We start from the raw sequence: 57,671 nt of genomic DNA on the forward strand, positions 1-57,671 counted from the left end.
CGATCAGCACAACGTCAAACGGGAGCGACGAGAGCGAAATCGATGGTGGAAGTCTTCAGGCGGACTGGCTGCGTCTGCGTCGCCGTGGTGACGTTTTCGAAGCATACGGCTCAGCCGACGGAGTGAATTGGACGATGATTGCGACTCTCGGTGCGGACGCCATCGGACTGAGCGACGCCGCTCTCGTCGGACTACCGGTCACAAGCCACAACGTCGGTGTGCGCTGTACGGCTCAGTTACGGCATCTTTCAGGGATCGATCCCGACACTAACCGGGATATCGGTGACGTTTCAGTGACAGGTAGCGTCGGAACCGAGGCGGGTGTCCCATTTGTCACGACGGGCGACGCGACCGATGTCACGGCCACGGCGGCCACGCTTCGTGGCGAACTGACGGATTTAGGTGGGGCCGAGACGGCGAGCTGTTACATCGAATACCGGGCAGTACCGAGCGCGGCGTGGACGGCGACGCCTGTCCGGACGCTTAGGGAGGCAGGGACGTTTGCCATCCACCTTGAGGATCTCACGAGCAGACGGTACTACGAGTATCGGGCGGTTGTCGAGACCGAGGACGGCGACCGCGCGGTCGGGGCGTCCGAAACGATTGGTACGCCCAGCCGGTCGAACGGGAGAGCAGGGGGCAACGGCCCGGACAGCACTTCCCGTATCGACTTTGCCGACGGATTCGCTGATCCGGCCCCGTGGTTGGACGATGACACACCCATTATCCCGGTGACCGAACCGACCCGGCGGCAGTTGGCGGCTGCTGTCGGGATCGATGGGCCGCGACTCATCGTTTTCGAAACTAGTGGCACTGTCGATCTCGGTGCACAACGCCTGACCGTCACTAACGATGAGCTGTATCTCGCCGGACAGACGGCCCCGTCACCGGGAATCACGCTCGTTCGCGGAGATCTTTGGATTGACGCGAACGACTGTGTGATCCAACACCTCCGGGTTCGGCCAGGGGACGCGAATCTGCCAGCGGAAAGCGATTGGGAGCCTGATGGGATCAGAACCGGTGACGGCACCGAAAACAACGTCATCGACCACTGCACGACGACATGGGCGGTTGATGAGAACCTCTCGGTGGGATATGACACGGCGAACACAACGGTGTCGAACTGCCTGGTTGCCGAACCACTTCAGGACGCCACCCACCACAAAGGCGACCACGGATACGGATCGTTGATCGGGAACGGAGCCGAAAACGTCACCCTCGCTGGTAACGTCTGGGCACACAACTACGACCGCAATCCACGTCTCAAGGAAGGCACCCGGACCGTTGTAGCGAACAACGTGATCTATCATTACAATGATGGCGTCTGGATGGATCCGGACACCGAGGCGAGCGTCGAGAGCAACGTCTTCCGTCGACCCGTTAGCGACCAGCCCACCGTCTTCGGAGCGGGTGCGGCCGCACTTGCAGACAACGTCACCACCACTCCGACGGCCGGTGATGGAATCACCCAACTCGACGACCGGCCCCTATGGCCGACGGAACTCGACACCGTTGGCTCAGCCAAGGTCGTCGAGCACAACCTCACGAATGCCGGTGCACGGCCAGCCGACCGGGCTGTCGCTGACGAGCGCGTGCTCGAACAGCTCAAGACAGGAGGAGGTTCATACATCGACAGCCAAACGGAAGTCGGAGGGTATCCTGCTCTCGATGTCGTTACCCGGAGCCTGACGGTCCCCCAGAGCGGCACTTGGGCGTGGCTCCGCGCGAAGGCCCGTGCAGTCGAGTGATCACGCCGGGGGACCGTCCCACTGTTCGCCGTCGTCTTGTGGCTCGTATCCGATCCGGGTCCGTGCGTGGTCGATGTCGAACCACCGACGCCGGTTGTCGCTGACCCCATAGAAGATTCCGTACTCGACAGTCTCGTTCCGGAGGCAGCAGTCCACCTGGTGGGCGAAATCCTGTCTGGACTGCCAGAGCGCTTTCATTCGGGTGACTGCGCGATCGTACTCGACGCCGTCCCGTTCGAACGTTCCCTCGTCAACGCCCTGTTCGGCGTCGCCGTACGGATGATCGTACGGTGGCATGTTGACCGTTCCGACGCGAAGCGCGTAAAATTGCCGTGGATACTCGTAGTTTTCCACGTAGTAGCGTCCCAGCGCCTCGCCAAAACACTTCGAGACGCCGTAGAATGAATCCGGTCTGACCGGATCAGTGTGATCGACGAGGAGATCGAAGTCAGCCGTGTAGATCTCTGGGGCGAACTCCTGTTCGTACATGCCGACGGCGTGGTTAGAGGAGATGAACACGAACGATTCGAGTTGGTGTGTTCTGGCAGCCTCCAGCGTGTTGTACACGCCGAGGATGTTCGGCTCGAACACGTCTTTCCACTCCCCACTGGGTGAGGGATAGGCCGCCATGTGGACCATCGCGTCCGTTTCTCGCGTAGCTGTCTCGATCGCGTCCCGGTCAGCAACATCGGCAACCACTGTTTCGTACCCACCGTACGGATGATCGTCGGATCGATCCGATCGATTGAGATACGTGAAGTCGTATCCCGCTCCGTCGTGGAGGTGATCGATAACGGCGGTTCCACAACGACCGTACGCTCCGGTCATCAACACGTCCATACCGGTTTCTCTACCGATCAACTATTAAATCAATGGGTAGCTGCAACTCACATGGTGATGAGCAACAGCGAGCACAGAGCCTACGAGAACTTGGTGTTGAGTTCAATGACGTTCGCGGCTCGTTTGACGTGCTCAGACAGTTCTTCGATGCGCTCGTCGGTGAACCGACTCGACGGTCCGGTGATGCTGATGGCCCCCAACACAGTGTCCTCCCGTTTGACGGGCGCGGCCACACACCGCAACCCCTCAATGTTCTCCTCGTCATCGATCCCGTAGCCTCGCTTTGCGATCACGTCGAGTTCTGCATACAACTCCTGTGGGCCAGTGACTGTCTGTGACGTGAAGGAAGTGTATTCTATCGACTCGACGATTTCCTCTGTTCTGGAGGACGGCATGAACGCTAAGATCGTTTTGCCCAGCGAAGTCGAATACATCGGCTGTTGGATCCCGACCCGTGATCGCGTCTCGACCGCCTGCTCCCCGGTTGCCTTGTAGAGGTAACTGGTCCTCCCGTGTTCTTCGATCCCGAACTGAGCGATCTCACCGGTTTCTTCAGCGAGCTTGTCGACTTCACTTGAGATGACATCGTAGTTGCCGATCTGTTCTCGAACGCTGTTGGCCATATCGAGGAGTCGGAGGCTCAACCGGTAGCCGTTGTCCTCTTGAACGAGGATACTCCGCTCACGAAGCGTCTGGAGATGACTGTAAATCGTGCTCTTTGAATGATCGAGTTCGTCGGCAAGCTCCGTCACTCCGACGTGATTTCGTTCCTGCAGCACCTCGATGATGTTGAACGCGATCGTTACCGACCGGATTCTTCGTCCTGAATAGTCGTCTTTCCGTACCGTCATGATATCTCACATGTACTCCATCTATATAATGCTGTTCCCCTCTAGGGAAGATTATTTATCGGTGCGTCGTCTCCAAGGCTGTGAGCACAAGACGTAAGTAGGCGTCAAACTGAGATCACATCGATCGCTATGAAGTTCGGTTTTTTCCCAATCGAAGGTGGCGACACCTGGGACGGTGTCGTCGAGCAGTGCCAGTTAGCCGAAGAGCTCGGTTTCCAAGCGTGCTGGGTCAACGACCACCAAGCGACAGAGGGTGACAACTACTGGCCGTCCCCGTTGGTGCGGTTGACGAGCATTGCCGAGGGCACCGACTCGCTCGAACTCGTCACGTCTGTGCTCATCCTGCCGCTGTACCATCCGTTGCACGTCGCCCAGCGGGCGGCAATGGTGGACAACATCTCGAACGGTCGACTCACACTCGGTGTGGGACTTGGCTACGTGGAAAAGGAGTTCGAGGCGTTCGGCGTTCCGATGTCCGATCGTGCCGGACGGATGATCGAGGGATTACGGTTTCTGGACGAATTCCTCACCACTGAGGAACCGATCTCCTTTTCATGTCCGTTCTTCGAGGTCGATGACTGGCAGCCCCTTCCCCGGACCGTTCAAGAGCCTCGGCCCTCGTTGTGGGTCGGCGGCTGGGGTGACAAGCAGCTCGCTCGTTCGGTGTCGTTCAGCGACGCGTGGGTGCCCGGTGTCGTTGCCGATCTCGACGCGGTCGAACAACGCAAAGACAAACAACGCGATCACATCGAATCGACCGAGCAGGCGTGGTCCTCGATGGATCATCCCCTGATGCGTGAAGCCGTTATCGGGGAGACCGAAGCTGAAGTACTAGAACGGAAAGAGTATCTCCACCGCACCTACCGCGACGAGTACGGGGGCGAATTCTCCCATCCGTTGATGACTGCCGACTCCGTCGCGGATTTCTCCGAGCTCGCAGACGATCGATTCATCTACGGCACGCCCGAGCAGATCATCGAGCAGATCGAGGCGATGCAAGATCGATTCTCGTTGAACCAGCTCGCGCTTCGCTTCCATCATTCCGGGATGCCGCCCGAACTGGTCGAAGACCAACTCCGACTGTTCGGTGAGGAAGTCATCCCCGCGTTCGACTGATCCGCGCTTTCCACTGTGAGCCGTGGTGTCCCCTGTGACCGTTCCTACTATGGGAACGACTATCCCATAACCGTCCGGATGCGGCGTCACACGCCTGATCTCCGGAAGGAAACGACACTCCGAACGCAGCTATCGTTTGTCCGTAGCGAATCGATCGGTGTGAACCCATAGCGGGGCCGTGCGTGCTGTATCTTGCAGAATGAAAAATTCAATGAGACGGAAGTGAATAATGGTCGGTGGTCGTCTAGTCATTACAATAGTACGTCTGTAACTGTTCGGTAGATGGGAACCAGCTGTGTTCCGATCACCATCTGTCTCCATATCCTTTTCCTAACTGTATAATAGTAATTTTTATTGAGATAAGTTTATTATCTGTGTCGTATATTACTGTAATGGTGTCTATTAATGGCACACAACAGACGCACGTTTCTACGTGCGATCGCGGTTGGGAGTATCGGAACCTCTGTCCTCGGTGGAACCGCCACGGCGGTCCCGACCACCGAGCGCCGGGGATATGAAACGTTCAGCCAGTCGTCCTTTCAGGGGGGAGACGGCTTTGCCACGATGGGACCGTGGCTCGAAGAGGGTGCCGAGGTGTACACGATCACCGAACCGACGCGGGAGGCCGTGGAGGCGGCGTTCACCGCGAGCGGGTCACGCGTGGTCGTCTTCGAGACCAGCGGGACGATCGACCTCGGCGGCGAGCCGTTGGTGATCACGGAGGACAACTGTTGGGTAGCGGGCCAGACCGCCCCCTCGCCAGGTATCACCTTCATCAAGGGGATGGTACAGATCGGTGCCAACAACTGCGTTGTTCAGCACATCCGCTCACGGATCGGACCGGGTTCTGACGGGAACATTCAGGGCAACGACGCGATCAACACCCAAGACGACACCCAGAACAACGTCATCGATCACTGCACGGCCTCGTGGGGCGTCGACGAATGCATGTCCGTCGGCTATGACACCGACAGAACGACGTACTCGAACAACCTGATCTACGAAGGATTGTATGATCCGTACGGAGACGGCTCCGATCACAACTACTGTACACTGATCGGTGATGGAGCCGACCACGTCACGTTGCTCGGCAACGTCTGGGCCAAAGCCCGCAACCGGATTCCACGGCTCAAAAGCGACACACGAACCGTCGTCGTCAATAACTTCTGTTATTTCTTCGACGAGGCGTCGAACACCGACAGCTCGGCTGAAACGACGTGGGTCGGCAACAAGTACACCGGTGTGACGGCTACAGGTGAATCAATCGTCGAAGGCAGTGGCACGGTGTACAGCGAAGACAACGTCACGGCCGATCCGCCCATCGACTCGGATGTCTCGTTCGTCGAGGGCGACACCACCAGCTCGAAACCGCTCTGGCCAGACGGATTGACTGCCCTTTCGTCCGATACCGTCGAGAGCCACAATCTCGGGACGGCCGGCGCACGGCCTGCTGATCGGACCGCTAACGACGAGCGGATCGTTGGTGAGATCACTGACCGGGCGGGTAACGACCGCCTCGACAGTCCGTACGACTACTGGGTCGGCCACCCCGATGAGGTCGGCGGGTACCCATCGCTCTCGAACAACACGCATTCACTCTCGGTCCCCGGTAGCGGACGTCGTGAGTGGCTTCGAGCGTGGGCGCGCGCCGTCGAGGATCCGAACGCCAGCCCACCCTGACCGGACACGCTTCAGCGTCTTCGAGAATCATCCGCTACAACCGGATCGCGGTACCGGCCGATCCGATCGGTGTATCCGTACCGCGTCGCACAACCGTCCCACGACAGCGTTCGTCCGGTCATGTCGGATTTGGACGTGGTGCGTCACTCACTACCGAGCGCTGACCAGAGCGCGGCGACGGCGTACACCCCGAGCGTGACGACGATTAGTGAGAGTCCCCACAGACCGAGCAGCCCACTGATCTCTCCTGTCGTGACGAACCCCCCGAGGGCGATCAGTACGACGCCGATCCCGAGGACGGTCCATGACAGCGGCCGGCCTGGGATCAACGCCGTCAAACCGGCGTCGCGTTCGCTCGTCTCACTCATCAGCTATTTCCTCCGTACGGCGCTCCCGCGCCGTATCTGTCTGTGTGTGGCTCACTCATGCAGCGGCTCACTCTCCCAGTAGTCATGCGTCTCGTCGCTCCGAAAGCAGTGGCTCTCGTGGTTGGGACCGACATCGTACGATTCCGGTTGGGTCGCTCGGCACGCTGCTCGTGCTCGTGGACACCGCGTATGGAACCGACAGCCGGATGGTGGATTCGTCGGATCGGGAACGTCGATCTCCCTGATCGGAACTTCCGTTTCGACATCCTCGTACAGTTCCGGCGTCGCCCACTTCAACACCTTCGTATAAGGGTGTTGAGGGTTCTTGAGGATCTCGTTGACCGGTCCGATCTCTACGATCTGACCGAGATACATCACGGCAATCCGGCCGTCAGCCTGCTGGGCGATATACCGGGCGTTCGAGAGGTCGTGTGAGATGAACAGATACGACGTGTCAAACACCGACTGGAGTTCGAGCATGATGTCCATCATCTCGACGCGCAGCGACACGTCGAGCGCGCTGATCGCTTCGTCAGCGAGAACCACGTCTGGGTTCACCAGCAGCGATCTGACCAACACGACCCGCTGTTGTTCGCCGCCCGAGAGTTGGTGGGGATACCGGTTGACGAAATCTTCGGCCGGTGACATCCCGACGTGTTCGAGCAGCGTGAGAATCCGCTCTTGGCGTTCCTCGTAGCTTAGCTCCGGTTGCCACCGTTTGAGCGGCAACATCAACGAGGTGAGAACGCGCTGGTTCGGATTGAGTGCGCTGCCTGGGTCTTGATGGATGATCTGTAGCGAGCGGCGGATCTCCTCGAACGGCAGTTGGATTTCTCCACGGCTCTCACGGGCGTCCCAGATGTCCTGTCCGCGGTAGGTCACCGACCCGCTGGTCGGACGCTGGGCACCGATCGCAGTCTTTCCGAGTGTGGACTTTCCACAGCCGCTTTCACCGATCAGCGCGACAACGTCGTTCTCTTCGATGTCCAATGAGACACCGTCGACTGCGCGGACGGGATTCTCGTTCGATAAAACGTCGAGTCGCCCGTCCTGACTGTTGAACTCGACGGTTACATCCTCCATCGAAAGGAGTGGCTCACTCATCAGCGACACCTCGTGGGTTGTTTCGGATCGGAACGGTTTCAGGAACCTCCGCGTGGTAATGACAGGATGCCTCGTGTTCGGTCTCGACAGTCATCAGTTCGGGTTCAATCGAGTGGCATTTCTCTTCGGCCATCGGACAGCGCGGATGGTACGAACAGCCCGAGATGTACTCGACCGGATCGGGTTTGTTCCCTTCGATCGTTCGGATCTCATCGGGTGGCGTCGTGAGATCCGGTGTTGTCGAGAGGAGCGCCCGTGTGTAGGGATGGGCGCTGTGGTACAGTAGTTGGTCGGTCTCGGTGATCTCCACGAAGTCGAAGGCGTACATCACCGCCATCCTGTCCGCAATCTTTGTCAGCAACGGCAGGTCGTGGGTGATGAACACCAGCGTGAGGTCGAACGTCTCTCGGATCCCGCGCAGAAGATCAATGATTGATCGTTGCATGAGCAGATCCAGCGCCGCCGTCGGTTCGTCAAGCAGCAACACTTCCGGTTCGAGAAGGAGGCTCAACGCGATGAGCGTGCGCTGTTGCATTCCACCGGACAGCTCGTGTGGGTGAGAGTCCAACACTCGATCAGGATCCAGATACAACTGTTCGAGGATCTCTTTGCCTCGTTCCATGCCCGCCGGAACGTCGTACCCGTGGTCTTGCAGCGTCTCCCGGAAGTGATCTCTGATTGACATCACGGGGTTGAACGAGGTCATCGCCCCTTGGAACACCATCGCAACCTGCTCCCAGCGAAATCGTCGCAGTTCCTCGGGATCGAGATCGAGCACCGAAATCGGATCACCATCCTCGGGGTAGTACGTCACCTCTCCGGACACCGTTCCGGGTTCCGGAACCGCGTCGAGCAACGACAGTGCAACCATCGATTTGCCGCTGCCACTCTCTCCGACGATACCCAGCGTCTCCTCTCGATACACGTCGAGATCGACGTTTCTGACGACGTTTGACTCCCCACGGTCGACGCCGAACGTGACAGCGAGATCGCGGATTTCGATGGCAACGTCGTCGGTCATTGTCGATCACCTCCTGATTCAGTGCTCATTCTGTCATCTCCTTGTCGTCGATCGTCTCCGCGTGGCGCGCCTGCAGCCGCACGTTGAAGATAGCGTCCATCGCTTGTGAAAGCAGAACGAACGCGAACGACATCAATATGATGGTAATCATCGGGAACACGAGCCACGGAAGCAGTTCGGATCTGGTTAGCGCGTTTTCCTGATATGCGAGGTTCATGAGTACACCCCAGTTGTACGTCGTGAACGGGAGAATGCCCAGAAAGTACAGCGACACTGACTCAAAGATGACGCGTCGAGACGTCAGTGACGCGTTGACGAGGATGAACGGCATGAGCTGGCCGGCCACGTCCCGGCGGAGTATTGATGACGTCGGGAGTCCCATGATCTGTGACGCCTCGACGTAGCTCTCTTCGCGGATGCTGAGCACCTGCGATCGGACCGTCCGGGCGAGACCGGGCCACATGTCGATACCGAGGAAGACGCCAACAATGTAGGGATTCGTCGGCTGGAAGATCGCCGTGATGACGATGATGAGCGGCAGTCCCGGGATCGTGATGATGATGTCCGCCAGCATCATGAGCACTGCGTCGACCGGGGTTCCACGCATGAAGCCCGATAGCAGACCGACGACTGCCGCTACACCGACGGCGACGATGGCTCCTGCGAAGATCATCCTGAACATGTCCGGCGTCGCGTAGATGATCTGGTCAAGGATCGATCGTCCGTAGAGGTCGGTGCCCAGCGGATAGGCCAGTTCCTGGAACGGTCCTTGCAGTTTTGGATGATCTCCCGAGGACGGTTTCGTAGCCAGCCAGACGCCGACCGTCCCCATCAGACCGTACAACAGGAGGATCGTTCCGGCTACGACGGCGCGCCAGTCGTGGATGGCGATCCGGAGCGGAGCGAGCACCGTCAGATCGAGCGTGCGTTTCAGTCGAGCCGACCGAGACGGTGGCTCTCGGTCGGTGTCGTCGAACAGCTCTTCGAAGTCGAGTTCGTCAGCCTCACTCATTCGAATCACCCGTTGAGATGCGTGGGTCGATGTAGCCGTATGTGAGATCAGCAATGTAGATGGCGAGCAGCGTGATCGTCGTGAACACGAGCAAGGTCCCCATCAACACGGGATAGTCGTGTAAGAGAACGGCGTCGTACAGCAGCTTTCCCATCCCGTTGTACGCGAAGATCTCCTCAACAACGACCGTACTCGACAGCACACCGGCGATCCCAATCATGAACTGGGTGTACAACGGCAGCACCGAGTTCCGTCCGACGTACTGCATCGCAACGCGAGAGCGCCGCAACCCTCGAAGCTCTGCGACTCGGACGTAGTCGTCACCGAGCACCCGGATCGCGTTGCCCCGCATGGTAAGCGCGCCGCCCGTGGCAAGGATTCCCATCGACACCACTGGAAGTGTGGCGTGCCGGACGACGCTACTCATGTACTCCAGCGTGAATCCGGGATCGACGAACGTCCCATACCGGCCGTTGATCGGGAACACCGAGTATTCGATGCCCAACACGTACACGAGGATGATCGCAAAGATGTAGTAGGGCACCGAGTTGAGGAAGATCACGCCGATCGAAGCGACCGAATCGAACAGCGAGCGTTCCTTGTACGCCATCACCGCTCCGAGAAACAGACTCACCGTATAACCCAGAGCGAGCGCGTACACGCCGATGAACATGGTCCAGGGAACGCTTTGGAGTATCAGGTCCAACACCGGTTCTCCCTGATAGATCGAGGTGCCCATGTCTCCCTGTATGAGCAGCGAGTGGAGGTAGTTGTAGTACTGAACGTGCAGCGGTTTATCCGGGTTGACGTTCGCGTAATGTTCGACCATCTGATTGAGGAGATCGAGATTCACCGATCCCCCGACCTGTCCGGACTCAGCGAGGATCATCGCGCGCATCGCCTCGGCTGGCCCACCTGGCATCGCTTGGTACAGCGCGAACGTGAACGTCACGGTCACGAAGAACGTGAGGACCATCTGGCCCGTGCGTTTCAGAACGTATCGTGGATGCATGGATGGTCACTCGGCGCGATTGATCCAGCCGTGCATGAGTGCGGTTTCACCGGGGCGGTCCATATCGAGTTTGACGTTCTTCTCATCCCCTGATGGGAAGTCGTACGCCTCAACATCGCCCCACGAACCGCTGCGCTCCTCGATCCAAGTCAGATTCGGCAGATCGAAGTTGAACCACTGGACGAGCGTCCGCGTCATTTTCTTCACTTCCTCGGTGGAGCTTGCGACCGGGAGATCGGTCATGAGCTGTGCTGGTTTGATGGTGACGCTGTCGCCGCCGAGTTCTTTAGCACCGACTTCGGAGGGAATCTTCAGTTCAAATGGAATCCCTGTGACACCCGTCTCCGCGTCGCTGGTCGGGTCACCGACTTCGACGCCGTAGAAATCGTTCGAGAAATACGATGTCGGATGCCACAGGGCGGCCGCGACGTGCCAGATCCACCACATATCGTGGTCGTACTGTTCCAACCTCTGGTAGTAGTCGTTCGACCCGACGGTCGTTACGTCCATTCCGAAGCCGAACGATTCGAGTTGGTCGCTGACCACGACGCCCGTCGAGGACTGGAACTGGCCGTCGTTTGTCAGGAAGGTGAATTCGACAGGATTTCCGTCCCCGTCGAGCACTGTCCCGTTTTCGCGCGTGTAGCCGGCCTTTTCCAGTTGCGTTACGGCCCCTGTTTCGTCGGCTTCGATGGGGTAGTTGATCAACTGGTCGGCCCATCCCTTGCCGAGGAACTTCTCGTGGATTGACGACCGGATACCGGTCTGCACTGCGGGCGGTTTCCCGACGAGTCCAGATTCTACAGCGGCGTCGACCATCGGGCGCAGATCCAGCGCGTGGGCGATCGCCCGCCGAACCGGACGCTTGGCCAGATGCTTGTTCTTCCAGTTGAACGTTATTTTCTGCATCCTGAACCAATCTATCTCTTTCCAGTTCTGGAGGTTGTCCGGGTAGTCAGCTCGGTCGACTTCACCGATCAGCCCCTCCGGATACATGTCGAGTTCGTTGTTGACCTCCATAGCGCGAAGGTTTTCCGTCGCTATTTCCGAAATCAGACGCACTTGCTTGACGTTCGTTTGCTCCGCGAGCGGGTGATCCTCGTACAACTCGAAGGCGGTGTCGCTGTCGCTCCAATCGACCACCTTGTACGGACCGTTGCCGAGTCCCTCTTTAGAGAGTTGGTCGATCGGGATCTGCATGTTCCGGAGATCGTCGAAGACACCGTCCCGTTCTTTCTGTGTCGTCGCGTCTTGGAGTCGTTCGAGGTATTCCTTGTAGATCCAGCGCGGGGTGGTCAGCTTTCCGAACGTCTGATCCGTGAGATCCGCCCGCATCAGGTCCGACGAGACGTTTCCTTTGAACGTCCGTTCGATCGTGTAATCATCGACAAGCACGTTTTCCTTGATGTGTGATGTCTTAGGATCCTGTAGCCGTCTGATCTCCAGATACGTCCAGTAGTCCTCCGCCGTGAGATCATCACCGCTCCACCACGAGTAGTCCTCGGGGAACTTGATCACGAGCGTGTTCCCGTCCGTCGAAAGGGATTTCGGCAGATCCGGCCAGACGTTCCCCGCGACGTCTCCTTTGGCGATGTAGTGGTGGGTTTGGTCCTGAAGACTGTGGGCGAAATTCGACTGTCGGAAGATGTTGAACTGGACTTCAGTCGGTGATCGACCGAAGGCGTACACGAACGCCTCGCTGTCGTTCCCGCTGCCGCCTAAACAGCCTGCAAATCCTGCGATGCTGGCTGCGCCTGCCGCAGCCATGAACTCTCGTCGGCAAAGCCTCTCTTTGCCCCCTGCGTTCCGGTGTTGGAATGTCATAGACTATCGTCCATCAATGCTCATGTTGATGCCACCATAAATCCTTTCATTGGACACATCCCGGACACGATCGATTGACTAACCGAAAGCTTTGCAACCACGGCAGTGAACACTCGCGTATGAACCGCGACCGGGCAATTGCGTCGCTCTGTCGATCCGCACGCGGATTGCAACTCCTGTTCGTCGTCTCTCTCGTTTCAATCGGCGTGTTGCTCGCCTCCCTCCGTGTCGTCACTCCCGGCTCAGCGACGCACGTCATCACAATGGTGCAACTGGTTACGTTCGCGGGACTGTTCGCTCTTACAGGGACCGCGTTACTGATCTGTGTCCGTTGGAGCTAAACGCCGGTCGTTTCATGGGTGGCTTTTTATCAACTCGTCATGACTTTCGTGTCGATGGGAAGCGATCACCACCAGGGTCCCGACGCCGGGCGCGTGCTGGCTCCGGAACGGGAGTTCTACGACGATCCACAGACGAACGCCCGCATAACGCGACTGACGAGCGATCCTGAGACCCACAGTCGACACCTCTATTTCACCGAGAACGGCTGGTACGACGACCAACTCCTCGTCCGTTCGGATCGGAGCGGCACTGATGATCTGTACGCCGTTGCTCTTGACGATGGGATGATCACGCAGCTGACCGACCTGCCACGCGCTGTCAGCGGCGTCACAAGGGTCGAACACGAAGCGACGGCCGTGTTCTGGCACGACGACAGCCTTCTTGCGCTTGATCTCGAATCACTCACGGTGACCGCGCTGTACAACTGTCCGGCGGGCTACGAGGGGAGCATCGCGGCCGGCACGGCCGACGGCGAGCGGGCAGTGGTGGCAATTTCGGAACGTGTTGATGTCGACCACGACGGTGATCGGGACGCATGGATCGCTGCCCGGAGCGCTGCCGCGCCACGCTCCCAAGTGCTTTCTGTTCCATTCGATGGCGGCAATGGGACCGTCCACGTCGACGCGAACTGTTGGCTCGGTCACGTCAACGCCTCACCGACTAGACCGGAGCTGGTGACCTACTGCGAGGAGGGGCCGTGGGAGGCTGTCGATCGGATCTGGGGGCTGGATCTGGCGACGAACGAAACGTGGCGGATTCGGTCGACTGGCCCGGATGAAGCCGTCGGTCACGAGTACTGGCTGGCTGACGGCGAACAGATCGGATACCACGGCTGGCGAGGGACACGCGCGGACCCTGACGCATTTTTCGGCCACGTGCGGTATGACGGGGAAAACGTCCGCGAAGCTTCTGCGCCCGATATTTACACCCACTTTCACAGCAACAGCCGAGCACTCGTCGTCGGTGACGGAACGTATCGTGGCGCACCCTCCGTTCTGCTCTGGGAGTGGAACCCGAACGCCGCCGCGTACGAGACGCCGCGGAAACTCGCCACTCACGGCTGGAGCGGCGACGACGATGTTCATCCCCATTCTCGACTGTCTCCTGAGAGCGAGCGGGTGGTGTTCGACAGCTCTCGTGGCGGAACGAGCGACGTGTATCTCGTCTCGGTTCCTGACGATCCCACGACGGTGCCCGTGTTCGATGGCACCGGGTAGCCACGCGTCGGTGTGCTCACGCTCGCTTGTTGACCGTGAGTCCGTCGAGCAGATCCCGGTCGGCAACCGCGAGATCGAACGGGTCGATCCTTGCGCTTCCGATGGACCACTCGGCGTCAGTTTCGACATCGATCCGATCGCTCGTGAAGTTCAGCACCCACGTGTGGTTATCGCGCACGGCGGCGCGAACGCCGTTGGGCAACCGGTCGGCGTGATCGACGCCACTGCGCGTGAGCAGTGTGTCTACCAGATCGTCCGCAAGTTCCTGTTCGGGCCAGACGCCACAGTAGACGACGTGTCCGTCACCGACAGCGTTGCGAACGCCCGCCGTGGAGCCGTTGAGTTCGTTACCGGTGTACTCCACGACCGGAACGGCGGCGTCGGCGTCGAGCCGCTCGGCCCACGTCCGAACGGCGTATCTGGTTCCGTTGACGACAACGGTACGGTCGAACTGATCCGGAACCGTCTCGTAGTGCGTGACCGTTGCGCCGACGAGAGACGACAGCGGTCCCGGCGGGGACGCTGGTCGGAGCTTGTTCCCCTCGTCTTTGACGCCTGTCCGCGGGCCGAGGAGCAACTCACCGCCTGAAGCGACGTACTCAGTCAGGTGATCGGTAAGATCCTCAGTTGCGATGTGCAGTGTCGGCGCGACGACAGCGCCGTATTCCGAAAGATCCGTGGTTGGATGCACGACAGCAACCTGAACCCCTCGCGCCCGAAGCGCCCGGTAAAACGACTGGACGAGCGCCCAGTAGTCGAAATCGGGCGCGTGGGGCTGCTCGGAGAGTGCCCACACGTTCTCATAATCGTGTAGCAACGCAACCGACGCGTCGACATTCCCGACATCGAACAGCTCCTCAGCAGCCCGGGCGGCGTCGTGATACCCGCGGTCGGGCGACCCATCGCGCTTGCGGAGTCCGGCGTGGTACTGCTCTTGGCCGTGGAGACACCGCCGCCACCGGAAGTAGACGACGGCGTCGGCACCGTGAGCGACGGCGTGGTGTGCCCACAGCCGCATCGCGCCCTCTGCGGGTTGGGGTGAGTGTGGCGGCCAGTTGATGTCACCTGGCTGCTGTTCCATTACCCAGAACGGTCGTTCTAGAACGCCTCGGTGCAGATCGTGGTTGAACGAGATCAGATCCGGATCGCCGGCCTTGAGTTGATCTGGCGTGGGTTGCCCATCGGTCGCCTGAACGTGTCCGGTGGGGTAGGAGTCCCACGAGAGCAGATCAAGATCGTCAGCGATATTGTACAGGTCGATCGCCGGAAACCGATCCATGAAATTATGCGTGACGAACCAGTCACCGTACTCGCGGAGCAACTCCGCTTGGAGGCGGTTGTACGCGACGATACTATCCGAACAGAACCGGCAGTAGTCGAGCACCAGCGATGGGTGGTCCTGTGCTGGTGTCGGAGCGGGCACCGACGCTTGCTCGACACTGTCGTACTGTTGGCTCCAGAATGTCGTTCCCCACGCGTCGTTGAGTCCGTCTGCATCACCGTACCGCTCCGCCAGCCAGTCGCGAAACGCCCCGTCGCAGTCCGCACAGTAACAGCGTGCGGTGTCGTGACAGCCGTACTCGTTATCGATCTGCCAGCCCACGACGTGGGAGGTGTCAGCGTAGCGGTTCGCCAGTTCGCGGACAACACGCTCGGTTTCCACCCGGTATCTCGACGAGTTGACGCAGTACTCTCGGCGGCTTCCGCCCGCTCTGACCGTTCCGTCACGGTCGGTCTGTCGGATCTCAGGATGCTCGTCGAGGAGCCACCGTGGCGGTGAGGCTGTCGGCGTACAGAGGACGACGTTCATCCCGTGGTCACCGACGAGCGCGACGATCTCGTCTAGCCACTCGAAGTCGAACGTGTTGCGCTCGGGTTCGAGTCGTCCCCACGAGAACTCGGCCAGTCGGACGTACTCGAAGCCTGCCGCAGCCATCTCTCGTACGTCTGTTTCCCATCGCTCCTGAGACCACTGCTCCGGATAGTAACACACACCGATCGACATGGCTTCGTGTTCGCCGGGACAACCATAAACGTTGCCGCAGTCGATGATGACCGATCCACGCCAACGGGGAACGTTTTATCGCTCCCCGTTCAACGGGACATCGATGAGCGATCGAGACCGACCGACAGATCTCAGCACGGAGTACGCGCAGGATCCGATCGGCGTCGACGAACCGAATCCAACCTTCCGGTGGCGTGTCGCAACTGATCGACGGGGAGCTTGCCAGTCGGCTGCCCGCGTCCTTGTCGCGTCCGCTCCCGTTCGGCTCAGTCCCAGAGCAGCGGATGTCTGGGATTCGGGAAAACAATGCTCGGCACGCCCCGCTATCGAGTACGACGGTCCACCGCTCGCCGCTGGCTGTCGGTACTACTGGACGGTTCGGGTGTGGAACGAAGCCGATCGACCCAGCGAGTGGAGCCAGCCAGCAACGTGGGAGATGGGACTCTCTGAGGCGGACTGGGAGGCGTCGTGGATCCGACGGGCTGGAACTGACCAGAGCAGTCCGTTCTCCTGTTTCAGGCGGTCGGTCGCGGTAACTGGTGCGATCGAGCGCGCTCGCGTCTTCGTCTCCGCGAGCCACCAGTACGCGCTGTCGATTAACGGTGAATCGGTCGACCGGGGGCAGGCGTTCGCGTATCCCGATAACCAGTACTACAAAACCCTCGACGTGACGGATCACCTCGGCTCCGGTGAGAACGTTCTGGGCGTCGTACACGCCTACCACGGCGCGGGACAAGGCCGGCCCGCGAGCAAGCCGGGACTCATCCTTCAACTGCAGATCGACTTTGCGGATGGGCGATCGACGGTTGTGGTGACCGATGAGAACTGGGAGACGACCGCCGGGCCGTGGCTCGACGCGCCGCTTCGCAACGAGGAGATCGCTGAGCCGGTCGAGATCATCGACGGACGGCGGCTGTCGCCCGGCTGGGACGAACCGGGCTGTGACGCTGATTGGGAATCGGCCGAAGTCGTCGGCACTCACCCGACTGATCCGTGGGAGCGACTGGTGGCCCAACACCGCGAAGTCACTCACGAGACAGTCCATCCCGAATCGGTCGACCGGCTCGATTCCGGAGCGGTCGTGTTCGATTTTGGACGTGTATACCCAGGTCGGCCGGTCGTTCGCTTCGAATCGGGAACGGACGGTCACCGTGTCGAGATGCGCGCCGGATACCATCGCACGGATAGCGGGGTGGCCGACACGGCCGGCACACAGGCGACTGACATGCGGTATGCGTACGTCCAACGAGCCGGCCGACAGGAGTTCCGTTCGTTCAACTACCTCGGCTTCCGGTACCTACAGATCGACGATCCGGGCGAATCGCTCTCGTGTGAGCAGGTGTCGATCGCGGTCTCGTACAACGCGGTTCCGGACCGGAACGCGGCGACGTTCGATTCCTCGAACCCCGTGCTCGATGAAGTAGTCGAGCTGGCCCGCCACTCCGCGCTGTACGGCTGTCAGGAAGGATTTGTCGACACCCCGACCCGCGAGAAAGGGCAGTTTTTGATGGACGCGTTCAACATGTCCCGAGTAACGACGCTCGCGTTCGGTGAACGACGGCTGAGCCGGGGTGCCATTCGGGAATTCGTTCGGTCCCACTACCGGTACTGGGCAGCGACCGGTCGACTCAACGCCGTGTATCCGAACGGCGACGGCAAGCGGGACATTCCGGAGTTCACCGCGGCGTTTCCGGCGTGGGTGTGGCATTACTACCAAGTCACAGACGACCGCCGCGTGCTCGAAACGGCCTATCCCGTTGTCCGCGCTGTTGCTGATTATCTCGTTCGCCACATCGATTCTGACACCGGGTTGGTGACGAACATCAGCGGCGGTGCGGGAGGACCGTACGAGGCGGGCATTGTGGACTGGCCTCCCGAAATGCGATACGGCTACGACCGTGATTGGCCTGCGCTGACGACGGTCAATCTCTTCGGCGTGAACGCGTTCAAACGAGCGGCGGACATCGCCGTTGCGCTGGACCGACCACGCTCTGAACGAGCGTACTTCCATAAACAGCATCAGCAGTTGGAAACGGCTGTTGTCGAGTATCTCCACGACGGCGAACTGTTCGTTGACGGCCGTGACGCCCACGCGTCCAGCGATCACGCCTCTCAGCACGCCAACGCGCTCGCGCTCGCGACCGGCACCGTTCCTGAATCGTCGATCGAGACCGTGACCGATCACGTCGTCGATTCGGGAATGCAGATGGGACCGATGATGGTGCCGTGGCTGCTTGAAGCGCTCCAAACCACCCACAGACCAGCGGCGTTCGTCGAGTTGCTCACCGATCCCACGGCAGACGGCTGGGCCAACATCCTCGAACAGGGCGGGACGTTCACGTGGGAGTCGTGGCACTGTGGCGCTGATACCCTCTCTGAACAGGCGCGTCGAAACCGGAGCGAATCCCACGCCATGGGTGCAACGGTGTTCACATACGTTTTGCAGGTGTTGCTCGGTGTTCGGTTCGAGGACCACGCTGACCGACGGCTCCGTGTCCGTCCACCTGACGCTGGACTCGACGCCGCTTCCGGCCGCGTTCCGACTGAATGCGGTGCTGTCCGTGTCTTCTGGGAGCGAAATGACGGACTCGATCTCACCGTGACGATCCCGTGGAACACCACCGCGTCCGTCGTGGTTCCGTCCAGGTCGAACCGAATCGGCATCAACGATACGACCGTTGCCGTCAACCGGTCGACAGAGGTCAACCTGTCTGGTGTCGACGCCGTCCGTGACACCGGTGACGCCGTCGTAGTCGATGTTACCACTGGCACCTACCGGATCACCACCGACTGACTGTGTGTCCGGTATCGTCGGTGTCGGATTATAACTGTGTGGTGCACTCACAGCGCGGTTCGGCCCTCCTACTCCCCCCGCTCGAAACGGTTTCTGCCGTCCGTTCATACCGGATGCCGACCCAGCGGTTCCGTTCACGAGCCGGTTGTTTCGTCGGTAGGGATCGCTCTCAACAGAACGTGTTACCGGAGACCTCGGTAGTAGCGGCGTACGTTTCGATGCCAGTGGCGTTGTTACATAGACTGTTGTTCAAGATTCTATTCTCTTCGGTGTCTGGTCCAGTTTCGTAGACGCCGTAGTCGTTGTTGTCGATCTGGAGGTTTTGGACCGTGACGTCCCGCGTGTAGTGGTGGGCGTCGGAACTGCGCGAGTCGATACGGATCCCTTCGCCCACGTTGTTGGTAATCGTGCCGCCGTCGACAGTCATGTTTCGGGTGTCTTGGATGAGTGCGCCAGATTCACAGCTCTCGATAGAGACGTTCGAGACGGTGATGCCGTGGCTCCCCGAAACGGTGAACAGCCCGCGACCACAGTCGACGGCCCGTAATTCTCCAAGGTAGATGTTCGGACCGCAGTCGTTGGCACACCGAAAGCCGGCGTACCCCCCACCTTGGTCCGCGCGCGTAGCATCGACGGCGTCCACAGTCGCGTCCGTTGTGTCGTTTAACAGCAACCCACACCCGTCGGTATCGACGGTTTCTACGGTGCCAATGTCGACGCCGTCGACGCCGTACGTCTCGACCGCGTGATGAGCAGCGCCTTCGATCGACGCGTATTCGAGGCTGAACCCCTGTGTACGACCGCCGCCACCGCTGTCGTCGACGCGGATTCCGAGACCGATGTCAGTTGTATCGTACAGCGACATCTCGATAGTGCCAAGCGCCACGTCCGAACAGCTTTTGATCCAAAGCCCGTACCGTGGATTGCCTTCAACACGGAGGTTCTGGATCTCGATCGACTGGACGTTTTCGGCCTCGAACGGAACGATGAGGTCCTCGCCCGTGTCCTCAACGAAAATCGTGCCGTTGTGATCAATGACTGTGTAGCTGTCGAGCCTGACGGATTTGAGCGACTCCGTTGCGGTGAACGTTCCGGAGTTTTTGATGAGCACTTTCTCCTTAGTGGTCCGTCCGTCGGTGAGGCTGTCGACTGCGGCCTGTATCGCGTCCCGGTAGCTCCCGCCTGCATACACCGTTCCGCCGTTCGTGGCGTACCACGTACTGCCCGTTTGGTACACTTCGGCGTCGTGGCTGCTCGCGCTCGCCGTCCCGGTAACCCCGATTCCGGTGAGCAGTCCGGCGCTCCCGAGCAGAACGCGGCGGCGTGTAACCGGCCGTGAGGTGGCAGCCGTATGATCGGTCTCAGTACTAGATGGCATGTCATCTCTTACCATATAATATTCATATATTCTATACATTAATAAAATTAATCTAATATTTGTGACAATAGATTGGGGAAATCTCTTTCAAGGTAGCTCGGCCGCGGCTCCCGGGTGTGCTGTCTCTAAAGAGCGTCGGGGGATCAGCGAACGGCTTCGAGTTTTCGGGCGAGGTTTTCGCCCATCCGGATCATCGCGTTGTCACCCGGGTGGACGAGGTCGGTCGTGAGTCCGCCGATATCGGGTAAGATCTCCGGTCCTTCGAATAGGGAGACGTTGTCAATCTGGCTAACGGTGTCTCTGAGTGCGTCCCGGAACTGTTCACAGCGTTCTCCGTCAACGCTCCTCTGAACGTCTCGTGCGTTCGGATAGATGGTGATACACGCAATCGTCGCATCAGGGTTGGCAGCAGCGATGCTATCGATCATGTACGTCGCGCGTTCGCGGAACTCCGCGACTGAAAACCGATCAACCATGTTGACCGACAGCGCGAGCGTCGCTATGTCCCAGTCGTCGCGGGTAGCGATATGGTCGGCCATCGCCCGATCGCAGTACGCCGTGCCACAGGAGCCGAGATTGATCGGATCGACACCGAGGCGGCGGGCGGTTTGGTTGACGTAGGTGAGGTGTTCAGCCACTGCAGCTTCTCCTTCCGTGATGGAGGTTCCGTACGCTAGGTACCGCTGGTCGGGGAGTTCCTCCGCAGTGGGTGGCCGCCGGTCGCCCTCGGCGCCGTGATAGCGAACGTGTGCTCCCCGGTGTTCACCGGGCAACATGAGCCGACAGACGCGGGGATCGTACGCGAGCGGTTCCTGCTCTTCGGGACGGAGATCCGTGAGCTGTTCCGGAACAGCCAGTTCGATGGTTGTCGGCTCAGGACCGATCACGAACGTCTCCGTGCTCTGTATCGGACCCCAAAACACGCGTATGAGGCTTTCAGTGGCGCGGTCTGTTGGGCTCGTTGAGAGCGTCACCGAGACCGAGTCATCAGGCACAAACCGGAGTTCGACACCCGCAGGATGGACCATCCTCGTCTGTGCTCCCTCGTTCAACGCCGACCGGACGCGTTCGGGAACACGCTGGAGACGCGCTCCCTCTTCGACTGCCCGGCACTCGCCCACGTTGTGAAACTCGATTTCATCGCAGCGCATATCAGCAGGGTGTCCTCTCATCCTAAATATTTACCGCACATGGCGATTTTCGAATGGACTCCCAAATCCCTTTATAGCTGGTAACCCCACCCCAGTGTACAGCGGTCACGGAGTTGCTCGTGTATGAAACAGATCGTCCAAACCGGTCCAGAAGCCGTAGAAGTACAGCAAGGAAACCGTCCATCGCCCGATCCAAACGAGGTGTTGGTCCGCGTTCACACAGCCGGACTGTGTGGCAGTGACGCCCACGCCTACAGATACGACGGCGGGTATGAGTGGATTCCCATCCCTCGGATCATGGGTCACGAATACTCCGGGGAAGTCGTGTCGGTCGGTGAGGAGGTGACGAGCGTTTCGACCGGCCAGCGCGTTGTCGAGGAACCGATCCACCACTGTGGTGATTGCTTCCAGTGTGACAACGGTCAAGAAAACGTCTGTCAAAACTTCTCGATCACCGGGATGCATCGGGACGGCGCGTACGCCGAGTACACGGTTGTCGAACCTCACCATCTGCATTCGATCCCCGACGACGTGGGCCTCGGGTCCGCGGCGATCACGGAGCCGACTAGCATTGCCGCCCGAGCGGTGTTCGATCAATCGAGCGTGACGCCTGGCGATACGGTGCTCGTCGAGGGACCTGGTCCCATCGGCTCGCTGATCGCATGTATCACCGATTCGATGGGTGCGAACGTGCTCGTCTCCGGACTCGGACAGGATACGACGGCTCGACTCCCACGATTGGACTCGATTGGCGTCGATACGATCGACGTGGAGTCAGAATCGATCGAAGAACGAGTCGACGAACGAACCGATGGACTCGGGTTCGATGTCGTCTTCGATACGACTGGCCACCGGAGCGGGATCGAAACCGCTGTCGAAGTCACCCGAAAGGGAGGTCAGGTCGTCGTCGTCGGACTGCCCGGTGATCCGAGTTCCCTGTTCATGACGCCACTTGTTCGGGGGGAGATCGAGGTGAATACGTCGTACGGATCGACGTGGACGAACTTCGAACAAGCGCTCCGACTGATGGAAAACGGTGCGATCGATCCAGACGACATCGTTGACACGTCTTTCTCGGTGTCGGAGCCGGCAACCGCCTTCGAAGCGTTCCTCGATTCGAAAACCATCAAACCCCTGTTCGACTTCGACGGGACGTAGGTCGTCCCGCATCACCGGATCGTTTCGTTTCCCAATCATGTTTCTAATCACTAGTACACCGGCTGCGTCCCCGCTGTTCGGTCCACCTGCGGCGTCCGGTCGTACCGGACGCTTTCGGTGACCTACGAGACGTTTACTACCTGGGAATTACACACGTACACATGTAATAGATTCTGGCGTGACACCGATGTCGACGACAGTCTCAAGTTTCAGTGATCAATCCGTCCGGCATCGCCGGTTACGAAACTCGTTTTTCCCTCTATTCGACTGGCAAAAGGTTTTTAATAATTCACCATAAACTGACGTTGGAGGCGTTGACAGCAATGAATGACAGAGAGGCGGATGCAGGATCGGCATTCGGCAGTCTGAGTCGACGTTCGTTCGTCAGTGCGTCGGGAGCAGCGTTGGCCGCTGGTCTCGTCGGAACGAGCGGGACTGTGGGCGGGCGTGCTGTGCGTGATGAGCGTCCCCCACGACAGATGGAATCGCTCGATCGGGGGCTAGTAGCGGTGCCGACGGACGATGGGGTGTTGGTCCGCTGGCGACTTCTCGGAACCGATCCCGATCGGATCGGGTTCCACCTGTTTCGTGACGGGACGAAAGTGAACAATGAACCAATCCGCGACCGCACGAACTACCTTGATGACGATGGAACGACAGCCTCGACGTACTCGGTGAAACCCATTGGTGTTGCGGAGTCCACTCAGACGACGACCGTCTGGGACCGGAACTACCGCGAGATCCCGCTGAACAAACCGGCCGAAACGGTCGGCCACAACGGGGAAACGGTGACGTACAGCGCCAACGACGCCAGCGTGGGCGATCTTACCGGCGATGGGAGCTACGACATCGTGCTCAAATGGACGCCGTCGAACGCGAAGGACAACGCTCACGATGGCTACACCGAGAACGTGTATCTCGATGGCTACCAACTCGACGGGACGTTCATGTGGCGGATCGATCTCGGTCGGAATATTCGCGCAGGGGCGCATTACACGCCGTATCTCGTCTACGATTTCGACGGCGATGGCGTCGCGGAAATCGCCGTGCGAACGTCGGACGGCGCTATCGATGGTACTGGCACGGCTATCGGTGATCCGGACGCCGATTACCGCAACGAAACGGGACGGATCCTGACGGGACCGGAGTATCTCACCGTGTTCGACGGAGAGACGGGGGCGGAACGCGCGACGGTCGACTATCGGCCGGCTCGAGGCGATGTTTCGGATTGGGGTGACAGCTACGGCAACCGCGTCGATCGGTTCCTCGCGGGCGTCGCGTATCTGGACGGCGAACAGCCGAGCATCGTGATGACCCGTGGGTATTACGAGAAAACGATGTTGGCGGCGTTCGACTTCCGAGACGGTGAACTCACCGAACGGTGGGTGTTCGACAGCGACGATCCCGGCAACGGCGCGTACGCTGGGCAGGGCAATCACCAACTCAGCGTCGCGGATGTCGATAACGATGGATACGACGAGATCGTTTACGGTGCCATGGTCGTCGATCACGACGGAACGGGACTGTACTCGACTGGTTGGGGCCACGGCGACGCGCTCCACGTCGGTGACTTCGATCCCGACCGGTCGGGACTGGAGGTCTTTCAGGTTCACGAGCCGACGACTGCACCGTACGGCGCGTCATTCCGGGACGCCGAGACAGGCGAGTTGCTCTGGGGGCAACACACCGGCGAAGACACTGGCCGGGGAATGATCGCTGATGTCGATCCGACCCACAAAGGAGCCGAAGCGTGGGGTTCGGGCGTCGACACGCACACCGTTGCTGGGGAGTCGATCGCTGACCCCATCCCGTCGATCAATTTCGGCATCTGGTGGACGGGAGATCTCCAGCGGGAACTCCTTGATCACGACTGGGATGGGGACGCCGAAATCGGGGTGGGGAAGATCGATCGGTGGAACCACGAGACAACAGAGCTTGAGACCCTGCTCACCTTCGAGGGAACGTATTCGAACAATTATACGAAGGGAACGCCCTGTCTATCGGCGGACATTCTCGGTGACTGGCGCGAGGAGGTGCTCTGGCGGACCGAAGACAGCAGCGCGCTTCGGGTCTATACGACGACACACCCGACCGAACACCGGATACCCACGCTGATGCATGATCCCCAGTATCGAACGAGTGTGGCGTGGCAGAACGCGGGATACAATCAGCCACCACATCCGAGCTTCTATCTCGGGACCGGCATGGATGACCCGCCGATGCCGAACATCGAACCAGCCCGCGACGGGAATCCGTAGCGATAGTACGGAACAACATCCTCCTGTATTGTTCCCGCATAGGGAACCATTGGCACCGAGCCGCGATTCCCCCGGACGAAAACTATTTGATCGTTTGCACACAGTGTCGGTTATGGAACGGATTACGCTCGGGATCATCGGGTGTGGAACGATCAGCGACGTGTATTTCGAGACTGCAACCGAATTCGACGTGCTTGAGGTCGTGGCGTGTGCCGATCTGGCGACCGAACGGGCCGAGGCGAAGGCAGAGCAGTATGGGTGTCGCGTTCTCACAACTGATGCACTGCTCGCTGATTCGGAAATCGATGTCGCGGTGATCCTGACGCCGCCCTCGACGCACGGTGACCTCCTCATGCGAGCACTAGAGAATGATACGCACGCGTACACTGAGAAGCCGTTAGCGACTTCGATGCACCAAGGAACTGAGATCGTCCGGACAGCACAAGAGAAGGATCTCCTCGTGGGGAGTGCCCCTGACACCGTCCTCGGAAGCGGGCTACAGACCTGTCGTGACGTGCTTGATTCGGGGCGGATCGGTGATCCGGTCGGTGCTGTTGCAGCGTGGGCCAGTCCTGGACACGAACATTGGCATCCGGATCCGGATTTCTACTACCAAGAGGGGGGCGGTCCGTTGTTCGACATGGGACCGTACTACCTCACGGCACTCATCGCGCTCCTCGGTCCGGCGAGTGCTGTCGCAGGCACCACGACCACGGCGACTGACGAGCGGACGATCACCAGCGAACCAAGGTGGGGAGAAACGATCGACGTGGCGGTACCGACCCACGAGACCGGAACGATCACGTTCGAAAACGGAAGCGTCGGAACGGTGTTGATGAGCTTCGATGTCTGGGAGTCGTCCACAACGGGCTTTGAGATCCACGGAACAGAGGGATCCCTTCAGCTCACCAATCCGAATCGGTTCGACGGCGCACCCCGTGTCCGTGTCCGAGGAGCGGACGAGACGCAGGAAGTTTCGGTGACTCGCAACCAGTCGAGACAGCAGCGTGGACTCGGGTTAGTGGATCTCGCGTACGCCCTCACAACCGACTGGCACCACCGGACCAGCGCGGCGTTGGCGCTCCACGTGCTCGATATCATGACGGGGATCCGCGATTCGGGGGCAGAACACGACTACGTCGAACTCTCAAGCACGCTCGAACGACCGCCAGCCGTTCCGGACGACTTCCCGAACAGTCCCTAAGCGGTGGCGGTGCTCACTCTAAGACTGTCGCGTTCTGGAGATCATAGTCGGTGAAGTACTCGCGCTCGATCTCCACAAGCCGAGTGAACAGCTCTTCTGCGTGTTCCCGCTTGAGGGTTACGAGTGGGTCGTTGAGGAACGCTTGGAACGCGAGATCGAGATCACCCCCGATCCCAGCTTCGATGAGCGTCTCCTGATTAGTGACGTGGCGCTTGACCATGCTGTGGATCTCGCCGGGCAAATCGCCGGCACACAGCGGTGTAACGCCTTTTCCAGTGAGCAAGGCGTTCGTTTCGACGATGATATCCTCCGGAAGGTTGCTGATCTGTCCTTGATTGGGATAGTTGAGGTGGGTCTTGAACGGTTCGATGCCTAACAATGCGCGCATGATCTCGATGGCTTCTTCGCCCGACTCGGTGAACTCGAATTCGTCTACGCGCGCGGCCATCATCTTATCGGGCGTCTCCCCGCCGACGCGGGCAGAACTGGGCGTGAGCCGAATCCCCCAGCGCTGGATCTCTTCGGGCGCATCGATCGAGAGGTACCACGGGACGAACTCCGCGAGGTGTCGGTCGCCCGCCGCACCGAGTACGCCGAACCGGTCGTACAGATCAAACGCGATTTGGAACTGATTAGTCCAGTAGGATTCATCCGCCATGTCGCCGGGTTCGTAGCCGGGAAGGGGCTTGCGGCGTTCGAGTTCCGCATCGAGATAACCGTACAGGTCGTGACCGGCCCAGTCGGCCGCGTCGATCCACGTGAAGTGGTTGATCCCCTTGACGGTCACGTCAATCTCCTCGCGGTCGATATCCTCGGCCGTCTTGATGTACCGCTCAGCGATCTCTGCGAACAGTTCCTGAAACGGGTGAACTTCATGACAGAGGCCGATAGCGTTGATGTCGGGAAACTCCGCGTACAGCGCGCGAGTACAGACCGTCATCGGATTGGTGTAGTTGATTACCCACGCGTCAGGACATTCCTCGCGGACTGTGGCAGCGATCTCCCGGTACTGCGGGATGGCTCGCAGCGCCCGTATCGTGCCACCGGGACCGACCGTATCGCCCACCGTCTGATAGACGCCGTACTCTTGGGGCACGTCGAGATCGTGTTTGAACGTCTCGTCGGGTGGGTCCTGAATCGAGCAGACGACGAAATCCGCAGCCGACAGCGTGGCGTCCATCTCTTGATACGCCTCGAATCGCCATTCACCGACCGCGTCCGCCCGTTCCATCACGCGGTTCCCGAATTCGGCGTTTCGTGTGGCCGCTTCGTAGTCGACATCGTACAGGGCGACCTCTCCGCTGAGGTCCGAACATTGCCCCAGATCATTGATGAGGGTGTGCGCCCATCCTTGACTTCCTCCACCAACGTAGCCGATTTTCAACTCCGACGCCGAGGCTGACGCTCCATTCTGAAGCCCGAGCTCGTGCATACACATGTGATTGGAATGCAGAGAGATATAGCTGTTGGCACCCGGCATGCGTCTGGTGTTATCAATTTATAGTCATGAACGCTGGTGAGAAGCGTGATGCGCAGCTCTGTTGGGAAGTCACCTGAGAACTGTAGGTGGCCCTTACTTGCTCCCGGCCCAACGGATCCCTCGGACGAGCAGCGATCGGACGCCGTCGGTGGCGAACGCAGGCTGTCCGTGTCCGAGTGAACAGTAGAACACCCGTCCGTCTCCGTACGGTTTTACCCACGCGACCGGCATGTCTCCGTTTTCGGGGTGGTCCATCCGAGCCAGCACCCGCACGTCATCATGAGCGACGACGTACGGCTCGTCCCAAACAGTAAACCCACTGAGTCCGGCCGACACCGGATGATGGCTGTCGACGATGTTCACGTCGAACGTCCCTTGCTCAGGGTGGGTTAGAAAGTGCCCGCCGAGTAACGCCCGGAGATCGGGGAACGGCTCCTCGCGCGTCCCGTCGGCCACGGTCGTGAGATCGGCGGCGCAGTGGATCCCAACGTACCCCCCACCGTTTTCGACGAACGAAAGCAGTCCGGAACGTTGGTCGTCGGTAAACGTGCTGTCGGTCGTGTAGTCGATCAAAACGTCGTAATCGGTTGGATCACACAACTCATCGCGGTCGGTCGTCAGCTCAACACTGATCCCGTCTGCGTTGATCGCCCGGCGAAGCGATGGGCCGATCCGTTCGAGCTGATGGAACGGAAAGCGGTTCCCGCCGATCACAACTGCTTGTATCTCTGACATTCGTTTCGGACCACTGCACCGCAGTACCTAATAGCTGTCGTCCGCTGAGCGTGGCGAAAGGAATTTCCCCGCTGTACAGTGATTAGCCAGTAGCTGGTCGGTGAACCGAGTAGATCAACGCCGAGGTGTAGAGGAATTAGAAATAGATTCCCGTATTCTGTGCACTGCTCTTTTTGGAGTTCTCATTTTTACCACTCTGTATCATTATTATCTATATTTCACATGACCGTTTAACTGTGTAGATTCTATATGGGTGTATCTAGACCACATCTCTGAACTTTTTCGACTGGCCATTAGAAGTGACATTCATTCTGATTGAGTAAATACTTTCAAATGATTGGTGGTATATCCGGAGAACCCAATCGTTCATACTACAGGTGCGGGGATGGCGGACAACAGCGGAGATATCGTATCCCTTCTGATCAGTTGTCGAACGTGTCCGTGAGATCACTGGCCAACTCCTCAAGACACGCCTCGGCGTTAGAAGCGACGCCAGTCATGCTGAGAAAGCCGTGAATCATTGTTTCGTAGTTGCGGTGAGTCACGTCGACACCGTCCGCTGCCAGCCGGCGAGCGTACTCGATTCCGTCGTCACGCAGGGGATCGAACCCGGCGGTGACGACCGACGCTGGTGGCAGGCCGGACAGATCTCGCGCCAACAGCGGGGCCGCGTACTCGTTGCGGGCGTGAATTGGATCTTGCACGTAGTTCCGCTGGAACCACTCCATTTCATCAGCTTCGAGGAAATACCCTTCGGCGTTCTCCTCGTAGCTCGCCGGCTGAGAGATGACAGAGGTCGTTCCGACAGCAGGATAGATCAGGAGCTGCCGGTCGATCTCCGGTCCATCACGGTCGTTTGCCAACAGCGTGAGGCTGGCCGTCAGATTGCCCCCAGCGCTGTCGCCGCCGACCGCGAGCCGTTCGGGATCGCCACCCAGATCGTCGGCGTAGCGTTCTGCCCACTCCAGTGCCGCGTAACTGTCCTTTACAGCCGCCGGAAACGGGTGTTCGGGAGCAAGCCGGTAGTCGACGCTGAGAACGAGCGCCTCCGCTCGGTTGGCGAGTGCGGTGCAGACGTTGTCGTGGCTGTCGAGATCACCCAACACGAACCCGCCACCGTGTAAAAAGAGAAGAACTGGGAGATCGTCCGCCGGAGTCGGTTTGTACAGCCGGATCGTAATCGGTTCGTCCGGTCCTTCGATCTCGATGTCCTGCGTGTAATGGACTGATTCGCTCTCGGTGAACTCGTTCATCGCTTCAAACTGTTCCCGAGCCGCCTGCGGTGTGAGTGCCGGAAGTGGTGGCACATCTTGTTCGTCCATCACGTCCAAGACCGTCTTGATCTCCGGATCTAGTGCCTCGGCTTTCACCGGCGTGTCATCAATCGTCATCGTGCGCAGAGAGATACAGCGCACGCTCACTTAAATCATCTACTCTGATAAAACGTCGGCGTCGGTGCTGTAACCGTATTTCGCCGGTGGTTCCGTTCTGGTGTATGGTGAACGCCGGGCGGTCGGTGTTTCGACTGGGGCGGACACTGCTGTAACAGTACGTAGCTGATATCGATGGCTATCTACCTGTTAAACGATAGATCGACTTCGATCGCGTTGGCGGCTGACAGGAGTCGACTCGGGAGATCCCGCTGGTGCCAGTCACCTTCTAGGCGCATCGCTGGGCCTGAAAGCGAGACCGCGCCGCGAACGTCGCCGTCGTCTACGATCGGAACCCCGATTGCTGTAACACCTGTTCGATACTCCTCTCGATTGAAGAAGTATCCTCGATCACGACCCGCACGGAGTTCGTCGTACAGTCGCTCTCGGTCCGTGATCGTGTTCTCGGTAAACTGTTTGAGTCCCCACCGATCGAGGATCTCCTCGACGCGAGGGTGGGGTAAGTGAGCGAGAATCGCCTTCCCGGATGACGAACAGTGCATGTAGGAGTGCGTTCCGACCCTGATGTCCGTCTGTACCGATCGGTCGCCCGCAGCGACACAGAGCGCCGTCGCAAGTCCGTGCTGTTCAACCATGCAGAACACTCGTTCACCGGTTTTTTCCGCTACTTCCTCGACGACAGGCTGCGTCACCGTGTACAGCGACTGTGACCGTTTAACGTATTCACCGAAGTTCACGAACCGAAGGCCGAGTTCGTACTGATCATCCCCAGAGACGACGAACCCGTTTCGCGCCAACGTCGCCAAATGCGCGTGCGCAGTGCTTTTCGACATATCGAGATGATCGGCCAGTTCGGTAACGCCTGCGCCGTCCAGCTTCCACAGCGCTTCGATGATCGAAAGCGTCTTTTCGATTGATGTGAGCGTTTTCGGTGTGTCGTCGGTGCTCATATTTGTTCTTTTGTTCCAACTCAGTATAAGCTTGTTCGATATTGTAGAACACACTGGCGGTCAGCGACGATCTTCCCGTCTGTTCGCCCCCGCGGTGCTCATCGATAGGCAAAGGTTTTTGAGAACCCACAGTTCATGATAACTGTGATCAACCGTGACAAACTTGGTCAGTGACGTGATTTCTACAGTCGACGCCCACGCCGAGGAGACGGCGCTCTGGTATCAGAACCAGGCCATCAGCTATCGGGCGTTCTGGTCGCAGGTTCGTCAGTTCGCGGGTGCGCTCAGGGCGCGAGACATCGAACCGGGCGATCGGGTTGCGATCTACCTACCGAACCTTCCGCAGTACGTCGTCGGCTTTTTCGGGACGCTGCACGCTGGCGGCGTCGTCGTACCGATGAATCCCCAGTACAAGGCCCGCGAGATCGAGCACTTGCTGGCTGACAGCGAGGCACAGGTTGTCCTCACGCTCGCTGATCTTGTGCCGTACGTCGACCAAGTGAAAGCCGAGACGGACGTTGAACACGTTGTAAGCGTCGGCGGCAACGACGCAGGAGAGCCGTTTGCTGCGTTCCTCGATTCGGCGGACGACGTTTCGGCTCCCATCGAGCGGGCCGATGACGATGTCGCAGTCCAGCCGTACACGAGCGGGACGACTGGCACACCCAAGGGCGTATTGCTCACCCACCGAAACCTCGCGTGGGACGCACGGGCGGTTTCGAAGCTGATGGATGGCGGCGTTCGTTCTGACGATCGGTTCCTCGGGGCGCTACCGCTGTTTCACATCTACGGGATGACGGTCACGATGCTCTCGACGCTGTTCGAGGGCGGATCGTATTACCCGCTCCCTGAGTGGGACGCACAACGGGCGTTGTCGCTGATCGAGCGCCAGCAACTAACGGTGATGCACGGCGTACCGGCGATGTTCAACGACCTCATCAATCAGGAGAACGCCACCGAAGCTGATCTGTCTTCGCTGCGCTTCGTTAACTCCGGTGGGAGCAGCCTTCCGATCGAGGTGTTGGAGCAGTTTGAGGAACTGTACGACGCCGAACTGTACGAGGGGTACGGTCTCACTGAAACGAGTCCCGTCACGCACGCGAACCAACCCGGTAGCAGACGCCCCGGCAGTATCGGCCGACCGCTCGACGGTGTGGAGGCGAAAATCGTTGACGGCGCGGGTGAGGAACTGCCGCCCGTCGAACGCGGTCCGGTTGCGGACGACGCTGACCTCGATTCCGTGACGGGAGAACTTCTCGTCCACGGACCGAACGTCATGAACGGGTACGCCGACTTGCCGGCGGCCAACGAAGGAGTGTTCACCGAACGCGATGGGAAGCGGTGGTTCCACACGGGTGACATCGGATACTACGACGAAGACGGATTTTTCTACGTCGTGGATCGGGAGAAGCACATGATCAACACGGCCGGCTACAACGTGTATCCCCGAGAGGTCGAAGAACTCCTCTTTGAACATCCTGCGGTCGCAGACGCCGCCGTGCTCGGTATCCCTGACGAACGCCGGGGTGAGACCGTTGGGGCCTTCGTCGTTCCGGCCGGAGACGTGACGCCAGAAGAGATCAAACAGTACTGTCTCGACAATCTCGCGGAGTATAAACATCCCCGGACGGTCGAGTTCGTCGAGGAACTACCGCGCACCACCACCGGAAAGGTACAGAAGTTCGAACTGCGCGACGGCACCGATCAGTAGCGACGCAGCACCGTTTGTAGCGAACAGCGCGTTGTTGGAGAAGATACTTCAGGCCGGACGCTGACACGGAGATATGGCGTTCGATCTGTCCGACGAGCAGCAGGCAGTCCGTGCTGTCGTCCGAGAATTCGGTGAAAACGAGATCCGACCGGTAGCGAGAGACCACGACGAATCGGGGAGCTATCCGTACGATCTCGTTGAACAAGCAGCACAGTACGATCTGATCGCACCAACTATCCCGGAGGAGTACGGCGGTGCAGGGATGGATCTGCTCAGCTCTGTGCTCGTCACGGAGGAACTGTGGCGCGCTGACCCCGGCATCGGGAGCGCTATCGGCTCACGAGGGTTCGGGAGCAGCATGATTCGGGCCTACGGCGACGCGGCGATGAAATCGGAGTGGCTAGAGAAGATCGCCTCCGGTGAGTCCGCTAGTTGCTCGTGCATCTCAGAACCAGCGCACGGTTCGAACGTCGCCGGGATCGAGACGCGCGCCGAGAACGACGGCGACGAATGGGTGATCGACGGTAACAAGATGTGGATCACTAACGGTACTGTTGCTGATGTCGCGGTCGTGATGGCGAAAACCGATCCCGGTGCCGGACACCGCGGAATCACGGCGTTTCTCGTGCCAACCGACACCGACGGCTTCGAGGCGACAAAGATCGACAACAAACTCGGTATTCGAGCGTCGGATCTCGCTGAGATCACACTCACCGACGTTCGAGTACCGACAGACAACGTTATCGGAGCGGTCAACGAAGGGTTCTACCAGCTGATGGACTTCTTTGCCGGCGGGCGGACGAACGTGGCTGCTCAAGCGCTGGGTGCTGCCCAGGCCGCGCTCGATGAAGCGGTGGCCTACGCGAACGAACGCGAGCAGGGCGGTCAGCCGATCAAAGAGTATCAGGCCATCTCGCACAAGATCGCGGAGATGGCGACGAACGTCGAAGCCGCCCGATCGCTCACCTACCGCGCTGCGAGCCACGTCATGGACGGCGAAAAGCAGGAAGCCACGAAGTACGCCAGCATGGCAAAGTTGTTCGCGAGCGAGCACGCGGTCGATGTCGCGGACGAAGCGATTCAGGTTCACGGCGGGGCTGGCTACGTAACCGATCATCCTGTCGAACGGTTCTACCGCGATGCCCGGATCACGAAGATCTACGAAGGGACGAGCGAGATTCAGAAGAACATCATCTCCGATTCGATCCTCTGATCACAGCGTCCGGAGTCGCTCGGCGTCGCCAGCGTCGTGTCCACACACCACCAGCGCGTCGTGTCGCCGTTCACGGTCTTTGAGCCAGCGAAGGCTCTCGAACCACGCCCGTTTGTCCCAGAGCAGGCCGGCACCGAGTGGTAGCTCCTCGTCGTAGTTCTGGCGCATGTACGCTACGTCTCCCGCAATGAGCAGCGTCTCGTCTTCCAGTTCGATCTGGAGTCCGAGCAGTCCCGGTGTGTGTCCGGGGAGGTGTAGGAATTCGATCCCCGAAAAGTGGGTCTCGCTCTCCCGGTGGATGATCTTCCAGTTCAGATCGTGGTCGAAATCCGCTGCGACGTAGGCGTCGCTGCCACGATCAGTGTTTGCGCTGTAGTAGGCGTGTTTGAGCTCGGTTTCGTGAACGTAGATCGGCACGTCGGTGCCCGCGAAGTTGTGCAAGCCACCGGCGTGGTCCAGATGCAGGTGGGATTGAATCACGGCGTCGATCTCATCGACCGCGTAGCCCGCCGCTGCGAGATCGTCACTGAGGACGTGTTCATGGGCGTCGTAATGCTCGAACGCCGCGTACAGCTGTGCGGGCCAGTGTCCGTCTCCCGCTGCTGGGTGCGACCCGGTGTCCCAGAGGATGGTCGCCTCGGGATGGTCGATAACGAGGTTGTACACCGGGCCTTCGCCCATCATCGTCTCGGGATCGGGATTCTCAGCGGTCCCCACCGTCATTCCTTCGATGATGTGGTTCAGATCGGTTCTAATATGTCCACGGTCGATCAGGTCGATCGTGATATCCATTACGCTCCCGATTCAGGGCGCTCACACATAGCTTCCGACGGTAGCGGCCATCCGTTCCGGTTGTGGCGTCGTCTCGGAGGACGGAGGATCGCTGGTGGACCGGTTAGTCGTTCAGGATGACGGTAGCGAGGTCGCTGCCGACCTGTGAATCACCGAGGTATTCTAGGTGGCCACCAACCGACGCGGTAACGTCGACATCCGTGTAGTTCGATGCCCCGCCACACGGTGCTCCTTCCGTTCCAAGCGCCGTGTCACCGATACCGCCGTACGCTGAACCGACGGTCGTATCGTTCTGGGAGTGGTAGTTTCGGACTGTTCCCGCGTTGTCTGCGATCCCTGAGTGCCACTGTCCGCCCAGACAGACGGTCGATCCGTCCGCAGCAGCACCCATGCCACCGATGGTGTCGATCGTGTAGCCGGACCCGATCGACGTGGCCGTCCAGTAGACGATCCGGCCACCCAACGAGTGTCCGGTTAGCCGGACGTTGCCACCACCGCTGTCACTGAATTCCTCGATGAGTCGGGCGACCTCCGCTCCGACGGCTTCCGTGTCGCCTTCGGCGTCGAGGTACCAGAAGTTGGTCGCGGGCCACTCGATGGCGATCGCTGCGTCCGGCGTGTAGCCGCCCGCTTCGACGGATCCCAACACGTCGCTCGCCTGACTCCTGACTGTCGTGTCACCGAACCAGCCGTGAACGAACACGAATAACTCATCAACGACCGGCAGCGATCCGTCGGCTTCGAAGCCGCCGAAGAGCGTTTCCTCGACCTCGATGACTTCGACGATTTGAGCGGACGCGACGCCAATGGTAGCCATTGGCCCGGCGAGTGCCGCGGTCCCGACTCCCTTGAGGACAGTCCGTCTGTCGACGGCGATCGTCTCACTGTTCTCCTCTTGTCCACGTGTGTTGTCTCGCATGGGACGAATGAGAAATCGGAATTATTATAATAAAAATTTCTTACGCCTATGAGTGCAATTTTAAGTGCGGAGTGATACACCCAAGACTGTGGTTACCACACCCATGAAGTTATTAATTTAGAACCATAACGACAGATCGATCCGATCGCACGGCGGTTCGGATCAGCACAAACGTCGTTGGAGAACAACTATGTGGGAGGTTTCGTACGTTATGACCCCAAATCAGGGGTATTTCGACAGGGCAGAAACGATCATTTGGGAGACGGGAGTGCGACTCGAATCGATCCGATCGATGGAATTCGTCGCGGACGGGTCGGTCGTGATCGTGTATGAGATCGACGGTTCGGTTGATGCGCTTCGGCGGTGTTTGGAGAACGCGCCCGAGAAGGTCGTCGACTACGCCGTCGCTCGGGACGCTGATCCGGTTGTGATTCAGATCCGGTTCTATCCGGACGAGACACTCACGCAACTACTCTCAGTGCAACGCTCGTTCGGTGTTTCAGTCCGGTTCCCGATCCGGTACGTTCGGCAGGATCCCGCTAGCGTCGAAATCGTGGAAGTCGGACCACGGACGGAACTCAACAGTCGCATCCGAGAGACGCGAAAATTATCGTCCGTCTACATTGAGCACGTCCATCCGTACCACCCGAGTACGCCACGGTGGTTCGCCCAGCTTACAGATCGTCAGCAGGAAGTGTTACGAACGGCGGTCCGAACCGGCTACTATCGGGTTCCACGAGAAACCACACACGAGGATCTCGCTGCGGAGCTCGACTGTTGTGCGAGCACTGTCGGACAGCATCTCCGTCGAATCGAGGCCGAGCTCGTCGCTTCAATCCTGCCAACCGGGTCCAGTACGGGAGCGACGTGACTGGACGGAGAGCGGGCGTATTTTGTGGGTCGAACGCAACGATAGCGCATGGACGACTTGGAGACCGTTCTGATCGAGTTCGATGAAACGAGTGGCGTCGGGACGATCGCGCTGAACCGCCCAGAATCGCTGAATGCACTGAACGATCAGCTTTCACAGGATGTTGTTACCGGCCTGCAACGCCTCGAAGAGGAGGAGCTTCGCGTCGCTGTGATCGAAGGTGTGGGCGACAAAGCGTTCTGTGCGGGAGCGGACATCGGTGGCTTTTCGAGTGAGTCGTCGGTCGAACGTTCCGAGCGGCCCGTCCACACGTTCGTTTCGGAGTTTCCGGTGCCGGTCGTCGCAAAGATCGACGGCTACTGTCTGGGTGGTGGTTTCGAACTCGCGTTGGCGTGTGACCTCCGGCTGGCGAGTGCGGACAGCGAATTCGGTTTTCCCGAAGTGAATCTCGGGCTGTTGCCCGGTGCTGGCGGCGTCCAGTTCGTTACGAAGCTGTGTGGACCAGCTACCGCAATGGAGTTGGCAATGCGCGGTGAGCACGTTTCGGCGGAGTGGGCCGCCGAGGAGGGTCTCGTGAACCACGTGTATTCTACAGATCAGTTCGAGAGCGAAGTCGAGTCCTTCGTGACGCAACTGGCCGGTCAGGCACCGCTTGCGATCCGCGCGATCAAGAAATCCGCGCGGATGGCCGTCGATGCGGGACGGTCTGAGGGTCGACAGTACGACCGGCGGCTGTTCAACGAACTGCTCACGACTGATGACTTCGCTGAGGGCGCGGCGGCGTTCAGTGAAGACCGGGAGCCGGAGTTCGAGGGTCGCTGAACCGTCAGTCCCACTCCTCACCGATCCCGCGCAGCGAAAACGGACCGACCGGGAGGTTGTACCCTTCTTCGAGCGCCGTATCGACCTGTTCTTTCGTAGCGATCCCGTCGTCGACGATCCGCTGGGCCTCCCGTCGCATCGCGCCGTAACACCGGTTGGCAATGAAGCCGTACGATCCCGGATCGTCGTTGATGACGACGGCGGTCTTGTCGAGTTCGTCGGCCAGTTCCTGTGCGCGTTCGACAACCGCGTCGTCGGTCTCGGGCGCGCGAACGATCTCGACGAGCGACATCACTGGAACGGGATTGAAAAAGTGCGTCACTGCGACCCGTGACGGATCGGAAACGGCGTTTGCGATCGCCGTCACTGAGAAACCGCTGGTGTTCGAGTACAGCGGCTGATCGTCCGTCACGGCGTCCAGTTCCCGGAACACCTTCCCCTTGATCGCTAACTCCTCTGTGACGGCTTCGATGACGAACTCCGTTCCCTGCGTTGCGGCGTCGAGATCAGTTGTGAACGTGAGCCGGTCGAGCGTTGCGTCGCGTTCCTCCGGTGTGAGGTGGCCGCCATCGACGGCGTCATCAAGTCCAAAACTGCCCGATACCAACCGCTCACGCGCGTTCTCGACTAGTTCTTCGGAGACTTCACGGACGCGGACTTCATAGCCGTGACGCGCGAGCATTTGCGCGATTCCACTGCCCATGATGCCCCCACCGATGACTGCAACTGCTTGTGCCATGGATGGACGGTACACGGGTGGGAACTTAGCTGTTCCCAACCTGAGCGTGTGAGCCGACCAATGAACGTTTCGCGGCGTGTTTCCCGTGTCGGGTGGTTTTACGGTGGTGTGTACGAAGTAGCTCACATGGAGTATCACGACTCCGAGACGGCGAAAGACGTGGCAAATCGGGTGGGAACGTTCATGGACGAAGTCGTGCTTCCCCGTGAGCGGGAAGCGCTGGCAACTGGTGAACCCATCACCACTGAGGAGATGGAATCGCTTTGGGAACAGGCTAAAGAACGCGATCTGTTCGCGCCTCAGGTGCCAACGGAATACGGCGGTCAGGGACTCGACTTTCAGGAGATGCTGCCCTCATTCGAGCAGGTCGGCCGCTCGCTGATCGGGGCGCGGTCGATCCGGGCGAACGCACCGGACGAAGGGAACATGCACACGCTCGAAATGGTTGGCACCCCTGAACAGAAAGAGAAGTGGCTTCGTCCGCTCGTAAGCGGTGAGATCTCTTCGGGCTTTTCGATGACTGAGCCGATGCAGGGCGGGGGATCGGATCCAAAGATGCTCAAAACCACTGCCCGGAAAGACGGCGACGAGTGGGTGCTCAACGGTCACAAGTGGTGGACCACTGGGGGCATGAACGCCGACATTCTGCTGGTGATGGCCCGAACCGATCCCGACGCCCATCCCTACGAAGGCACGTCGATCATTCTCGTGCCGGCGGACACTGATGGCGTGACCGTCGTCCGCGACATTCCGCACCTCGGGGATCACAGCATCACCGAGCAGTCGGTCGGTCACGCGGAGATCAAATACGAGAACGTCCGCGTCCCACTCGAAAACACGCTTGGGGCTGAAAATCAAGGATTCCAGATCGCCCAGATGCGCTTGGGTGGCGGACGGCTCACTCACTGTATGCGCTATTCGGGGATGGCAGAACGCGCGCTCGACATCGCCAAGGCGTATCTCACCGAACGCAAGGCGTTTGGCTCCGCACTCGCTGATAAGCAGGCGTTGCGCCACCGGATCGCTGACGCGGAAACGCGGCTCCACGCCGCGCGAACGATGGTCCGCCACGCGGCCCGCGAACTCGACCACAGCGAGGCTCGCATCGAGGTCGCAATGGCGAAGCTGTTCACCGCGAACGTCACCAACGATGTCATCGATCTCGCTGTCCAGTGTTGTGGTGGGGCTGGCATCGGGAAGGATCTCCCGTTGGCGCATTTCTACGAGCACGTCCGGGCGTTTCGAATCGTTGACGGTGCCGACGAAGTCCACCGCCGATCGATCGCTCGCGACGCCTTCGATGCTGTCGAGGAGGTCGAGATCCCGAACACGCCCCAGTTCGACGAGGAGCTGTGGATCGACGAGTTCGACGGCTAAGCGACTGGATCCGTTCAGAACGATCGGATTCGATCGGAAATCGTTGACCGCCCCTAATCGCGTTCGTGTTGCTGGGACGAGTTTGGGCCATCCGTAGCTATTTGAACCTAGACGGGAATAATCGGTACGTATAAGCGGAAATACGCCACAGCGGAATTCGGAGGGAGTCGGCTTGGAAGATATTCACGAGGCCTTGGACTCGGTGGAGCAGTCCACGATGTCCGTGACCGTCGAGACCGTTCGAGAACGGTGGCGAACCGCGGGCGCCATCGCCGTGCTGGCGGTCACCAGCGTCCTGCTGTTCCGCGTGGACGGAGGACGATCGATCGACACACAGGTGTTTGCCGGGATCACCCTCCTCTTGTTGCTCTACTTCCTCGTGACGCTGCGATCGGACGTGGGCACGGAGTGATGGCGGCCGATTCCGCGACCGAGGGGAAGGTATTTCGTCTATCCCGGTGAATGTGTCACCGTGATCGACTGGACGCTAGACGGATTTTTGCCGACCGGGCGGCAACCGGTGCCAGCACTGGAGACTGCGGACGACCGCGGTGTTTTGCTCGCCCGGGGCGGTGCGGCGATGATCGACCTGTTCGTCTGCTACGTTCTGATCGAATTTCCGTTCATCTACGCTTTCAGCGTGGCGTTCATCGGTCCCTACGAGGCGCTCGGGGAATACATCGTCGTCTTGTCATTACTTGCGCTCCTGCCGATTTACGCCACCTACTCCTTCCTCTTTGAGTGGCGCTACGGCCGAACGCCAGGGAAAGTTAATCGCGATCTGCTGGTCGTCACGGCCGATGGCCGCCCGTGTACCTACCGCGCGAGCGCCATCCGGAACCTCTTTTTGTACGTCGATCTGCTCGGCATCCCGCCGCTCGTGATCGGCTTCCTATCGCCCCTTGTGACAGACGGCCGTCGCGTCGGCGATCTTGCCGCCGGGACGATCGTCGTTCGCTCAGTGGCTCCGACGGATCCCAATGGGGCGGTCGCGGCCGACCTAGACACGAGTGCAGCCAGTCGGGCGGCGGAGACGCGCAAGAACTGACGGATCAGCGCGGACTCAAGCGATCCGGACGCCGGAGTCGGTGTCGAACAGACAGATCGAATCGGACTGGAAGACGAGCCCGTACTCCTTGCCGTCGCCCTCGAAGTCCGGACCGGTGACAACGATCACTTCTCCGAACTCTGTTTCGAAGAAGCTGTGCGTCGCATCGCCGAGGGGTTCGTCTAGCAGGTGCGTCGCCGGGATGCCAGCATCGGTGTCGTTGTTGACGGTGATGTGCTGAGGCCGGAGACCGACGCGGACCTCGTCTCCGTTCCACCCTCCGAGACCGTCGACCTCGTACTCGTAGTCACCGACCACCAGCTCCCCTGTTCCGTTGACGGCCCTGATCCGCCCGTCGAAAAACTGCGTCGACGGCTGGCCGATGAACCGGCTGACGAACTCCGAGTCCGGCTCGTCGTAGATCTCTTTTGGCGGGGCGACCTGTTCTAGTTCGCCGTCGTTGATGACCGCAACGCGGTCGGACATCGTCATCGCCTCCTCCTGGTCGTGGGTCACATACAGCGTCGGACAGCCGATCTCGTCGGTCACCTTCTCGATGACCGGCCGCAGCTCAGCCTTGAGCTTGGCGTCGAGGTCCGACATGGGTTCGTCGAACAGGAAGACCTCAGGGTCGCGCACGAGCGACCGACCGAGCGCGACGCGCTGTTGCTGACCGCCGGACAGTTCCGAGGGCATCTTCTCGAGCTGGTCGGTGATTTGGAGTAGCCCTGCGGCCTCCTCGACGCGAGCGATGCGCTCTTGCCGGGAGAACCCGGCGATCTTGAGGCCGTAGGCAATGTTCTCCTGAACGCTCATGTGTGGGTACAACGCGATGTCCTGGAAGAGCAACGCAATGTTGCGCTCCTGAACGGGCGTCTCCGTCACGTCTCGGTCGCCAAATCGGATCGTGCCGCTCGTCGGTGTGTTCAGCCCCGCGACGCACCTGAGCGTCGTGGTCTTGCCACAGCCCGAAGGACCCACTAGCGTCACGAACTCGCCGTTGGCGATTGTCAGGGTTACGTCATTCACTGCGACGATTTCGTCGCCCGATTCCTCGTACACTTTCGTCAGGTTCTCGATCGTGATGTCCGGCATGGATGTTGTGTTTGGTGTAAGCTATCGTTCGATCGACTCTCAGAGGGCTCTGACCTGAAACCCCTTGAGTAGGTAGCTCTGCATGAAATAGGCGAAAAGCAGTGGTGGCAGCGTCATGACCAGCGAGATCGCCATCAGGTGTGCGTCCGGCAGGAACTGTGCTTGGCTCATTGCCCGGAGCACGCCGGGGGCGAACGTTGTGGTTTCGGTCGACGGGAGGAGTATCTGTGCGAACGTGAAGTCGTTCCAAGCGAGTGCGAAGGCGAACAGTGCCGCGGCGATGATCGCCGGTCGACACTGCGGAACGACGACGTCGCGAAAGCCCCGCCAGCGCGAGGCGCCGTCCACCCACGCGGCCTCCTCGTGAGCCTCCGGAATCGTCATGATGTACTTCCACATCAGCCACACCGTGAAGGGCATCGAGAGGGCCGATAGTGCAATGATGAGCCCGATACGGGTGCCCAGCAGTCCGATGGACTGCCAGATCTGGTAGAGCGGGATCCCGATGACGATGGGGCTGAAGAGATACCCGATTAGGAGGATCCGCGCGAAGTTCTCCTTTTGGGGGAAAGACAACCGCGCAAGACCGTACCCGGCGATCAGCGAGACGACGACGACCGTCACGATGGTGCCGATGGCTACCACGACCGTGTTGAACATGTAGGTGTACATCTCCGGGTTCGCTAAGACTGAGAAGTTATCGAGCGTGAATGTCTCGGGCGTGGGAACGACCGTGACGGCGTCCTCGACGGTTTCGTACTCGGTGACGGCGAGCTGGGCCATCCAGTAGATCGGCCAGACGCCGACGACAACGATTATCACCGTGCTGAGGAGCTTCAGCGCCTCAAACACCCGGCTTTCGTCGTCGTAGGAGAGACCAAACACGCCTCCCGGTGGTTCGTTCCGGCTCATGTGGTCGTCTCCACCTCCTCGCTCGGATTGAAGAGCGTGAAGTAGGCGATTGCAGCCACCAGCAAGAAGAGGAACATGACGACAGCGATCGCGTTGGCGAACCCGTAGGCCTGATCGGTGTAGACGGTTTTGTAGGCCAGCACGGGAAGCGTGGTCGTGGCGTCACCAGGCCCACCCTGCGTGAGCTGCCAGATGATGTCGAACTTATTGAACATAAAGATGGACCGGAGTAGGACGACGACCAGAATGATTCCCGTGAGACGGGGTAACGTGATGTCACGGAACATCTGCCACCGGTTGGCGCCACACACCTTCGCCGCCTCGTAGAACCGGTCGGGTATCGCACGCAGTTGTGCGAGCGTGAAGATGGTGATGAAGACGGAGAACTTCCAGCTGCCGATGAGGATCAACAGCGGCATGGCCCACTCTCGTGACCCCAGTGGGGCTTCGGTGGCACCCCATAGGCCAAACTGCTCGGCACCGAGCGCCTGAAACACGCCCCCGGCCGGATCGAACACCCGGAGTGCCACCAGTGAGACGATGATTGTCGGGATCAGATACGCCGTGAAGACCACCGCGGTGAGGAGCTTCTGACCGCGGGTGATGCGGTTGAGCACGATCGCCATCCAGAGACCGACAGCGAGCTGAATGAGGGTACTGCCGACCATGTAGACGACCCCCCGCCACAGCGAGCCCCAGAACGTGGCGATCTCCATGACCTCGGAGTAGTTCTCGAGACCGACCCACTCCCATTCGGGGTTGAGTGTGTGGATATCGTGTAACGATGCCCAGAACGCGAAGGCGATTGGGACCACCGCGATGAGTACGTACAGTGCGACGACGGGGAGAACGGTCCCGATCCCGACGATCGTCTCTCGGCTCGCGGGCAGGCTCTCCCACGGAACGTACGTTTTCCGAGCTCGAGTCGATTCTCCAGTTTTACCGGCCATATCTAGGTAGCCTCTGTGTCCATGTGTGTTGATCTCATTGTTATCCGTCTTCGATCTGCGCCGAACGCGGTCACACGAGGAGCTGCCACATTCGTCATCGATCAGCCAAACTGCTCTTGGGCGTCCGCGAAGGCGTCTTCGAGTTGACTGAGACCCCACTCGTAGGTCTCCTGAACGCTCATCGAGTCGGTGACCACGTTGTTGACCATCTCGCCGTAGAACCACTGGCGTTGCATGTACAGCGACTCCGGCGAGGAGATGTTGGCTTCGTCGACGCTGCCGTAGTGGTTGCCCCAGATCTCGTTCTGGCACTGTTTGAGCTTCTTGAGCAGGTGTGGGTGGGCCTCGAAGATGTCTTGGTTCCGGAACGCGTCGGACCCCAGTATGTCGGCGTAGGTCGGGAGGAACCGGCCCGGATCTGTCTCGTAGAAGCTCACGGTCCGCTCCATGCTGTCGGCATAGAGCCACTCGAACCACTCCTTGGCGCCGTCCGGATTCGTGCCGCTCGCGAAGATGTGGTAGCCGTCGGGCGCTGGGGCGCTCAGCCAGTTTTCGTCCGCGTCGATCTCCGACCAGGTCGGGTACGCCTTGATCTGGGTCGCCTCGGCCAGCTCGCGCAAGGCGTCGCTGTCCTCGGCTTCGGCCGTCTGTGCTGCGATGCCCACCGGCCAAGCGTTGAGGTGGTAACACTGGGCGTACTGGCCCTGAACCCACTGGCTGAGTGACTCTGACCAGCCGATGCTGGTCGGGTCGGGCGAGTACTCAGCGAGGTCTTTCATGTACTGCAACACCGCCGTCACCTCTTTTTCGGGGAAGTGTACCTCGAACTCAGCGCGCGTGTCCGGATCCTTCCAGCGGAGGCCGACGCCCGAGACGCCTGCGCTCGCTAGCAGGACCAGAAACTCGTCCTGACTCTTGCCAGTCGGCATTCCAGCCACCCCGTACCCGCGGGCGTCGACATCGGACTCGTCGATGGCCCGGGCGTTGTCGAGCACGTCCTGGAAGGTTTCGGGCACCTCCAAGCCGAGTTTCTCGTAGATGTCCGCTCGGTACTGGAAGTTCGAGACGTACAGCCCGTGGGGGATCTGATAGATTTCGTCTCCTTCCCCGAGGAACGCGTCGGTGTTGATCGCCCCGTTGACCGCCTCGATCGACTCCACGATGTCGGTAACGGTGTCGAGCTGGCCGCTCTCCCAGATGTCGGCCACCTGGTCGAACGTGGAGGTGTTGGCGTCCGGCGGCTCGCCCGCCTGAATCAACTGGGCGAGCCGTCCCTCTTGGGTGCCGGACATCCCGCCCTCTTCGATGTTCATGGAGATGTCGGTTTCCGATTCGAACTCCGACTTGAACTCCTCCCAGAGTTCCTCCCAGGAATCGGTGTGGTAGTCCGTGATGAAGTGGACTGCCCCATCACCACCACCATCGCTGTCCCCACCCAGACAGCCCGCTACCGATGCGGCAATTCCTACACCGGCTCCTGTGAGTATCTCCCGTCTATTGCAGGTGTTTCTTGTCATGCGTGATCGTACATCATTTGCACATTGCTAGCAGTCTAGAGGAATTATATAAAACTTCGCCATTTTTACAAACTATTTACATTGATATTTTATAAATAATTGGTTCAGATACACACCACGTTCTCCACGCGGTGGTGGCGCTGACCACAGTCACCCGACGACGTGACGGTTCAGCGAACTCGTGTCGCACCGAGCCGTCTCAGCCCGCATGGAGGAGGCGATCCGTATCGGTTGTCGTCACAGTTATTGTCTTTGAAGAACCATTTCTGCTATGACACGCACTAATGGCCTAGTCGTGAGCGATCGGCATCGGAACGACCGGCTATCGGGATGGTGGTGATGGATGCCGACTAAGCCGCTGTCGACGCTCGAAGCACAGGTCGGAACGTCTCACCGCACTGTCAAGGGATTCGAGATTGAAGCTGGGAAAGTGGCGGAGTTCGCTCGGGCGATCACAGATCCCAATCCCGTGTTTTTCGACGCGCAGACGGCCCGGGATCGCGGTCACGACCGGATTCCTGCGCCGCTGACGTTCACGCGTGTCGGAACGTTTCCCCGCTACGCTGTCGAGGACGAACGCGGGTTTGATCTCGGCTTCCGGCCAGAGCACGTGATCCACGGCGAACAGTCGTATGAGTACGACCGACCCGTGTACGTCGGCGACGTGTTGGAAGGCACGACCACCCTGACCGACTGCTATCAGCGTGAGGGTGGGCGTGGTGGTACGATGACGTTCGCCGTCTTCGAGACGACGTACACCGATCAGGACGGCGACCGCGTGCTGACCGAGCGAACGACGAGCATCGAAACCACGGGAGCGATCGATGGGGATGGTCCGTCGACCGACCGGCAACCGCCAGCCCGAATGATGGAGCCGCGACCGATCCGTCCGCGTCAAACCGTTCCTGCGGAGCGAATCGATCCGGACACGGCGCTCGCAGTCGGTGACACCGGTCCGACGATTGTCGTTGAAGATCTACATCGACAGGATTTCGTCAGGTACGCGGGCGCGAGCGGTGATTTCAATCCGATTCACTACGACGAACCGTACGCCACAGCGGCGGGCAACGAGCGCGTCTTCGGACAGGGTATGTTCACGGCAGGCGTCGCGTCGCGGGTCCTCACCGACTGGTTCGGGATCGACCGGATCGCGTCGTTTAGCGTGCGGTTCCGCTCGCGTGTGTTCCCTGGTGACACGATTGTCGGCACTGGCGAAGTCGTCAATATCGGGTCGAACCGTACCGACGTGACCGTCGAATTGGAAGCCACCGCCGATGGGAAAACGCTGCTCACCGGTACGGCGACTGTCATCACTGAGTGATCGATCCCGAGAGCGGTTGCGTTCGGTACAGATCTGTATCTGGGAAAAATTTAATACTAAACCATCACATCCGATTCTATGGATCTGGAGGATGTTACTGACGGTGCCAAAGAGGGAAACGTTGCACGACTTCACCACGAGACGGCTCGTCACCACGGCGACGCTCAGGCGGTTGAGTGTCACGATCGAACGCTAACCCACGAGGAGCTTCATACCGAAAGCGCACGTTTTGCCGGCGGACTGGCCGATCTCGGCGTCGCGCCCGGCGACACCGTGCTGGTGTATCTGCCGAACTGTCCGGCGTATCTCATCGCTACGTTCGGCACGTTCATGGCCGGTGCCGTCGTTTCGCCCGTGAATCCTCAGTATCGTAGGCGCGAACTCACCCATCAACTGTCAGACACGGGGGCGACGGCTGTGCTCACACACGCCGCGTTGCTCGAACACGTTGAAACGGCGCTCGATGCGCTCGACACCGACCCGATCGTCATTGTGGTCGGGGGTAGTGCCGATCACGTCCATTCCTTCGCAGACGTTCGGAATGAGGAACTGTTTGTTAAGCGCGACGCCGACGACGTGGCGCTGTTGCCGTACACCTCTGGCACGACGGGTACACCGAAAGGTGTCCAGCTAACCCACCGAAACGTCCGGGCACAACTGAACGCCGTGCTCGCCCGCTCTCACGAACTCGAAGCTGAGGCGGTTCGAAGCCTCGTTTGGCTCCCGCTGTACCACATCACCGGGTTCACTCACGCAGCGTTGCAGCCGCTGATCCGTGGCGGGAGTGTCTGTGTACGGAGCGCCGCCGACTGGGACGCCACCGCCTGTATGGAACTGATTGAGGAAAAACGGATCACTCATTTCGTAGGCGTCACCGCGATGTACGTCGATATGGTGACTGCTGACGCGTTTGGAGCGTTCGATCTGACGAGCCTCGAAACAGCCAGTGAGGGCGGCGCGAAGATGTCTGTCGCCGTCCAACAGGAGTTCGAAACGACTGCCGGCGTGGAGATGGGTGAGGGATACGGACTGACCGAGACCCACGGCGCGACACACACTCAGTCAGGATCAACGTTCGGGTTTCGCCACGGCACGATCGGACAACCCATTCGCATGACCGACTGCAAGATCGTCGACAAGACGGGCGAAGAAGTGCCCCCCGGCGAGGAGGGCGAACTGCTCGTTCGCGGCCCCCAAGTGATGAAGGGGTATCACGACATGCCCGAGGCCACCGAGGCGGCGCTCACCGACGATGGCTACTTCCGGACCGGCGACATCGCCCGCCGTGATGCGGACAACTACTATGAGATCGTCGACCGCAAAAAGCACGTGATCGTGTCCGCCGGCTACAACATCTACCCGAGTGAACTCGAAGCGGTGCTCGACGAGCACGACGCGGTGGCTGAAGGGGCCGTCATCGGTGTGCCCGACGAGCGACGCAACGAGGTTCCCAAGGCGTTCGTCGTCCCGCGTCCCGACGCTGAGGCCACCACCGACGTGACGGCCGAGGGGATCAAGGAGTTTTTCATCGACACCGTTGCCCCCTACAAACATCCCCGGGAGGTCGAGTTTGTCGAGGAACTCCCGCGGACGACCTCTGGCAAAGTGCAGAAGTTCAAGCTCCGAAACGATACGAACTGATCGTTAGATGAGCTCGCGAGCGATGGTTCGGCGCTGGATCTCATCGGTCCCCTCGAAGATGCGGAAGACACGGGCAGTCCGGTAGTCGCGCTCGATGGGGCGGTCCTTCATGAATCCCGAACCGCCGTGGACCTGCATCGCCACGTCGGCTGCCTCGTTGTACAGCTCGGCCCCCTTGAGTTTCGCCATCGACTCCTCTTTGCGGGCACGCTCACCGTGATCGATCTTCCACGCCGCGTACCGGTAGAGCTGTCGCACCTGCTCGATCTCGGTCGCCAGATCTGCCAGCTGGAAGGAGATCCCTTGCCGGTGGCCGATCGGCTTCCCGAACACCTCCCGATCGCGGGCGTAGTCGACCGCCAGATCCAACAGGAACTGCGCTCTGCCGACGCTCGAAGCGGCGATGTTGATCCGGCCGCCTCCGATCCAGTTCATCGCGGTCTGGAACCCACGATCGATCTCGCCGAGCACCTGATGCTCTCCGACCCGACAGTTGTCGAACCGGAGTTCACACTGCCCGCCGGGCGTCAGCCCCATCGTCCGGTGGATGCGCTCGACGCTGCACCCCGGATTGTCCGCGTCGACCAGAAACGCCGAGATTCCTTCATAATCGCCCGGCTCGCCGCTCGTCCGCGCGAACACCATCGCAAAGTCCGCGTACGGCCCGTTCGTGATCCAGTATTTATTGCCGTCGATCACCCACTCATCGCCGTCTTTCTCGGCTGTTGACTCCATGTAGTGGGGATCGCTGCCGTGTGCGGGCTCGGTCAGCGCGAAACACGTCGTAACCTCCCCTGCCATCAGCGGTTCGAGATACTCCTCGCGCTGTTGCTCGTCGCACGCCAACAGAATCGGCGTCGGACCGCCCGCACCGCCCAAGATCGCGTCGTGAAACCCCGGCGGACGGTTGGCGAGGTGTTCGGCGACCAACGCCCGCGTGAGCACGTCGACGCCGCCACCGCCCACCTCCTCGGGCATCCCCATGCCATAAAAACCCGCCTCGACCGACTGCTTCCGGATCGTTTCCTGTATCTCCCGGTATTCCTCGACCTGCCGGTGGGTCTCGTCCACGATGTGGCGCTCGTAATCTTTGCTCAGAAACCGGTCGTGCTCCTGTTCGAGCGGGGCGACCTCCTGCTCGATGAAATCATCTAGGGCGCTTTTGATCTGTACCGCTTCGGACGGCTCGCTAAAGTCCATAGACAGTATGACAGAACCGTCAACTTAATTGTTACCGTGGGACACATCGACGCAACTGACAGTGTACCGTTCAATAATAGTGAACGAAATACGCTGGTCGAGAGTAGTGTTATCGCTTATCGTTACAACTGTACCTGTGTAAACCCCGGCTGAGAAACGTTTCAGTGGTTCACTGACCCGGCGATTCGCCTGCGGTTTCCGTGTTGTTACGTTCGATTACGTCGAACAAAGGTGACGTTCGGCTTTCAGATCACGGCGGCGGCTGATACCGAGTCGTTGTTCAGCGCGTATCCGTCATCGGTTGCGGTGACGATTCCGTGGCGCTGGAGATGGTCGAGGTGGGCGTACGCCTCACCAGGACCGTGCATGACGTGGATGCCTTCGAGGTCACCGAACAGGTGCGCGCTCGTCTCCCACGCGGTCGCCGGACCGTGGTCAGCTACCACGGTGCAGACCCGTTCTGCGCGTTCGCGGTGGTGATCGATGATCGACCGGGCGCGATCGGTCGGGTCCGTGATGACACCGCGGTGTCCCGGCCACACCCGTTCGAACGCCCGTGTTGCGATCGTCTCTAAGGTGTTCCGGTAACGTTCGAGCGGTCGATCGACGCGAACGTCCGCTCCGCCGACGTTCGGTGTGTACACCGGAAGCAGTGCGTCACCGCCAAACGCCGCCAGACCGTCATCAGCGTGAAACTCGAAACAGCACTGACCGGCGGTGTGGCCCGGTGCGTGAAGCACATCTAGCCGGTGTCCGGCGACATCGATGCTGTCACCGTCCGTGATCGGTTCGACCCGTTCCGGTTCGTCCATCAAGTCGTCGCTCACCTCCAGACCGGAAAGTAACGATTCGCGCTCGGACGCCGGCATCCCCCACGCCTCAAACTGCTCACGCTGTCGAGTCCGGAAGTCTTCGAGTGCCTGCTCCGTTCGACGGACCAAGGGGGCGTCGTTCTCGTGGACGTAGACGGTCGCCCCGCTTTCGCGTTGGATCGTCCCGGCGAGTCCGGCGTGATCCGCGTGCCAGTGTGTCAGAACGACGGTGTCGATCTGCTCGAAACCGATGTCGTGAGTGGCAAGCTGCGCTCGCAACGCTCGTTCGGTCTCGGGTGTCGCAATCCCTGTGTCGATCAGCGCTACTGCATCATCGTCCTGAAGGAGATACACGCTGTTCTCTCCTTCGAACTCGGCGTTTTCCAGCCGTACTGCTTCCATAGTTCGATGTCCCGTTGGACGGCTATGACAGTTACGACCGCTCTGGCTTTTGATGACAGATAGTTTATTTGTACGCCTGCATATCGGTGAGTTCGTAGCCGACTACGAGCTTCTGGATCTCTGTGGTGCCGTCCGGAATCGTCATCGTCCGGGCGTCGCGGTAGTACCGTTCGAGGGGATAGTCCTTCGAAAGCCCGTTGCCCCCGTAGATCTGCAACGCTTCGTTGGTCACTTCGATGGATTTTTCACACACCCATCCTTTCGAGAGCGATGACAGCATCCGGGCTTCTGGATCGTCAGCAGCGATCCGTTCAGCGGTGTGGCGGGTCAACAGCCGGCTGGTTTCCAGACCGGCCCGGATGGTGTAGAGCTTTTCCTGAATAAGCTGGTGTTGGCCGATCGGTTTGTCAAACACCTCCCGATCGGTCGCGTAGTTTATCGCTGCCTCGTAGGCGGCCTGCATGATCCCCACGGAGATCGTCGCCATCCCGTTTCGCATTGACGCGAACATCGTGTTTAGCGGGTTCGCGCTCGTGGCTGTCGTCCCGAAGAACGAATCACCAGACCCCATCCGACCGTCGCTCATGGCGTTCATCACCGCTCGTGACAGCTTGTTATCTTGTGGGATCCGACAGTCGTCGAGAAACATCTGCCCCGTCGGCGATCCCTTCCAGCCGAGCTTCTCAAGCTGTGTGGTTTCGAACGGCGCGGTTTTCTGATCAATGAGGAACATATCTCGGCGGTCCTGTTCGTCGTCCCACGCGACGATGAGCGCCACATCTGCGATGGGTGCGTTCGAGACCCACGTCTTCTCACCGTTGAGAACGTACTCATCGCCGTCTTTGACAGCCGTCGTATTCGGAACTTTCGTGTCGGAGCCACCATCCGGTTCCGTGATCGCAAAACAGCCGACGAGTTCGTCGTTTTCCCGTTCGGTAGCGTAGGCGTCGCGGGTCCGCTCCGAAAAGAGATCCAGCATTTCAACCACCATTGACATTCCCATCGTCACTTGGAGACTCGGCCAGACACGGGCCACCTCCTCACGGACGAGCGTGTTCGTGATCGGATCGTCGAAGGTATCTCGGGCGTACGGACCAACGTCGATCTCGGCCATCGTTTGCATGTACTCAATCGCTTCTGCTTTCGTCAAGGGTGTCCGGTCGGCCTCCGGCAACTCCGGCGCGATCTCGTTTTCTAAGAACTCACGCACTGAATCACGCACCATCCGTTGTTCTTCATCAAGTTTCATCGGTCTCAGTACGTTCCACATCGTTACCGTTCTGTGTTAAGTCTTCTCGTTAATCACGGAAAAATAATTGGTGCTCAGAGAGAAGTGATGTGCCGCTCGACCGCGACTGCTGATGTAGCCACTGTTTATACAGTATTAGATGGGGGCACTGTTTAGACAGTTCTCACTGTTCAAACAGCCCGTTTCTAGGAGAGCGAATCATCAAGATACAAGCGGGAACTTCCGCCGTTTACGGCGGGGAAGGTGACGACATACACCTCGTTACCGATACGTCAGCGGGCGATCTGAGCGCGTTGGCTCACTCGGTCGTAATCGATTGGCGTGTTTCTTCGAGCAACGACTGCACGTCGACCGGTGTTCCGGTTCGGCTGCTTTTCATCGCGGCCGCTATCAACGCCATCGACTGCAAGTTATCCTGAACGTTCGTCGCCATCGGTTCGCCGCCGTCCAGCCAGTCAACGAACTGTTCGATGAGCCACGTGTTGCCCCATTTGTCTCGGTCGTCGAGGACAACCGGAGAACCCGCCGTCGCTCGTCCACCGACGACGCCCTCCTGTTCGGGATCGTACGGATACCGAACCAACGCACGGTCATCGAGAACGAGCGTCTCGTTTCGACACTCCGCACGCAAGTAATCGCTGTTCCACCCGTTGAGGGTGACGGCGTTCGCCTTCGCGCCCTCCCAGGTTGCCCGCGCTCCGTTCTCGAACCGGAGTTGGACAAGCGCTTGGACATCGCCCTCGTATTCGGCCCATTCGGGGCACCACGTGTCGGCGTACACTGTTTCACAGCGGCTACCGGCCATGTCAGCGATAAAATCGAGCTGGTGAACCGCCCCCTCGATCATGAGCACGTCCTCCATCTCGTGGCGGAACGCTCCCCACGTCCCGTAGGAACGGGCGTTGCACGTGAATCGACCGACGAGGTAATCGAGCGGGCCGGCGTCCTCACGCCGCAGTTGTCGTCTGAACGTCGTTTTGTCCCGATCGAATCGGTGGCTCATTGTGACACCCATCTTCAGATCGGCTCGGGACACCTTCGTAGCGATCCGGACAGACGCCGCAAGCGAGTCAGCGATCGGTTTCTCGCTCAGGATGTGAAGATCGTGCTCGATGGCCGCGTCGACGATGTCTTCGTGGAGCCACGGGGGTACCACGATCGTGCAGGCGTCGGCTTCGACCGCCTCGAAGGCAGTCCGTACATCTGTGTAACACTGGTCCGACTCTAGTCCGAACTGTTCGATCGCGTTCTCGTGTTGTTCGGGATCGATGTCGACCGCAGCGACGACATCGATCAGACCGTCCTCGACGTTCTTCGGCAGATACGTCGAACACCACTGTGCACCCTGCCCACCTGTTCCAACCTGAATGATTCGATAGGTCATGGGTATGATCGGTCGAGACGGCGATATTCAATAACTGTTACTAATCCGGAAGTATGGTCGGTGGCAGGACTACTCCTTGAGCGCGCCCTGTGTGAGACCGCTGACGATGTAGTCCTGAGCAACCATCACGAGGATCGCCATCGGAACGACGCCGATGATGCTCGCAGCGGCCATCAAGTCGTAGGCCACCTGTTGACTCCCTTGGAACTGGAAAATTCCGTGCAAAATCGGGGACCAGTCACCGGTTCCGCTCACCATCAGATACGAGAAGAAAAATTCGTTATATACAATAATGAATGAGAGGATTCCCGCAGTGGCGAATCCGGGAGCCGACAGCGGGATGATGATCCGAACGAGCGCACCGAGCCGGGTTGAGCCTTCGATCCGCGCGGCGTCTTCGAGTCCGTCGGGGATCTGTGCATAAAACGTCGACAGCAGAAAGATGATCAGCGGCATGGTGAGCGCGCTGAGCGGCATGACGATGCTCCATGGGGTGTTGTACAGCATCGGTGACTGGACGCCGAGGAATTCGATGTTCGCTGTGAACAGCTGGAAGATCGGGATCAAAAACGCCACACCGGGGAAATACGAGATCACGAGCACGACTAACAACAACGGCGTGCGTCCCGGAAAATCGTATCGACCGAAGACGTAGCCGGCGATGCTGCCGACGAAGAGCACGACGATCGTCGTCAGCGTGGCGATGATGGCGCTGTTCAGCATGTAGATGTGGAAGGGGATCGTCTCGAACACCTCGACGAATACGCTCGGATGAAAGCCCTTCGGGAGCAGTCCCATATCTACGATCGATCGGTTCGGTGTCACGGCGATCACGAACAGCCAGTAGAACGGAAACAGTGACGCGAGCAGAAAGAATGCGGTCACGACGTACAGGAGCACGCGGTAGGCCGACTCTGGGCGTTCGATGGCTCGCCGTGCGTACTGCTGGATGAGGTTTCGCTCCGTGTCTTCGTTGTCTTCTCGCATCAGACACCAAGCCCCCCACCTTCCTCGCCACGGAACTGGACGAGATAGATCAGTAACAGCAGCCCGATAGCGATCGCTACGAGAAACGCGATTGCTGCCGCCGAGCCGTAGCGGTGGGCGTTCCACGTCGTCACGACGAGACAGCTCACTGTCGGCACCGTGTTACAGCTAGCGACCGTCTCGACGACGCCGTACACTTTGAGCGCCGCGATCGTCCGAAAGAGCAAGGCGACGAGGAGCGCGGGTAACACCAAGGGGAACGTGATCGTCCGGAAGCGCTGCAATCGTGAAGCTCCCTCGACTTTGGCTACCTCGTACAGCGACCGATCGATGCTCTGGAGTCCGGCGAGGATCAACAACGCCATGAACGCCGACTGCTTCCAGATGTCAGCGAGGATACTGATCAACAGCGCGTCCTGACTGTTCGCTAGCGGCGAGGCGGAAATGAGTCCGAGATCGTTCAGCGGACCGACTGCGAAGCCGATCGAGGGCTGGAACATGAGATAGAAGATCATCCCCTGGATCACGATCGGAACGGCCCACGGAAGGATCATGGCGACGCGGGCAAAGCGCCGGCCGCGAAAGCGCTGATCGAGTACCAGCGCCATCGCAAAGCCCAAGATCGTCTCCATCACGACCGCACCGAGCGTAAATAGGAGCGTTACGGGTACGGCACTCCGAAAGGGCCGACTCAGATCGAAGAAGGGCCGTCTGAGAATCGGGTTCGCTCTGCCAGTTAGTAGATCGATGTAGTTCTGTAGCCCGACGAAGCCCCCGACGAGATCAGGACTCAGTACGTTGTCGGCGTGCAATGAGAGGTTCGCCGTGTACAACAGCGGCCAGATCGCCATCGATCCCAACACGAGCAACACTGGGAGCAACATGAGATAGACGAACTGGGTTTCGCTCAGGCGTTCGATACGATCTAAAACGACGAGATCAAGCCGGTAGCTCGGTCGCCGTGTGTCCATCGATGATCTGTTTTCAATTGTCATAGCTCACACTGATCCTTCAATCCGTTCGAGTCGGTTCGCAAGCCGCTCCATTCCCGCCTCCGGTGTGGTGTCACCCATGATGACCCCGTTTGCCTCTTGGGCAACGACCTGTGACTGCTCGGGCCAGATCGCCGTTGCTGGTCTGGCGAGCGAGTGCTCGCTGGCGTACGTGAGCGTCTCCACGTACCGTCCCATGATCGACACGTCGGTCGCGCTGGCGAGCACGTCCGGGATTGGCGGGATATGACCGATAAGCGAGAAGTTTGCGAGCTGGAACGACTCGGTCGTGAGTGCTTGGAGAAACTCGACACAGGCGTCGAGATGGTCGGTCTCGGGGTTCACTGCGTAGTTCCAGCCACCGAGTGCCGCGATCGATCCACCGGTGCCGGGATATGTTCCGTTGCCGTCGGGAACGCCGTACGGAATCGGCATCACGCCCATCGACTTGCCGAGGACATCGCTGGCACCGTTGATGTTGATCGAGTACGGCCAGTTGCGCAGCGCGACCGCGTTGCCCTGCGTGAACGGTCGCATCGACGGCGAGAGTCCCCATTGGAAGGCGTCGGTCGAGGTGATTTCTCCCGTGAATCCGTCGAGGGTGTCGGGTGCGTCCGTTCCGTGGATGAACGTCCGAGCCATCCGGAGCGAGTCGAGTACGGGTTTTTCGGTGACCGTTACCGGTCGATCACCGATCGTGTAGAGGTTTTCCTCAGGATTGCCGAAATACGCACCGCCCCACGAACTCAGAAACTCGTTGAACACACAACAAGCGAGTTGCAGTTCGGAGGCGGCCTGCCAGTTGAAGCCGTACTCGACGTCGGATTGCTCGTATACGTCCGTTATTTCGGCCGCGAACCGCTTCCAGGAGAGCGGATCGGTCGCGTGCTGTTGCCAGTCGTAGCCAGCGCTTTCGACGAGATCACGCCGATACTGGATCGTCGGCAGATCGGGATACAGCGGTACGGCATAGAGGTTTCCGTCGTCACCGGTTGCCGACTGGACGCTCTGGGTGACGTACCGCTCTCGGATCCGGGCGAGTGTCTCAGCAGGGAGCACGTCGTCCAAACTCAACAGCTGTTCCCTAACGACGAACGGTCGGATCCACCCCACGTCACAAACCAACAGATCTGGGGTAGAAAGTCCAGCCGACAGCCACTGCTGATACTGGGCGAGTGAGTCGTCGGTCGTCTGGCCCGGACTCGCCATCTCGATGTGGATGTTCTCGGACATGCCCGCGTCGTGGAGGTTTCGGGTGACCTTCGAAGCGGCGTTACGCCATTCGTCGGGTGCGGTTATCTGGATCGTTGTCCCGTTCGATCCGTTCGACGTTTCTCCCCACCCCAAACAGCCAGCCAGACTGACGATTCCACCTGCACCGACTGTTCTGAGGAGCGCCCGCCGATCGACCGAACGGACCCCCCGGTGTGAACGTTCGCTCATCGTGTTGGGGTAGTCGGCTCTGAGACGATGTCGTGTGCGATCGCCTCACCCGTTGCGGTCTCAAAGAGGTGCACGCTCGTCCGATCGAAGACGATTTCGACGGATTCTCCTTCTTCGACCGCCGACTCGGAGGGAGCGCTCATCAGGAATTGCGACCGCCCCACGGTCTCATCGGCGTCGGCCCAGTCTCCACTCGTGGCTTCTTCGAGGCCGGCGTCCAAATAGACGAAGATCTTCTCTCCAATCGGTTCGAGCACGTCGACCGTCGCGTCGATCGGTTCAGTACGCTCCAGCGGTTCGGCGTCGGCAAAGTAGATGTCTTCGGGACGAACTCCGAGAGTAACGTCGGTCACGCCGTCGTAATCAGCGTCGCTGAGATCAATACGCAGGTTCTCAGAGACGAACTGTGCTCCGTCGATCGAGCCCGCAACGAAGTTCATCGACGGGGACCCGATGAAGCCGGCGACGAACTGATTGGCTGGTTCGTTATAACAGGTCAGCGGCGGGGCGATCTGTTGGAGTTTTCCGTCGTTGATCACCGCAACGCGGTCGGACATCGTCATCGCTTCCTCTTGGTCGTGGGTGACGTAGATCGTCGTCACGTCCAGTTTGCGCTGGAGCTGCTGGAGTTCCGTGCGCATGTGCACACGCAGCTTCGCATCCAAGTTGGCGAGTGGCTCGTCCATCAGAAAGACCGATGGGTTGCGAACGATCGCACGCCCGATAGCGACCCGCTGGCGCTGCCCACCGGACAGCTCGCTTGGGCTGCGCGTGAGTAGTCCTTCGAGTTGGAGCGTCTCGGCAGCTTCGTTCACCCGCCGCTCGATCTCTTCTGGGTCTGTGTTCCGGATTCGGAGTCCGTAGCTGATGTTCTTATACACGTTCATATGAGGAAACAGCGCGATGTTTTGGAAGACCATCGCAAGATCCCGGTCCTTCGGCGGAAGATCGGTCACGTCCTCATCGTCGATGAACACCTTTCCCTCACTGGGAATCGTCAATCCTCCGATCATCTCAAGCGTTGTGGATTTCCCACAGCCGGAGGGACCAACGAGCGAGATGAACTCACTGTCAGCAATATCAAGGTCGATCCTCTCAACTGCGACGACATCGTCGTACTGTTTGGTAACTGTTGCTAAACGAAGCGATCCCATACTGTTTTACAGTCTCTATTACATCATAAATAGGTGTTGGTTATTAGGAGTAATACTATTTGAAACACATCATTTGAGGCGGATCATATTGACGCGGACGGCACCGTCACGGACCACAAGACAGAGGTCCTGTCTGTTGCCGCTCGCTCCGTTCAGCGGGACTGAGTGGCTCGCGTACTCGTACTTATCATCAGTTGACGGTATGGACGTACTGCCGAGCATCCGGCCGGATGGAGATCCATGACGAAGTTCGATCGTCGCTTCTCCGGATTCCAGGCGAGCGACCGAAACGGTTGCTTCGGTCGGTTTGCTTCGGAGATCGACATCGACGAACGACACCCATGATCCATCGGACATGCCAACGACCGTTCCCTCCGCTCGTGACCGATCGAGTAGTTCGATTTTCGACCACGACCAGTCGTCAGCGTCGACTGCCCGCGTCTCCTTGGATAGATCGCGCGGTGGAATCCGATCGCCATCG

49 protein-coding genes (2 of these 49 cut by a window edge) are annotated in these 57,671 nt (G+C 59.6%); 18 read left to right on the forward strand and 31 right to left on the reverse strand.

Translation table 11 applies throughout. The features are described 5' to 3' along the window. On the forward strand, positions 1-1,748 hold the 3' portion of the coding sequence (locus EIK79_RS10985) for a pectate lyase (protein WP_124955172.1). 346 nt of this gene lie to the left of the window's left edge; the window shows 1,748 of its 2,094 coding nt (coding positions 347-2,094); its start codon lies beyond the left edge, outside the window; it ends in the stop codon at positions 1,746-1,748. Here EIK79_RS10985 and EIK79_RS10990 read toward each other — a convergent pair whose 3' ends face one another. Both EIK79_RS10990 and EIK79_RS10995 read right to left on the reverse strand, forming a co-directional pair. Continuing rightward, complete coding sequence (locus EIK79_RS10990) at positions 1,749-2,588, reverse strand: NAD-dependent epimerase/dehydratase family protein (protein ID WP_124955173.1); 840 nt, start codon at positions 2,586-2,588, stop codon at positions 1,749-1,751. Positions 2,589-2,668: 80 nt separating this feature from the next. After that, complete coding sequence (locus EIK79_RS10995) at positions 2,669-3,439, reverse strand: IclR family transcriptional regulator (RefSeq protein ID WP_124955174.1); 771 nt, start codon at positions 3,437-3,439, stop codon at positions 2,669-2,671. A 129-nt stretch (positions 3,440-3,568) separates the two neighbouring features. Here EIK79_RS10995 and EIK79_RS11000 point away from each other — a divergent pair, with 129 nt between their 5' ends. Together EIK79_RS11000 and EIK79_RS11005 are read left to right on the forward strand one after the other, a co-directional pair. Then, positions 3,569-4,555, forward strand: coding sequence for an LLM class flavin-dependent oxidoreductase (locus EIK79_RS11000; protein WP_124955175.1), 987 nt, complete (start codon positions 3,569-3,571; stop codon positions 4,553-4,555). Positions 4,556-4,960: 405 nt separating this feature from the next. Continuing rightward, positions 4,961-6,235 carry a pectate lyase family protein gene (locus tag EIK79_RS11005; RefSeq protein WP_124955176.1) on the forward strand — a complete coding sequence of 425 codons (1,275 nt, stop codon included), beginning with the start codon at positions 4,961-4,963 and terminating at the stop codon, positions 6,233-6,235. Positions 6,236-6,378: 143 nt separating this feature from the next. On the opposite strand, the gene EIK79_RS11010 is transcribed toward EIK79_RS11005, so the two are convergent. From EIK79_RS11010 to EIK79_RS11035, 6 genes are read right to left on the reverse strand one after another with little or no spacing between them, the layout of a single operon-like run. Beyond that, positions 6,379-6,603 carry a hypothetical protein gene (locus tag EIK79_RS11010; protein WP_124955177.1) on the reverse strand — a complete coding sequence of 75 codons (225 nt, stop codon included), beginning with the start codon at positions 6,601-6,603 and terminating at the stop codon, positions 6,379-6,381. A 51-nt stretch (positions 6,604-6,654) separates the two neighbouring features. Next, on the reverse strand, positions 6,655-7,707 hold the full coding sequence (locus tag EIK79_RS11015; protein ID WP_124955178.1) for an ABC transporter ATP-binding protein: 1,053 nt from the start codon (positions 7,705-7,707) through the stop codon (positions 6,655-6,657). After that, the gene (locus tag EIK79_RS11020; protein ID WP_124955179.1) at positions 7,700-8,728 is read right to left on the reverse strand and encodes an ABC transporter ATP-binding protein; all 1,029 of its coding nucleotides are present in this window, start codon (positions 8,726-8,728) and stop codon (positions 7,700-7,702) included. The genes EIK79_RS11015 and EIK79_RS11020 overlap by 8 nt, the downstream gene beginning before the upstream one ends. Before the next feature lie 25 nt (positions 8,729-8,753). Continuing rightward, entirely contained in the window at positions 8,754-9,740 is a 987-nt protein-coding gene (locus tag EIK79_RS11025) for an ABC transporter permease (protein ID WP_124955180.1), read from the reverse strand. Beyond that, positions 9,733-10,752 carry an ABC transporter permease gene (locus EIK79_RS11030; protein ID WP_221621727.1) on the reverse strand — a complete coding sequence of 340 codons (1,020 nt, stop codon included), beginning with the start codon at positions 10,750-10,752 and terminating at the stop codon, positions 9,733-9,735. Before EIK79_RS11030 ends, EIK79_RS11025 begins: the two co-directional genes overlap by 8 nt. 6 nt (positions 10,753-10,758) lie before the next feature. After that, positions 10,759-12,576, reverse strand: coding sequence for an ABC transporter substrate-binding protein (locus EIK79_RS11035; protein ID WP_124955181.1), 1,818 nt, complete (start codon positions 12,574-12,576; stop codon positions 10,759-10,761). Between the two features lie 119 nt (positions 12,577-12,695). On the opposite strand from EIK79_RS11035, the gene EIK79_RS11040 reads away from it, so the two are divergent. Both EIK79_RS11040 and EIK79_RS11045 read left to right on the forward strand, forming a co-directional pair. Then, complete coding sequence (locus EIK79_RS11040) at positions 12,696-12,917, forward strand: hypothetical protein (RefSeq protein WP_124955182.1); 222 nt, start codon at positions 12,696-12,698, stop codon at positions 12,915-12,917. A gap of 54 nt (positions 12,918-12,971) precedes the next feature. Then, entirely contained in the window at positions 12,972-14,135 is a 1,164-nt protein-coding gene (locus EIK79_RS11045) for an oligogalacturonate lyase family protein (protein ID WP_124955183.1), read from the forward strand. Between the two features lie 16 nt (positions 14,136-14,151). Here EIK79_RS11045 and EIK79_RS11050 read toward each other — a convergent pair whose 3' ends face one another. Next, the gene (locus EIK79_RS11050) at positions 14,152-16,140 is read right to left on the reverse strand and encodes a beta-galactosidase (RefSeq protein ID WP_124955184.1); all 1,989 of its coding nucleotides are present in this window, start codon (positions 16,138-16,140) and stop codon (positions 14,152-14,154) included. 103 nt (positions 16,141-16,243) lie between these two features. Between EIK79_RS11050 and EIK79_RS11055 the strand changes: the two genes are divergently transcribed. Next, the gene (locus tag EIK79_RS11055; protein ID WP_124955185.1) at positions 16,244-18,934 is read left to right on the forward strand and encodes a family 78 glycoside hydrolase catalytic domain; all 2,691 of its coding nucleotides are present in this window, start codon (positions 16,244-16,246) and stop codon (positions 18,932-18,934) included. Positions 18,935-19,103: 169 nt separating this feature from the next. Here EIK79_RS11055 and EIK79_RS11060 read toward each other — a convergent pair whose 3' ends face one another. Beyond that, positions 19,104-20,312, reverse strand: a complete 1,209-nt coding sequence (locus EIK79_RS11060; protein WP_221621728.1) for a right-handed parallel beta-helix repeat-containing protein — start codon at positions 20,310-20,312, stop codon at positions 19,104-19,106. 143 nt (positions 20,313-20,455) lie between these two features. After that, entirely contained in the window at positions 20,456-21,463 is a 1,008-nt protein-coding gene (locus EIK79_RS11065; RefSeq protein ID WP_124955187.1) for a GDSL-type esterase/lipase family protein, read from the reverse strand. A gap of 123 nt (positions 21,464-21,586) precedes the next feature. Here EIK79_RS11065 and EIK79_RS11070 point away from each other — a divergent pair, with 123 nt between their 5' ends. The 3 genes from EIK79_RS11070 to EIK79_RS11080 all read left to right on the forward strand — a co-directional run bounded on the left by EIK79_RS11070 (position 21,587) and on the right by EIK79_RS11080 (position 26,083). Then, complete coding sequence (locus EIK79_RS11070) at positions 21,587-22,621, forward strand: zinc-dependent alcohol dehydrogenase (protein ID WP_124955188.1); 1,035 nt, start codon at positions 21,587-21,589, stop codon at positions 22,619-22,621. Between the two features lie 479 nt (positions 22,622-23,100). Continuing rightward, positions 23,101-24,879 (forward strand): rhamnogalacturonan lyase, encoded by a 1,779-nt coding sequence (locus tag EIK79_RS11075; RefSeq protein ID WP_124955226.1) that lies wholly within the window; start codon positions 23,101-23,103, stop codon positions 24,877-24,879. Between the two features lie 112 nt (positions 24,880-24,991). Beyond that, on the forward strand, positions 24,992-26,083 hold the full coding sequence (locus tag EIK79_RS11080; protein WP_124955189.1) for a Gfo/Idh/MocA family protein: 1,092 nt from the start codon (positions 24,992-24,994) through the stop codon (positions 26,081-26,083). 13 nt (positions 26,084-26,096) lie between these two features. On the opposite strand, the gene EIK79_RS11085 is transcribed toward EIK79_RS11080, so the two are convergent. The 4 genes from EIK79_RS11085 to EIK79_RS11100 all read right to left on the reverse strand — a co-directional run bounded on the left by EIK79_RS11085 (position 26,097) and on the right by EIK79_RS11100 (position 30,639). Beyond that, positions 26,097-27,515 carry a family 4 glycosyl hydrolase gene (locus EIK79_RS11085; protein WP_124955190.1) on the reverse strand — a complete coding sequence of 473 codons (1,419 nt, stop codon included), beginning with the start codon at positions 27,513-27,515 and terminating at the stop codon, positions 26,097-26,099. A 141-nt stretch (positions 27,516-27,656) separates the two neighbouring features. Further along, a complete protein-coding gene (locus EIK79_RS11090) occupies positions 27,657-28,298 on the reverse strand; it encodes a ThuA domain-containing protein (RefSeq protein WP_124955191.1) in 642 nt (213 codons plus the stop codon). Between the two features lie 422 nt (positions 28,299-28,720). Next, the gene (locus EIK79_RS11095; RefSeq protein ID WP_233738111.1) at positions 28,721-29,713 is read right to left on the reverse strand and encodes an alpha/beta hydrolase; all 993 of its coding nucleotides are present in this window, start codon (positions 29,711-29,713) and stop codon (positions 28,721-28,723) included. A 158-nt stretch (positions 29,714-29,871) separates the two neighbouring features. Continuing rightward, on the reverse strand, positions 29,872-30,639 hold the full coding sequence (locus EIK79_RS11100; protein WP_124955193.1) for an IclR family transcriptional regulator: 768 nt from the start codon (positions 30,637-30,639) through the stop codon (positions 29,872-29,874). A gap of 154 nt (positions 30,640-30,793) precedes the next feature. On the opposite strand from EIK79_RS11100, the gene EIK79_RS11105 reads away from it, so the two are divergent. Together EIK79_RS11105 and EIK79_RS11110 are read left to right on the forward strand one after the other, a co-directional pair. Next, positions 30,794-32,350 (forward strand): long-chain-fatty-acid--CoA ligase, encoded by a 1,557-nt coding sequence (locus EIK79_RS11105; RefSeq protein WP_124955194.1) that lies wholly within the window; start codon positions 30,794-30,796, stop codon positions 32,348-32,350. A gap of 73 nt (positions 32,351-32,423) precedes the next feature. After that, on the forward strand, positions 32,424-33,563 hold the full coding sequence (locus EIK79_RS11110) for an acyl-CoA dehydrogenase family protein (protein ID WP_124955195.1): 1,140 nt from the start codon (positions 32,424-32,426) through the stop codon (positions 33,561-33,563). On the opposite strand, the gene EIK79_RS11115 is transcribed toward EIK79_RS11110, so the two are convergent. Beyond that, the gene (locus EIK79_RS11115) at positions 33,564-34,355 is read right to left on the reverse strand and encodes an N-acyl homoserine lactonase family protein (RefSeq protein ID WP_124955196.1); all 792 of its coding nucleotides are present in this window, start codon (positions 34,353-34,355) and stop codon (positions 33,564-33,566) included. 103 nt (positions 34,356-34,458) lie between these two features. Continuing rightward, positions 34,459-35,274 carry an alpha/beta hydrolase family protein gene (locus EIK79_RS11120; protein WP_124955197.1) on the reverse strand — a complete coding sequence of 272 codons (816 nt, stop codon included), beginning with the start codon at positions 35,272-35,274 and terminating at the stop codon, positions 34,459-34,461. A gap of 211 nt (positions 35,275-35,485) precedes the next feature. On the opposite strand from EIK79_RS11120, the gene EIK79_RS11125 reads away from it, so the two are divergent. Further along, a complete protein-coding gene (locus EIK79_RS11125; protein ID WP_185715593.1) occupies positions 35,486-36,145 on the forward strand; it encodes a helix-turn-helix domain-containing protein in 660 nt (219 codons plus the stop codon). 48 nt (positions 36,146-36,193) lie between these two features. Next, positions 36,194-36,967: an enoyl-CoA hydratase/isomerase family protein gene (locus EIK79_RS11130; protein ID WP_124955199.1), complete on the forward strand. Its 774-nt coding sequence runs from the start codon at positions 36,194-36,196 to the stop codon at positions 36,965-36,967. A 4-nt stretch (positions 36,968-36,971) separates the two neighbouring features. On the opposite strand, the gene EIK79_RS11135 is transcribed toward EIK79_RS11130, so the two are convergent. Further along, positions 36,972-37,706 carry a 3-hydroxyacyl-CoA dehydrogenase family protein gene (locus EIK79_RS11135; RefSeq protein WP_124955200.1) on the reverse strand — a complete coding sequence of 245 codons (735 nt, stop codon included), beginning with the start codon at positions 37,704-37,706 and terminating at the stop codon, positions 36,972-36,974. A gap of 126 nt (positions 37,707-37,832) precedes the next feature. On the opposite strand from EIK79_RS11135, the gene EIK79_RS11140 reads away from it, so the two are divergent. The 3 genes from EIK79_RS11140 to EIK79_RS11150 all read left to right on the forward strand — a co-directional run bounded on the left by EIK79_RS11140 (position 37,833) and on the right by EIK79_RS11150 (position 40,131). After that, a complete protein-coding gene (locus tag EIK79_RS11140) occupies positions 37,833-39,083 on the forward strand; it encodes an acyl-CoA dehydrogenase family protein (RefSeq protein ID WP_124955201.1) in 1,251 nt (416 codons plus the stop codon). Between the two features lie 217 nt (positions 39,084-39,300). Further along, entirely contained in the window at positions 39,301-39,495 is a 195-nt protein-coding gene (locus tag EIK79_RS11145) for a hypothetical protein (RefSeq protein ID WP_221621730.1), read from the forward strand. Between the two features lie 60 nt (positions 39,496-39,555). Continuing rightward, complete coding sequence (locus EIK79_RS11150; protein WP_124955203.1) at positions 39,556-40,131, forward strand: RDD family protein; 576 nt, start codon at positions 39,556-39,558, stop codon at positions 40,129-40,131. A 15-nt stretch (positions 40,132-40,146) separates the two neighbouring features. On the opposite strand, the gene EIK79_RS11155 is transcribed toward EIK79_RS11150, so the two are convergent. From EIK79_RS11155 to EIK79_RS11170, 4 genes are all read right to left on the reverse strand, one after another. After that, positions 40,147-41,226 (reverse strand): ABC transporter ATP-binding protein, encoded by a 1,080-nt coding sequence (locus tag EIK79_RS11155; RefSeq protein ID WP_124955204.1) that lies wholly within the window; start codon positions 41,224-41,226, stop codon positions 40,147-40,149. A gap of 39 nt (positions 41,227-41,265) precedes the next feature. Further along, on the reverse strand, positions 41,266-42,138 hold the full coding sequence (locus EIK79_RS11160; protein WP_124955205.1) for a carbohydrate ABC transporter permease: 873 nt from the start codon (positions 42,136-42,138) through the stop codon (positions 41,266-41,268). After that, positions 42,135-43,088 carry a carbohydrate ABC transporter permease gene (locus EIK79_RS11165; RefSeq protein ID WP_124955206.1) on the reverse strand — a complete coding sequence of 318 codons (954 nt, stop codon included), beginning with the start codon at positions 43,086-43,088 and terminating at the stop codon, positions 42,135-42,137. Before EIK79_RS11165 ends, EIK79_RS11160 begins: the two co-directional genes overlap by 4 nt. Before the next feature lie 101 nt (positions 43,089-43,189). After that, the gene (locus EIK79_RS11170) at positions 43,190-44,605 is read right to left on the reverse strand and encodes an ABC transporter substrate-binding protein (protein ID WP_124955207.1); all 1,416 of its coding nucleotides are present in this window, start codon (positions 44,603-44,605) and stop codon (positions 43,190-43,192) included. Positions 44,606-44,948: 343 nt separating this feature from the next. Here EIK79_RS11170 and EIK79_RS11175 point away from each other — a divergent pair, with 343 nt between their 5' ends. Beyond that, the gene (locus EIK79_RS11175; protein WP_124955208.1) at positions 44,949-45,926 is read left to right on the forward strand and encodes an FAS1-like dehydratase domain-containing protein; all 978 of its coding nucleotides are present in this window, start codon (positions 44,949-44,951) and stop codon (positions 45,924-45,926) included. A gap of 78 nt (positions 45,927-46,004) precedes the next feature. Next, the gene (locus tag EIK79_RS11180) at positions 46,005-47,567 is read left to right on the forward strand and encodes a class I adenylate-forming enzyme family protein (RefSeq protein ID WP_124955209.1); all 1,563 of its coding nucleotides are present in this window, start codon (positions 46,005-46,007) and stop codon (positions 47,565-47,567) included. Positions 47,568-47,570: 3 nt separating this feature from the next. Here EIK79_RS11180 and EIK79_RS11185 read toward each other — a convergent pair whose 3' ends face one another. The 9 genes from EIK79_RS11185 to EIK79_RS11225 form a co-directional block, all read right to left on the reverse strand. After that, on the reverse strand, positions 47,571-48,767 hold the full coding sequence (locus EIK79_RS11185; RefSeq protein ID WP_124955210.1) for an acyl-CoA dehydrogenase family protein: 1,197 nt from the start codon (positions 48,765-48,767) through the stop codon (positions 47,571-47,573). Between the two features lie 245 nt (positions 48,768-49,012). Further along, the gene (locus tag EIK79_RS11190) at positions 49,013-49,981 is read right to left on the reverse strand and encodes an MBL fold metallo-hydrolase (RefSeq protein WP_124955211.1); all 969 of its coding nucleotides are present in this window, start codon (positions 49,979-49,981) and stop codon (positions 49,013-49,015) included. Positions 49,982-50,045: 64 nt separating this feature from the next. Beyond that, a complete protein-coding gene (locus EIK79_RS11195; protein ID WP_124955212.1) occupies positions 50,046-51,230 on the reverse strand; it encodes an acyl-CoA dehydrogenase family protein in 1,185 nt (394 codons plus the stop codon). Between the two features lie 298 nt (positions 51,231-51,528). Then, a complete protein-coding gene (locus EIK79_RS11200; protein WP_124955213.1) occupies positions 51,529-52,614 on the reverse strand; it encodes a Gfo/Idh/MocA family protein in 1,086 nt (361 codons plus the stop codon). A gap of 69 nt (positions 52,615-52,683) precedes the next feature. Next, positions 52,684-53,601 (reverse strand): carbohydrate ABC transporter permease, encoded by a 918-nt coding sequence (locus tag EIK79_RS11205; protein WP_124955214.1) that lies wholly within the window; start codon positions 53,599-53,601, stop codon positions 52,684-52,686. Next, positions 53,601-54,596 carry a carbohydrate ABC transporter permease gene (locus tag EIK79_RS11210; RefSeq protein WP_124955215.1) on the reverse strand — a complete coding sequence of 332 codons (996 nt, stop codon included), beginning with the start codon at positions 54,594-54,596 and terminating at the stop codon, positions 53,601-53,603. The genes EIK79_RS11205 and EIK79_RS11210 overlap by 1 nt, the downstream gene beginning before the upstream one ends. A 3-nt stretch (positions 54,597-54,599) precedes the next feature. Beyond that, positions 54,600-56,036, reverse strand: a complete 1,437-nt coding sequence (locus EIK79_RS11215; protein ID WP_124955216.1) for an extracellular solute-binding protein — start codon at positions 56,034-56,036, stop codon at positions 54,600-54,602. Next, the gene (locus tag EIK79_RS11220) at positions 56,033-57,190 is read right to left on the reverse strand and encodes an ABC transporter ATP-binding protein (RefSeq protein WP_124955217.1); all 1,158 of its coding nucleotides are present in this window, start codon (positions 57,188-57,190) and stop codon (positions 56,033-56,035) included. Before EIK79_RS11220 ends, EIK79_RS11215 begins: the two co-directional genes overlap by 4 nt. A 69-nt stretch (positions 57,191-57,259) precedes the next feature. Next, positions 57,260-57,671 carry the 3' portion of a glycoside hydrolase family 3 protein gene (locus tag EIK79_RS11225; RefSeq protein ID WP_221621731.1) on the reverse strand. The gene runs 2,519 nt beyond the window's last position, so 412 of the gene's 2,931 nt are visible here — the last part of the coding sequence; the start codon falls outside the window, past its right edge; its stop codon occupies positions 57,260-57,262.

The organism is Halocatena pleomorpha, assembly GCF_003862495.1.
Taxonomy (GTDB): Archaea; Halobacteriota; Halobacteria; order Halobacteriales; family Haloarculaceae; genus Halocatena; species Halocatena pleomorpha.

What these genes read in the sequence shown, in the direction of transcription:
- EIK79_RS10990 (WP_124955173.1), bottom strand. Translation starts at nt 2,588, where the DNA reads ATGGACGTGTTGATGACCGGAGCGTACGGTCGTTGTGGAACCGCCGTT.
- EIK79_RS10995 (WP_124955174.1), bottom strand. Translation starts at nt 3,439, where the DNA reads ATGACGGTACGGAAAGACGACTATTCAGGACGAAGAATCCGGTCGGTA.
- EIK79_RS11000 (WP_124955175.1), top strand. Translation starts at nt 3,569, where the DNA reads ATGAAGTTCGGTTTTTTCCCAATCGAAGGTGGCGACACCTGGGACGGT.
- EIK79_RS11005 (WP_124955176.1), top strand. Translation starts at nt 4,961, where the DNA reads ATGGCACACAACAGACGCACGTTTCTACGTGCGATCGCGGTTGGGAGT.
- EIK79_RS11010 (WP_124955177.1), bottom strand. Translation starts at nt 6,603, where the DNA reads ATGAGTGAGACGAGCGAACGCGACGCCGGTTTGACGGCGTTGATCCCA.
- EIK79_RS11015 (WP_124955178.1), bottom strand. Translation starts at nt 7,707, where the DNA reads ATGAGTGAGCCACTCCTTTCGATGGAGGATGTAACCGTCGAGTTCAAC.
- EIK79_RS11020 (WP_124955179.1), bottom strand. Translation starts at nt 8,728, where the DNA reads ATGACCGACGACGTTGCCATCGAAATCCGCGATCTCGCTGTCACGTTC.
- EIK79_RS11025 (WP_124955180.1), bottom strand. Translation starts at nt 9,740, where the DNA reads ATGAGTGAGGCTGACGAACTCGACTTCGAAGAGCTGTTCGACGACACC.
- EIK79_RS11030 (WP_221621727.1), bottom strand. Translation starts at nt 10,752, where the DNA reads ATGCATCCACGATACGTTCTGAAACGCACGGGCCAGATGGTCCTCACG.
- EIK79_RS11035 (WP_124955181.1), bottom strand. Translation starts at nt 12,576, where the DNA reads ATGACATTCCAACACCGGAACGCAGGGGGCAAAGAGAGGCTTTGCCGA.
- EIK79_RS11040 (WP_124955182.1), top strand. Translation starts at nt 12,696, where the DNA reads ATGAACCGCGACCGGGCAATTGCGTCGCTCTGTCGATCCGCACGCGGA.
- EIK79_RS11045 (WP_124955183.1), top strand. Translation starts at nt 12,972, where the DNA reads ATGGGAAGCGATCACCACCAGGGTCCCGACGCCGGGCGCGTGCTGGCT.
- EIK79_RS11050 (WP_124955184.1), bottom strand. Translation starts at nt 16,140, where the DNA reads ATGTCGATCGGTGTGTGTTACTATCCGGAGCAGTGGTCTCAGGAGCGA.
- EIK79_RS11055 (WP_124955185.1), top strand. Translation starts at nt 16,244, where the DNA reads ATGAGCGATCGAGACCGACCGACAGATCTCAGCACGGAGTACGCGCAG.
- EIK79_RS11060 (WP_221621728.1), bottom strand. Translation starts at nt 20,312, where the DNA reads ATGCCATCTAGTACTGAGACCGATCATACGGCTGCCACCTCACGGCCG.
- EIK79_RS11065 (WP_124955187.1), bottom strand. Translation starts at nt 21,463, where the DNA reads ATGCGCTGCGATGAAATCGAGTTTCACAACGTGGGCGAGTGCCGGGCA.
- EIK79_RS11070 (WP_124955188.1), top strand. Translation starts at nt 21,587, where the DNA reads ATGAAACAGATCGTCCAAACCGGTCCAGAAGCCGTAGAAGTACAGCAA.
- EIK79_RS11075 (WP_124955226.1), top strand. Translation starts at nt 23,101, where the DNA reads ATGGAATCGCTCGATCGGGGGCTAGTAGCGGTGCCGACGGACGATGGG.
- EIK79_RS11080 (WP_124955189.1), top strand. Translation starts at nt 24,992, where the DNA reads ATGGAACGGATTACGCTCGGGATCATCGGGTGTGGAACGATCAGCGAC.
- EIK79_RS11085 (WP_124955190.1), bottom strand. Translation starts at nt 27,515, where the DNA reads ATGCACGAGCTCGGGCTTCAGAATGGAGCGTCAGCCTCGGCGTCGGAG.
- EIK79_RS11090 (WP_124955191.1), bottom strand. Translation starts at nt 28,298, where the DNA reads ATGTCAGAGATACAAGCAGTTGTGATCGGCGGGAACCGCTTTCCGTTC.
- EIK79_RS11100 (WP_124955193.1), bottom strand. Translation starts at nt 30,639, where the DNA reads ATGAGCACCGACGACACACCGAAAACGCTCACATCAATCGAAAAGACG.
- EIK79_RS11110 (WP_124955195.1), top strand. Translation starts at nt 32,424, where the DNA reads ATGGCGTTCGATCTGTCCGACGAGCAGCAGGCAGTCCGTGCTGTCGTC.
- EIK79_RS11115 (WP_124955196.1), bottom strand. Translation starts at nt 34,355, where the DNA reads ATGGATATCACGATCGACCTGATCGACCGTGGACATATTAGAACCGAT.
- EIK79_RS11120 (WP_124955197.1), bottom strand. Translation starts at nt 35,274, where the DNA reads ATGCGAGACAACACACGTGGACAAGAGGAGAACAGTGAGACGATCGCC.
- EIK79_RS11125 (WP_185715593.1), top strand. Translation starts at nt 35,486, where the DNA reads ATGACCCCAAATCAGGGGTATTTCGACAGGGCAGAAACGATCATTTGG.
- EIK79_RS11130 (WP_124955199.1), top strand. Translation starts at nt 36,194, where the DNA reads ATGGACGACTTGGAGACCGTTCTGATCGAGTTCGATGAAACGAGTGGC.
- EIK79_RS11135 (WP_124955200.1), bottom strand. Translation starts at nt 37,706, where the DNA reads ATGGCACAAGCAGTTGCAGTCATCGGTGGGGGCATCATGGGCAGTGGA.
- EIK79_RS11140 (WP_124955201.1), top strand. Translation starts at nt 37,833, where the DNA reads ATGGAGTATCACGACTCCGAGACGGCGAAAGACGTGGCAAATCGGGTG.
- EIK79_RS11145 (WP_221621730.1), top strand. Translation starts at nt 39,301, where the DNA reads ATGTCCGTGACCGTCGAGACCGTTCGAGAACGGTGGCGAACCGCGGGC.
- EIK79_RS11155 (WP_124955204.1), bottom strand. Translation starts at nt 41,226, where the DNA reads ATGCCGGACATCACGATCGAGAACCTGACGAAAGTGTACGAGGAATCG.
- EIK79_RS11160 (WP_124955205.1), bottom strand. Translation starts at nt 42,138, where the DNA reads ATGAGCCGGAACGAACCACCGGGAGGCGTGTTTGGTCTCTCCTACGAC.
- EIK79_RS11165 (WP_124955206.1), bottom strand. Translation starts at nt 43,088, where the DNA reads ATGGCCGGTAAAACTGGAGAATCGACTCGAGCTCGGAAAACGTACGTT.
- EIK79_RS11170 (WP_124955207.1), bottom strand. Translation starts at nt 44,605, where the DNA reads ATGACAAGAAACACCTGCAATAGACGGGAGATACTCACAGGAGCCGGT.
- EIK79_RS11175 (WP_124955208.1), top strand. Translation starts at nt 44,949, where the DNA reads ATGCCGACTAAGCCGCTGTCGACGCTCGAAGCACAGGTCGGAACGTCT.
- EIK79_RS11180 (WP_124955209.1), top strand. Translation starts at nt 46,005, where the DNA reads ATGGATCTGGAGGATGTTACTGACGGTGCCAAAGAGGGAAACGTTGCA.
- EIK79_RS11185 (WP_124955210.1), bottom strand. Translation starts at nt 48,767, where the DNA reads ATGGACTTTAGCGAGCCGTCCGAAGCGGTACAGATCAAAAGCGCCCTA.
- EIK79_RS11190 (WP_124955211.1), bottom strand. Translation starts at nt 49,981, where the DNA reads ATGGAAGCAGTACGGCTGGAAAACGCCGAGTTCGAAGGAGAGAACAGC.
- EIK79_RS11195 (WP_124955212.1), bottom strand. Translation starts at nt 51,230, where the DNA reads ATGAAACTTGATGAAGAACAACGGATGGTGCGTGATTCAGTGCGTGAG.
- EIK79_RS11200 (WP_124955213.1), bottom strand. Translation starts at nt 52,614, where the DNA reads ATGACCTATCGAATCATTCAGGTTGGAACAGGTGGGCAGGGTGCACAG.
- EIK79_RS11205 (WP_124955214.1), bottom strand. Translation starts at nt 53,601, where the DNA reads ATGCGAGAAGACAACGAAGACACGGAGCGAAACCTCATCCAGCAGTAC.
- EIK79_RS11210 (WP_124955215.1), bottom strand. Translation starts at nt 54,596, where the DNA reads ATGACAATTGAAAACAGATCATCGATGGACACACGGCGACCGAGCTAC.
- EIK79_RS11215 (WP_124955216.1), bottom strand. Translation starts at nt 56,036, where the DNA reads ATGAGCGAACGTTCACACCGGGGGGTCCGTTCGGTCGATCGGCGGGCG.
- EIK79_RS11220 (WP_124955217.1), bottom strand. Translation starts at nt 57,190, where the DNA reads ATGGGATCGCTTCGTTTAGCAACAGTTACCAAACAGTACGACGATGTC.